Genomic DNA, 56120 nt, shown 5'->3' with positions numbered 1-56120 from the left:
TTTCAGCCAGGACCCGGCCGTTATCAGCTACAACCATGCCGTCGGTGGCAGCACCACCGATTCGATCGGCAATGGCCGGGTGTGGCTGGTATTGAGCGACCCGGGCGAGCGCGACGTCACCGTCAGCCAGGTCATTGACCGGCTGCGCCCTCAGTTGGCGCAGGTACCCGGCATCCAGATATCCCTTCGCGCGGTTCAAGACATCAACCTCAGCGCGGGACAACCCAGAGCTCAATATCAATACGTCCTTCAAGCGCAAAACAGCGACGAACTCGCAACCTGGGCGACCACCCTGGCCGATCGCCTGCGTACCAATCCATTGTTCCGTGACGTGTCTCACGACCTGCAACGGGATGCCAACATCACGCGAATCACACTCGACCGGGACGAAGCCGCACGTTATGGCTTCACGGCACGTGACCTGGACAATGCGCTGTATGACGCATTCGGGCAGCGTCAGATCAGCGAGTATCAAACCGAAGCCAACCAATACAAGGTGGTGCTGGAACTGAGCACCGCACAACGGGGCAATACCGAAAGCCTGAGCTACTTCCATTTACGCTCGCCCCTGACCGGCGAGATGGTGCCATTGCTGGCATTTACTCGGGTAGAACCACCCACAAGCGGCCCCGTCGTGATCAATCACAACGGCATGCTGCCGGCAGCCAACCTGTCCTTCAATCTGGCCCCCGGTGTCGCCCTCGGCCAGGCAGTGGACGCCCTGCAGGGCATCGAACTGGAGATTGGCCTGCCGACTTCAGTGAGCGGTACTTTCCAGGGCTCCGCCCAGGCGTTCCAGGCATCACTGGCCAGCCAACCCTTTCTGATCATCGCGGCGCTGGTTGCCGTCTACATCATTCTCGGCGTGCTCTATGAAAGCCTCGTGCATCCGCTGACCATTCTTTCCACCCTGCCATCGGCAGGCATCGGCGCGATCCTGCTGCTGTGGGTGTGGCAGCTGGACTTCTCGATCATGGCGCTGATCGGCTTGATCCTGCTGATCGGCATCGTCAAGAAAAACGGCATCCTGTTGGTCGACTTCGCCCTGCAGGCCCAGCGCGAACACCAGTTGACGGCACGGGAAGCGATCCATCAGGCGTGCCTGGCGCGCTTTCGCCCGATTCTGATGACCACCCTGGCGGCCCTGTTTGGCGCGGTGCCCTTGATGCTGGCGTTTGGCACTGGTGCGGAGCTGCGTGAACCACTTGGGGTCGTTATCGTCGGTGGCCTGATGCTCAGCCAGATGTTGACCTTGTTGACGACACCGGTGGTGTTCCTGGCACTTGATCGTCTGTTCCATGGAGACAAGCGCCGTCAGGTCCCTGCGCTGGAGCACTCGAAATGAATTACAAAACACCTGTGTTCACGCTGCTGCTGTTGTCTGTCTTGACGGGTTGCGCCAGCCCATCGGACCCCGCAATGCCTCTGGAGCAAAGCCCGTCAGTCAAAGAGCCAGGACCCGCCCTGGCCTCCCTGACCCAGCGCTGGTGGGAGAGCTTCGATGACCCGGTGCTCAATCGCCTGATGACCGATGCGCTTCGCGATAACCTGGACCTGGCCGCTGCCGTCGAGCGCGTCCGGGAAGTACGCGCCCAGCGCAATCTGACCACGACCGCGCTGTATCCCGAGATCGGCATCGCGGCCCGTTACGGTCGATCCCGAACGGCACTGAATGGTACGAACACTCAGTATTCCTATGGGGTGGACCTGGCTTGGGAGCTGGATCTGTTCGGCCGTCTGAAGGCCCTGCGCAATGAAGCCAGCGCCGAACTGGAAGCGACCCGGCAGGATTATCTGAGTCTGCGGCTCAGCCTGATGTCGGAGGTCGCCAGCCATTACCTGCAGTACCGACTGGCCCAACAGATATTGGGAATCGCGACCGAGACAGGCATCAACCAGGCGCAAACCGCCCGTGTCACTCGCGCACGGCTGGAGCAGGGATCGGCCAATCGCCTTGACCTGGAGCGCATCGAATCTCAGGTCGCGATCACCCAGGCCGAAATTCCCACGGCGCGACAACAGGCACAATCGGCCAGCTATAACCTTGCTTACCTGCTGGCCAGTGATCAGGCACAGATAGACAGTCTTCTTGCCGAGCCAGCGGCCCCCTCGATGGGATTTTCCGAGTCCGCACTACCGCAGCTGTTATCGATCCCCGCCGAGATACTCCGTGAGCGGCCGGATGTACGGGCCGCAGAACAACGGGTGCAGGCTGCCGGTGAGTCCCTCGTCGCCGCCAAGGCCGCGCGCTACCCTCAATTGAGCTTGGGGGCACTGGCATTTGTTGAGCAGGGGGGCGCAGCGCCTTGGGCATTGACCAGCCAATTGTTCCAGCCTCTGTTCGATTTCGGCCGGATCGACTCACGCATTGAGGCCAGCGATGCCCGCCGTGAGCAGGCCCGGCTCGCTTACCGGCAGAGTCTGCTACAGGCGCTTCGGGAAACACATACATCGATTCACGCTTATGGCCAAACCATCAGTCGACAACGCGAACTCGACAAAGCCACCGCTGCCGCGGCCCGCGCCGTCGATCTGGCCAGACAACAGTACGATGCCGGCACTGTTTCCATGCTGGAAGTACTGGATGCCGAGCGCAGCCTTTTTGAGGTGCGACGCAGCCAGGCCCGGGCTCAGCTTGATGTTGCCCTGCATTGGGTGGAAATCAACCGTAGCCTGGGGATTGCCCCCATGCCTTCATCACTTGAAATGGAGATCAGCCCATAACGCGATTGGGCCTCACAAACGACGGACAAACAAAAACGCCCCCGGCCTTTCGACCGGGGGCGTTTTTTTTTCAGCCGGGGCTAGTTACGCCTTGGCTTTCTTGGCAGCGCGGGTACGCTCGCTTTCGTCCAGGATCTTCTTGCGAAGACGGATGGACTTAGGCGTTACTTCGCACAGCTCGTCGTCCTGGATGAATTCCAGAGCCTGCTCCAGGGTGAAGCGAACAGGTGGAACCAGGGCGATGGTTTCGTCTTTACCCGAAGCACGCATGTTGTCGAGCTTCTTGCCCTTGGTAGGGTTAACGCCCAGGTCGTTGTCACGGCTGTTCAGACCAACGATCTGACCGTTGTAGATTTCCTGACCGTGTTCAACGAACAGCTTGCCACGTGCCTGCAGGGTTTCCAGGGAGTAGGTCAGAGCCTTGCCGGTTTCAACCGAAACCAGAACGCCGTTCTGACGGCCGGACATGTCGCCGGACTTCATCACGTCGTAACGGTCGAAGATCGAGGTCAGGATGCCAGCACCGTTGGTCAGGGTCAGGAACTGGTTACGGAAACCGATCAGACCACGAGCAGGGATGTTGTATTCCAGACGTACACGGCCCTTGCCATCCGGCACCATGTTGGTCAGGTCGCCTTTACGCAGGCCCATCTCTTCCATCACCTTGCCCTGGGATTCTTCCGGCAGGTCGATGGTGACGTTTTCGAACGGTTCGTGCTTCACGCCGTCAACCAGACGGATGATCACTTCCGGACGGCCTACAGCCATTTCGAAGCCTTCGCGACGCATGGTTTCGATCAGTACCGAGAGGTGCAGTTCGCCACGGCCGGAAACCTTGAACTTGTCAGCCGAGTCGCCTTCTTCAACGCGCAGTGCAACGTTGTACAGCAGCTCTTTGTCCAGACGCTCCTTGATGTTACGGGAAGTCACGAACTTGCCTTCTTTACCGCAGAATGGCGAATCGTTGACCTGGAAGGTCATGGAAACGGTTGGCTCGTCAACGGTCAGCGGCTTCATCGCTTCGACGGTGTCCGGGTGGCACAGGGTGTCGGAGATGAACAGCGAGTCCATACCGCTGATGCACACGATGTCGCCTGCTGCAGCTTCTTCAACGTCTACACGGTGCAGACCGTGGTGACCCATCAGCTTCAGGATACGACCGTTACGCTTCTTGCCGTCGGCGCCGATAGCGACAACCGGGGTGTTCGGCTTGACGCGACCACGAGCGATACGGCCAACGCCGATAACACCCAGGAAGCTGTTGTAGTCCAGTGCGGAGATCTGCATCTGGAACGGACCGTCACGGTCAACAGCCGGCGCCGGTACGTTGTCGACGATCGACTGGTACAGCGGGGTCATGTCTTCAGCCATTTCGGTGTGGTCCAGACCGGCAATACCGTTCAGGGCCGAGGCGTAGACGACTTTGAAGTCCAGCTGTTCTTCGGTGGCACCCAGGTTGTCGAACAGGTCGAAGATCTGGTCCAGAACCCAGTCCGGACGCGCGCCTGGACGGTCAACCTTGTTGATGCACACGATTGGACGCAGGCCGGCTTCGAAAGCCTTCTTGGTCACGAAACGGGTTTGCGGCATAGGGCCGTCTTGAGCGTCAACCAGCAGCAGAACGGAGTCAACCATCGACATAACGCGTTCTACTTCGCCGCCGAAGTCGGCGTGGCCCGGGGTGTCCACGATGTTGATGTGGTAGCCGTTCCAGTTGATGGCGGTGTTTTTCGCCAGAATGGTAATACCGCGCTCTTTTTCCTGGTCGTTGGAGTCCATCACGCGCTCGTCGTTGAGCTCGTTGCGCTCCAGGGTGCCGGATTGACGCAGGAGTTTGTCTACCAGGGTGGTTTTACCATGGTCAACGTGAGCAATAATGGCGATGTTGCGTAGATTTTCGATCACTTGTGTATCTCGATCAGAGGATTCGGTGTGCTGACAAGTCTTGGCAGCGATTAACAGTAGCGTCCGTGAAAGCCGTTACAGCTTGACGGTGGCATCGGGGGGCCGGTGACGCAGGCCACAGGCAAACAGCCCCGGGCACTTAGCTCGGTCGATAAACGCGCACATTGGCATGCCCCTCACTGAGCAAATGGTGGGCATGCAGGCGACTCATCACGCCTTTGTCGCAATACAACAGGTACTGGCGAGTAGGGTCCAGTTCCTTGAAACGAGCGTTCAGTGCATAAAACGGCATCGTTTGTACCTCGATACCAGCGAGCTCCAGCGGATCATCCTCGGCGGCATCCGGGTGACGGATGTCGATGACGATCTGACCGGCCAGCGCTTCGCTGACTTCTTCAATCTGCAAATCCTGGCCCAATTCGTCGATCACGCGATCGATCGGCACCAGCTTGGCGTTCTCGAGCGCACGCTCAAGGACTGCCATGTCGAATTCTTTCTCTTCATGCTCTACGCGGTAGCGCTTGGCCGCCGTCTTCGGATTGACCGAAATGACCCCGCAGTACTCCGGCATGTGCCGGGCGAAATCGGCAGTGCCGATTTCATTGGCCGTATCGATGATGTCCTGCTTGTGGCTGGCGATCAGCGGACGCAGGACCAGCTTGTCGGTCACGCAGTCGATCACGGACAGGTTCGGCAACGTCTGGCTCGACACCTGGGAGATCGCCTCACCGGTGACCAGCGCCTCGATGTGCAGTCGATCGGCAATCTGGGAGGAAGCGCGCAACATCATACGCTTCAATACTACGCCCATATGACTGTTATCGACTTTGCCGAGAATTTCTCCCAGCACTTCCTCGAACGGCACACTGACAAATAACACGCGTTGCGAGCTGCCGTACTTCTTCCAGATGAAATGCGCGACTTCCATGACGCCCAGTTCGTGGGCACGTCCGCCCAGGTTAAAGAAGCAGAAATGCGCCATCAGGCCACGGCGCATGATCTGGTAGGCCGCGACGGTGGAGTCGAAGCCACCGGACATCAGCACCAGCGTCTGCTCCAGCGCACCCAGCGGATAACCGCCGATGCCGTTGTGCTGGCTGTGGATCACGAACAACCGTTGGTCGCGAACTTCGATCCGGACTTCGATTTCCGGCTTTTTCAGGTCGATACCGGCCGCACCACACTGACGGCGCAACTGGCTGCCGACGTATTTTTCGATATCTATGGAGCTAAATGGGTGCTTGCCGGCACGTTTGCAACGTACCGAGAAGATCTTCCCGGCCAGTGCATCACCGTAGTGCTGCTTGCATTTTTCGACGATGTCGTCGAAATCGCCCAGCGGGTATTCGTCAATCTGCAGGAAGTGCGCGATGCCCGGCATGCAGCTCAGGCGCTCGCCCATCTCTTTCAGGGCCTTGGGGTCGCTGACGCGGGTTTCCAGCTCGAGGTTGTCCCACACGCCGTTCACCACCACAGCCGGGTCCAGGTCGCGGAGCACGGCACGGATGTTCTTGGCCAACTGGCGGATGAAACGCATCCGTACCGGGCGGCTCTTGATGGTGATCTCTGGGAAGACTTTTACGATTAGTTTCATGAAAACAGCGCGCGCTGGGCCAGCCGAAAAAGGGGGGCGCGGATTATAGCGGAAATTGCTCAAGGTTTAACCAGTTTATGTGCAGAAGGTTTTTCACGCACCAAAACAGGTCACTTTCCGATTTCGACGCTACATTAAGGGGCGTGTTTTTCCGCTTTGAAGCGTTTTGCACCTCTATAAGCGTGAAATTGGGGCAAAAAACCCATGCTGGGGCACTGGCATGCAATTTGCTCCCTTGTGAGGCAGGTTGCCTTGGCAGAGTATTCGCGCCGGCATCACAAACATTTAAGGGCATCCACTACCAGCCCTAATCCACCCGGAGGACACTATGTCGAAGTCGGTTCAACTCATCAAAGATCATGACGTCAAGTGGATTGATCTGCGCTTCACGGACACCCGCGGCACTCAGCACCACGTGACCATGCCGGCTCGCGACGCGCTGGATGAAGACTTCTTCGAAGTCGGCAAGATGTTCGACGGTTCCTCCATCGCTGGCTGGAAAGGCATCGAAGCCTCCGACATGATCCTGATGCCGGACGACAGCACTGCCGTACTGGACCCGTTCACCGAAGAGCCGACCCTGATCCTGGTCTGCGACATCGTCGACCCTTCGAGCATGCAAGGCTACGACCGCGACCCACGTGCGATCGCCAAGCGCGCCGAAGAGTACCTGAAGTCCACCGGCATTGGTGATACCGCATACGCCGGTCCAGAGCCAGAGTTCTTCATCTTCGACCAAGTGAAGTTCAAGTCCGACATCTCCGGCTCCATGTTCAAGATCTACTCCGAACAAGGTTCGTGGATGTCCGACCAGGACGTGGAAGGCGGCAACAAAGGCCACCGTCCAGGCGTCAAAGGCGGCTACTTCCCGGTTCCGCCGTTCGACCATGACCACGAAATCCGTACCTCCATGTGCAACGCACTGGAAGAAATGGGCCTGACCGTCGAAGTTCACCACCACGAAGTGGCAACTGCCGGCCAGAACGAAATCGGCGTCAAATTCAACACCCTGGTGAAGAAAGCCGACGAAACCCAAACCCTGAAGTACGTCGTGCACAACGTTGCCGATGCCTACGGCCGTACCGCTACCTTCATGCCTAAGCCGCTGTACGGCGACAACGGTTCGGGTATGCACGTGCACATGTCCCTCTGGAAAGACGGCAAGAACACCTTCGCAGGCGAAGGCTATGCCGGTCTGTCCGATACCGCCCTGTACTTCATCGGCGGCATCATCAAGCACGGTAAGGCCCTGAACGGCTTCACCAACCCGGCGACCAACTCCTACAAGCGTCTGGTTCCAGGCTTCGAAGCTCCGGTAATGCTGGCCTACTCGGCCCGTAACCGTTCCGCTTCGATCCGTATTCCTTACGTGTCGAGCCCGAAAGCCCGCCGTATCGAAGCGCGCTTCCCGGATCCGGCTGCCAACCCGTACCTGTGCTTCGCAGCACTGATGATGGCTGGCCTGGACGGTATCCAGAACAAGATCCACCCTGGCGACGCAGCTGACAAAAACCTGTACGACCTGCCGCCTGAAGAGGCGAAAGAGATCCCACAAGTTTGCGGCAGCCTGAAAGAAGCCCTGGAAGAGCTGGACAAAGGTCGTGCGTTCCTGACCAAAGGCGGCGTGTTCTCCGACGACTTCATCGACGCTTACATCGCTCTGAAAAGCGAAGAAGAAATCAAGGTACGTACCTTCGTACACCCACTGGAATACGATCTGTACTACAGCTGCTAATCCAGTGACGCCTGCGCAAGCGGCGTGACCAAAAAGAGGCCTCCTTCGGGAGGCCTTTTTTATGCCCGCAATTCAACGGCCACCGCCCCCCCCCCTGTGGGAGCGAGCCTGCTCGCGAAGAGGCCGGCACAATCAACACAGTCGTCGTCTGTTAATCCGCCTTCGCGAGCAGGCTCGCTCCCACAGGGGGATTATTGGTGGCGGGGAGAAACGGGTAACTCCATATCCAGATGTTAATAGGCTGGGCCAAACGACCACCCCTGACCTATGCTGCCTCCCAACGCTTTTCGTTTCCGGTCGATTTTATGGGTCGTGGTTTTCTCTTCATCCTGCTGCTGATCGCCCTGCCCGCCGCAGCGCAGATCTACAAATACACCGACGCCAATGGCAACACCGCCTACAGCAATCAACCACCCGAAGGCGTGAAAGCCCAGGCGGTCGAGTTGCCACCGCTCAACAGCGTTGAAACGCAGTCGTCTGGCAAACCTGCGCCAGAGGCCAATGCCAACGAACCACCTCACCGCGCCTACGAGGTATTGGAACTCATCGGCCTGCCCACCAACGAAGCCCTACGCGCCAACAACGGCACCTTCACCGTCAATGTGCTGATCAAGCCACGCCTGCAAGGCCCGCATCTGTTCAGGCTGTTGCTGGACCAACAACCCTACGGACAACCGGGGAACATACCGACACTGCAATTGGTGAATATCGACCGCGGCCAGCACAGTCTCGCCGTGCAAGTGATCGATGGCGAAACCGTGATCCAGCAAAGCCCTACCGTCACTTTTACCGTGCAGCGGGTGCACAAGCCTTGAAGGCCTGGCTGCTGATTGCCTGGCTGTTCGCCCTGCCTGTGTCGGCGGAGGTCTTCACGTACCTCGATGCTCAAGGCAATCGGGTGTTCACCGACCAGCCAAAAGCCGGCAACGCCAAACCTGTGCCACTGGCGCCCAGCAATCGAATGCCCACCACCCAGACCGCCCCCGTCACTTCAAAGAAAACCGAGAAACAGCCGCCGTTGCATTACGACCTGCTGCGCATTTTGGTACCGGAACCCGATGCCACGGTACGCAGCACCGCCGGCGAGATCATCGTCAGCGTCACCAGCGAACCAGGGCTGCAACGAAGGCATCGCTATCGATTGCTGCTGGATGGCCGCCCCACCGCTGAGCCGGGCTTGAGCCCGGTCTTCCCGTTGAGCAATATCGACCGTGGCACGCACCAGCTGTCGGTGGAGATCATCGACGAACAGGGCCAAACCGTCGAACGCACCGCCAATCAGCCATTCCACATGCAACGCGTGTCTCTGAAACAGAAACGCAAGGTCAAACCCTGCGCCCTCGACGACTACGGCCAAAGGCCGGAATGCCCACTCACCGAAAAGCCCGTTGAAGAAAAAAACGCGATTTGGCGCAATTTCTAACCTTGTTCAGGTTTGCGCACTATATTGGTGCGAATGGTTGCACCGCCCTCCAATTGCAACCCATTTTGGTTCGAAAGTACCCGCGAAAGCTGACAGAGCGCCACGCAATCGAGCGTCAAACGCCCGTTTCAGGGGTTGAACGCTTCTTTTCGGAGCCTTGGTTTGTTTTTTGCAGTTTCCTCGCATCAGCTTTTTATTCATGCGCCAAAAGAGGTCCTGAATGACCATCAGCGACGCACTGCATCGTTTGCTACTCGACAACCTGACCACCGCCACCATCCTGCTCGATGCCGAACTGCGCCTCGAGTACATGAACCCGGCGGCAGAGATGCTTCTGGCCATCAGCGGCCAGCGCAGTCATGGGCAGTTCATCAGCGAGTTGTTCACCGAATCGACCGAGGCGTTGAATTCCTTGCGCCAGGCGGTCCAGCAGGCGCACCCGTTCACCAAGCGCGAGGCCATGCTCACCGCCCTCACCGGCCAGACCCTGACGGTCGATTACGCGGTGACGCCGATCCTTTCAGGCGGCGACACGATGCTGCTGCTCGAAGTTCATCCCCGCGATCGACTGTTGCGGATCACCAAGGAAGAAGCGCAGCTGTCGAAGCAGGAAACCAGCAAGATGCTGGTACGCGGGCTTGCCCACGAGATCAAGAACCCGCTGGGCGGCATTCGTGGCGCTGCTCAGTTGCTCGCCCGCGAGCTGCCGGAAGAAAACCTGCGCGACTACACCAACGTCATCATTGAAGAAGCCGATCGCCTGCGTAATCTGGTGGATCGCATGCTCGGCTCCAACAAACTGCCCTCGCTGGCCATGTGCAACATCCACGAAGTGCTGGAACGTGTCTGCCACCTGGTGGAAGCCGAAAGTCAGGGCTGCATCACCTTGGTGCGCGACTATGATCCGAGCATTCCCGACGTTTTAATCGATCGCGAACAAATGATCCAGGCCGTGCTGAACATCGTGCGCAATGCGATGCAGGCCATCAGCAGCCAGAACGAGCTGCGCCTGGGCCGTATCAGCCTGCGCACCCGCGCCATGCGCCAGTTCACCATCGGCCACGTGCGCCATCGCCTGGTGACCAAGATCGAAATCATCGACAACGGCCCGGGCATTCCTGCGGAGCTTCAGGAAACCATCTTCTTTCCCATGGTCAGCGGTCGTCCGGACGGTACCGGGCTGGGCCTGGCCATTACCCAGAACATCATCAGCCAGCACCAGGGCCTGATCGAATGTGACAGCCACCCCGGCCACACCACTTTCTCGATCTTTCTGCCACTGGAACAAGGAGCCACATCGACATGAGCCGTAGTGAAACCGTGTGGATCGTCGATGACGACCGTTCTATCCGTTGGGTCCTGGAAAAAGCCTTGCAGCAGGAAGGCATGACCACGCAAAGCTTCGACAGCGCCGATGGCGTGATGAGCCGCCTGGCACGCCAGCAGCCGGACGTGATCATCTCTGACATCCGCATGCCCGGTGCCAGCGGCCTGGACCTTCTGGCGCGGATTCGCGAACAGCATCCACGGCTGCCAGTGATCATCATGACGGCGCATTCCGATCTGGACAGCGCTGTCGCGTCCTACCAGGGCGGCGCCTTTGAGTACCTGCCAAAGCCATTCGATGTCGACGAAGCGGTGTCCCTCGTCAAGCGCGCCAACCAGCACGCCCAGGAACAGCAAGGCCTGGAAGTCGCTCCGACCCTGACCCGCACCCCGGAAATCATCGGCGAAGCGCCCGCGATGCAGGAAGTGTTTCGCGCCATCGGGCGCTTGAGTCACTCCAACATCACCGTGCTGATCAACGGCGAATCGGGCACCGGTAAAGAACTGGTGGCCCACGCCCTGCACCGCCACAGCCCGCGCGCGGCTTCGCCGTTCATCGCGCTGAACATGGCGGCGATCCCGAAAGACCTGATGGAATCCGAGCTGTTCGGCCACGAAAAAGGAGCGTTCACCGGCGCTGCCAACCTGCGCCGCGGGCGTTTTGAACAGGCGGACGGCGGCACGTTGTTCCTCGACGAAATCGGTGACATGCCGGCCGACACCCAGACCCGTCTGCTGCGGGTCCTGGCTGACGGCGAGTTTTACCGGGTTGGCGGACATGTACCGGTGAAAGTCGATGTGCGGATCATCGCCGCGACTCACCAGAATCTGGAAACCCTGGTGCATGCCGGGAAATTCCGTGAAGACTTGTTCCACCGGCTCAATGTGATCCGCATCCACATCCCGCGCCTGTCGGATCGTCGTGAAGACATCCCGACCCTGGCCAAGCACTTCCTCAGCCGTGCCGCGCAAGAGCTGGCCGTCGAGCCGAAGTTGCTGAAAAACGAAACCGAGGAATACCTGAAAAACCTGCCTTGGCCAGGCAACGTGCGGCAACTGGAGAACACCTGCCGCTGGATCACGGTGATGGCTTCCGGTCGTGAAGTGCACATCGGTGACCTGCCACCGGAGCTGCTGAGCCTGCCGCAGGATTCCGCTCCAGTGACCAACTGGGAACAGGCACTGCGCCAGTGGGCCGACCAGGCGCTGGCACGGGGTCAGTCGAGCCTGCTGGACAGCGCTGTGCCTGCGTTTGAGCGGATCATGATCGAAACCGCCCTCAAGCACACGGCGGGCCGTCGCCGGGATGCCGCGGTTTTGCTGGGCTGGGGGCGTAATACCCTGACGCGCAAGATCAAGGAGCTGGGGATGAAGGTCGATGGCGGGGATGATGACGAGGGGGATGAGGGCTAAGCAGCCTTGATGCTTCACTGACCGTCACACCCCATTCGCGAGCAGGCTCGCTCCCACAGTGGATTTGTTGAGGTTTCACTATTGAGTGAACATCACCGAGCCTTGTGGGAGCGAGCCTGCTCGCGAAGATTTTTGGGCTCCCGTGCACCGCCTGAATGCACCGTGAACCGCAATCGCGCACGGCAACCGATCCAAAATCCCGCCTCCGTTCGCTATCGAACCCCTATCGAAAAAACACGAAAGCCCCGAATTACGGGGCTTTCGACGCTCAAGCGCGACTTTCTGTTTCAACTTGTTAAAACCTGGCACGCCCCCTGCAATAGTCTCATCAGTGATTCAGTTCACTGCCCAGTTTCGGGGACCTTGGTACAGGCAGGCCGGGGATTCCCCTCTTTACACCGGGCTCACACCGCACAAGCGACGAGCCCTGCCGTTTTGGGGTCCTTGGTACAGGCAGGCCGGGGATTCCCTCTTTACACCGGGTTCACGACACCATGCGCGAACCCTCCCGCTTTGGGGACCTTGGTACAGGCAGGCCGGGGATTCCCTCTTTTATTGCTCCCGGAGATGGATCTCCAGCCGCCAGCGGTCATCGACCTCGCTACCGGCCCAATCGCCCTGCAGGGGGCGGGCCGCCACCGCCGTCAACAACAAACCTCCATCACTCAAACGCACCCGCCAGTTCACGTTTTTGTCGTTGACCTTGAGCTGGCCTTGCTGCGCCTTGCCCTGAGCGTCGAACAGCAACGCGACACTGCCATCGACGATCTCGCCGTGGGTCTTGGGTTCGTTGTTGAACCACACCACCAGCCCGTCACTTGTCACCTCGACCTGCTGCAGTTCACTGGGGTCGGGCGTGGTCAGGCGACCGATCATCATCCCCACCATCACCCCGACAATCGCCAGCGATGCCATCACTCGCGGGAATAGTTTCGAACGAGGGTCGGCTTGCGGCGTAGAATGCCGCTCATCTCTACCTTCGGAGCCGTGCATGTTTCACGTCATCCTTTTTCAACCAGAAATTCCGCCGAATACCGGCAACGTTATCAGGCTGTGCGCCAACAGTGGCTGCCACCTGCATTTGATCGAACCGCTGGGCTTCGAGATGGACGACAAGCGCCTGCGCCGGGCCGGGCTCGATTACCACGAGTATGCCACCCTGCAACGCCATGCGGACCTGGCCAGCTGCCTGGAAAGCCTGGGCAACCCGCGGGTGTTCGCTTTCACGACCAAGGGCTCGCGGCCGTTTCACGATGCCAGTTTCGTCCCGGGCGATGCCTTCCTGTTCGGCCCCGAAAGCCGTGGCCTGCCCGCCGACGTGCTCGATGCCCTGCCCGGCGAACAACGCCTGCGCCTGCCGATGCGTGAAGGCTGCCGCAGCCTGAACCTGTCCAACACCGTGGCGGTCGCCGTTTACGAAGCGTGGCGGCAGAACGACTTCAAATAACACCGCATAACAAATGTGGGAGCGGGCTTGCTCGCGAAGGCGGAGTGTCAGTCGACCTCAATCTTGACTGACACACCGCCTTCGCGAGCAAGCCCGCTCCCACATTGGACTTGCTTCGACGCTCAGACCGCTTATTGAACGGTAGGAGTCTCGCCAGCCGACTGCATACGCTGCAGCTCTTGCGCGTACAGCGCATCGAAGTTCACCGGAGCCAGCATCAGGGCCGGGAACGAACCACGGGTCACCAGGCTGTCCAGCGCTTCACGAGCGTACGGGAACAGGATGTTCGGGCAGAACGCACCGAGGGTGTGGCTCATCGAAGGCGCGTCCAGGTTCTTGATCAGGAAGATCCCGGCCTGTTGCACTTCAGCGATGAACGCCACTTCGTCACCGTTCTTCACGGTGACCGACAGGGTCAGCACGACTTCGTGGAAGTCGTTTTCCAACGCCTTTTGACGGGTATTCAGATCCAGACCGACGCTCGGCTCCCACTGCTGGCGGAAGATCGCCGGGCTTTTCGGGGCTTCGAAGGACAAGTCACGTACGTAGATGCGCTGCAAGGAGAATTGCGGTGCGGTTTCTTCTTCGCTAGCTGCAGTGTTCTGTTGGTCAGTCATCTCAGATCCTTTCTGATCTTGGGTCTTTTATTGGGTACGGAATTCAGGCCTTGAGCATCGCGTCGAGCTTGCCGGCGCGTTCCAGGGCAAACAAATCATCACAACCACCGACGTGGGTGCTGCCGATCCAGATCTGCGGCACGGACGTACGTCCGGCTTTCTGAGCCATCGCGGCACGCACCTGCGGCTTGCCATCGACCTTGATCTCTTCGAACGCCACGCCTTTGTTCTCGAGCAGGTACTTGGCTCGCGAGCAGTAAGGGCAGTAATCGCTGGAGTAGACGACGACGTTGTTCATATCACTTCACCAGCGGCAGATTGTCGGCTTTCCAGCTGGAAACGCCACCGGACAGCTTGGCGGCGGTGAAGCCGGCCTTCACCAGTTCGCGAGCGTGGGTACCGGCGGTCTGACCCAGGGCGTCGACCAGAATGATGGTCTTGGCCTTGTGCTTTTCCAGCTCGCCGATGCGTGCAGCCAGTTTGTCGTGAGGAATGTTCAGCGCGCCAACAATGTGACCGGCGGCAAAGTCCTTGGATGGACGAATGTCGATCACCACGCCTGCATCTTTATTGACCAGGCCCGTCAGCTCACCGGTGCTCAGGCTGCGCCCGCCGCCTTGCATCTGATAGGCAATCAGCAGGGCCAGCAGTACGACGAAGATACCGACGAGAATGTAGTGGTTAGTGGCAAATTCAATCAGGTGAGCAACCATCGAAGGAGGTTCCAGGGCGTTAAAATGTCGGCCAGTATACACAGCCCCTAGGGTGGGCCAAACCCCGTCCGGCGGTGACGCGGCCGGAACTTCGCTTTAAACTGCCACTCCCTTTTCCATCGCCCCTTTTTAATCAGCCACGAGTGGATTCCATGACTACCACGCCCAAACCTTTGGTCCTGATCATTCTCGACGGCTTCGGTCATAGTGAGAGCCCTGAATCCAACGCGATTTTCGCGGCGAAGAAACCCGTACTGGACCGTCTGTGGGCCACCGTGCCGAACGGCCTGATCTCGGGCAGCGGCATGGACGTCGGTCTGCCGGATGGCCAGATGGGCAACTCCGAAGTCGGCCACATGAACCTCGGTGCCGGCCGTGTGGTGTATCAGGACTTCACTCGCGTGACCAAATCGATCCGCGACGGGGAGTTCTTCGAGAACCCGACCATCTGCGCCGCCGTCGATAAAGCTGTTGCTGCGGGCAAGGCCGTGCATTTCATGGGCCTGCTGTCCGATGGTGGCGTCCACAGCCACCAGGATCACCTGGTCGCCATGGCCGAGCTGGCCGCCAAGCGCGGCGCACAGAACATCTACCTGCACGCCTTCCTCGACGGCCGCGACACGCCGCCGAAAAGCGCGCAGTCGTCGATCGAACTGCTCGACGCCACTTTCCAGGCACTGGGCAAAGGCCGCATCGCCAGCCTCATCGGCCGCTACTATGCGATGGACCGCGACAACCGTTGGGATCGCGTGTCCCAGGCTTACAACCTGATCATCGACGGCGCTGGCGAATTCAATGCCGCCACTGCCCAGGAAGGCCTGCAAGCGGCGTATGAGCGTGGCGAGAGCGACGAATTCGTCAAAGCCACCTCCATCGGCGACCCGGTGAAAGTCGAAGACGGCGACGCCGTGGTGTTCATGAACTTCCGCGCCGACCGTGCCCGCGAGCTGACCCGTGTCTTCGTTGAAGACGACTTCAATGAGTTCGAGCGCAGCCGTCAGCCAAAACTGGCGGGCTTCGTGATGCTGACCCAATACGCCGTCAGCATCCCGGCCCCCTCGGCCTTCGCCGCCGGCAGCCTGGAAAACGTGCTGGGCGATTACCTGGCGAAAAACGGCAAAACCCAGCTGCGCATCGCTGAAACCGAGAAGTACGCTCACGTGACCTTCTTCTTCTCCGGCGGTCGCGAAGAACCGTTCCCGGGCGAAGAGCGCATCCTGATTCCGTCGCCGAAAGTCGCCACTTACGACTTGCAGCCGGAAATGAGCGCACCGGAAGTCACCGACCGCATCGTCGATGCCATCGAAAACCAGCGCTACGACGTGATTGTCGTCAACTACGCCAACGGCGACATGGTGGGCCACAGTGGTGTGTTCGAGGCCGCGGTTAAAGCCGTTGAGTGCCTGGATCTGTGCGTTGGCCGCATCGTTGATGCCCTGGAGAAAGTCGGCGGCGAAGCCCTGATCACCGCCGACCACGGCAACGTCGAACAAATGTCCGACGAATCCACCGGCCAGGCCCACACCGCCCACACTACCGAACCCGTGCCCTTCATTTATGTTGGCAAACGTGACCTCAAGGTTCGCGAAGGCGGCGTGCTGGCGGACGTGGCGCCGACCATGCTGAAGTTGCTGGGCCTGGAAAAACCGGCGGAAATGACCGGGACTTCGATCCTCGTCTAATCACCGCAAGACCCTGTGGGAGCGAGCCTGCTCGCGAATGCCGAGTGTCAGCCAACATCAACGTTGCCTGACACGCCGCTTTCGCGAGCAGGCTCGCTCCCACATTGCTTTCAGGGGTTTTTCAGGCCAGTTATCACACAGCCCCAATTGGGCGTTTTTTTTGCAGCGTGGGGCGGGCATACTAGGCTGTCCCTTTCCCTGGTGTCGCCCGCCTCTATGCTTCGCGTCCTGATAGCCCTTGCTCTGACTTGCCTGCTCCAACCGGCCTTCGCTGACGAGCGCGCGCAAACCCAACAACAGTTGGACGCCACGCGTCAGGACATTGCCGAGCTGAAAAAGCTGCTGGGCAAGCTGCAGGAAGAGAAGTCCGGCGTGCAGAAGGACCTCAAGGGTACCGAGACCGAGATGGGCAAGCTCGAAAAGCAGGTCGAATCCCTGCAAAAAGAGCTGAAGAAGAGCGAATCCGAGCTGCAGCGACTCGATGCGGAGAAAAAAAAACTCCAGAGCGCGCGCACTGAACAGCAAAGACTGATTGCGATCCAGGCCCGGGCGGCCTATCAAAACGGTCGGCAGGAGTACTTGAAGCTGCTGCTCAACCAGCAGAATCCCGAGAAGTTCGCCCGCACCCTCACCTATTACGACTACCTGAGCCAGGCCCGCCTGGAGCAGTTGAAGAATTTCAACGAAACCCTGCGCCAACTGGCCAATGTCGAACAGGACATCGCCAGCCAACAGGCGCAATTGCTGGTGCAGAAAAGCAGTCTCGACAGCCAGCGCGACGAACTCGACAAAGTGCGTCAGGAGCGCCAACAGGTGTTGGCCAAGCTCAATGACGACGTAAAGGCTCGCGACCAGAAACTGGCAGCCCGCGAGCAGGATCAGGCAGACCTGTCTAAAGTCCTTAAAACGATTGAAGAAACCCTGGCTCGCCAGGCCCGTGAGGCAGAAGAAGCGCGGCAAAAAGCGCTGATCGCCCAGCAGGAAGCCGAAAAAAAGCGTTTGCGTGAGGCTCAGGCTCAAGCAGAAGCCACTGACGCCCCACGCAAACCCGTCAAATCGACACCCGGCGCTCTGGTTTCAAGCTCAGGCGAAACCTTCGGCGGGCCTTTTGCTTCAAGCCGCGGCAAACTTCCATGGCCCGTCGACGGTCGACTGTTGGCACGCTTTGGCGAAAGCCGTGGCGACGACACCCGCACCAGGTGGGACGGCGTGATGATCGGCGCATCGGCTGGCAGTACGGTGCATGCGGTACACGGTGGTCGCGTGGTGTTCGCCGACTGGTTGCGTGGCGCCGGGCTGCTGGTGATTCTTGACCACGGCAACGGTTTCTTGAGTCTTTATGGTCACAACCAGACGCTGCTCAAGTCTGCGGGTGACGTGGTTAAAGCCGGCGAGTCCATTTCCACTGTCGGTAATAGTGGAGGACAGGACACGCCAGCACTGTATTTCGCGATTCGTCAGCAGGGTCACCCGAGTGATCCGGCGCAATGGTGCCGTGCGCAAGGATAAGCGCACCGCCTAATTCAGGAGTTCGTTCGACATGCTGCATTTGTCCCGCCTTACCTCGCTGGCCCTGACGATCGCCCTGGTGATCGGCGCGCCCCTGGCGTTTGCCGCTCAACCGGCCCCGGCGGTCGCGCCTGCGGGCACTGCCGCGACCACCAAGGCGCCATTGCCTTTGGAAGAGTTGCGCACCTTCGCCGAGGTCATGGATCGGATCAAGGCCGCGTATGTCGAACCGGTGGACGACAAGACCCTGCTGGAAAACGCGATCAAGGGCATGCTCAGCAACCTTGATCCGCACTCCGCTTACCTGGGGCCGGAAGACTTCGCCGAATTGCAGGAAAGCACCAGCGGTGAATTCGGCGGCCTGGGCATTGAAGTCGGCGCCGAGGACGGATTCATCAAGGTGGTATCGCCAATCGACGACACCCCGGCTTCGAAGGCCGGTATCCAGGCCGGCGACTTCATCGTCAAGATCAATGGCCAGCCGACCCGCGGCCAGAGCATGACCGAAGCCGTGGACAAGATGCGCGGCAAGATCGGCCAGAAAATCACCCTGACCCTGGTACGCGACGGCGGCACACCGTTCGACGTAACCCTGGCCCGCGCGATCATCCAGGTCAAGAGCGTGAAGAGCCAACTGCTGGAGTCGGGCTACGGCTACATCCGCATCACCCAGTTCCAGGTCAAGACCGGCGAAGAGGTCTCCAAAGCCCTGGCCAAGCTGCGTAAGGACAACGGCAAGAAACTCAACGGCATCATCCTCGACCTGCGCAACAACCCTGGCGGCGTGCTGCAGGCTGCCGTGGAAGTGGTGGATCACTTCATCACCAAAGGCCTGATCGTCTACACCAAGGGCCGTATTGCCAACTCCGAACTGCGCTTCTCGGCCACCGGCAAGGACGAAAGCGAGGCCGTGCCAATGGTTGCGCTGATCAACGGCGGCAGCGCCTCGGCTTCGGAAATCGTTGCGGGCGCCTTGCAGGATCAAAAACGCGCCGTCGTCATGGGCACCCCGAGCTTCGGCAAAGGTTCGGTGCAAACCGTGCTGCCGCTGAACAACGAACGCGCGCTGAAGATCACTACTGCGCTGTACTACACACCAAACGGTCGCTCGATTCAGGCCCAGGGCATCGTCCCGGACATCGAAGTGCGCAAGGCCAAGATCACCAGCGAGCAGGACAGCGACTACTTCAAGGAAGCCGACCTTCAAGGTCACCTGGGCAATGGCAATGGCGGTGCCGACAAACCGACCGGTTCCACTGGCAAGGCCAAAGCGATGCCACAGGATGACGATTACCAATTGGCCCAGGCCCTGAGCCTGCTTAAAGGGCTGAGCATCACCTCCGGCCGTTGAGGATGGTGCTGCGCTTCATCTACGTCCTGTTGTGCTGCCTGGCGGGTACTGCTCACGCAGAACCCGCCGGCTCAGCGCCTCACAAGGCCTACCTGAGCCTGATCATCGACGACCTGGGGCAGAACCTGACCCGGGATCGCCGCGTGCTGGCCCTCCCCGGTCCGGTCACCACGGCGATCATGCCCGATACACCCCACGCTACTGAATTTGCCCGCGAAGCCCATCGCGCCGGCAAAATTGTCATCCTGCACATGCCCATGGACCCGGCCACAGGCCCCTTTGCCTGGCATCCCGAACTGTCCACCGACGAGCTCGAAAAGCGCCTCAATGCTGCCTTGAAAAGGGTGCCTTACACCGCTGGCATCAATAACCACATGGGCAGCCGCATGACCGCGCAACCGGCCGCCATGGCATGGTTGATGAGCGAGCTTCAGCGTAGGCACAAGTTTTTCGTCGACAGTCGTACCAGCGCACAGACCGTGGCCGCACAACAGGCACAGAAAATCGATCTGGCGAGCGTTTCGCGGGATGTGTTTCTCGATGACGAGCGCACTGAAGCGGCGATCTACACCCAATTGCAGACCGCAATCAGCCTGGCGCACAAACAGGGTTCGGCGGTCATGATCGGCCATCCCTATCCGCAGACCCTGGCGGTGCTCGAGCGCGAACTGCCGAAGCTCAAGGCCCAGGGTATCGAGTGGATCGACCTGCGCCAGATGATCAGCGTGCGCGGCAATCGCGCCATGATCGCCCATGGAAAAGATGGGATTTATCGTTAATAGCCTGTCACAACCCAATACATAGTTACCGCCTGCCCCCTCTTTCAAATCCAGATATTGAGACCTCCAACCGATCGTGACTCTCCCGAGTCGCCTCTCTCTATCAGGACAGACGATGACTACCAATGAAAATGGCGCATTACCCAACAGGCAAATAGAGCCCATCAAGCTCGACAACCTGTTGATCAGTTTCACGACGGAGTTCAATCGGATTCTGGATACCAGATTCCTGCGCTCGAATACCGCCGGTTTTTGGCGGCCCACACCCGCCCCCGATGCACTACCTGGCTACTTTCCCTTGGGTGATCTCGCTGTTGCCGGAGATGCCAACATCAACGGCACCCGCGTAGCAGCCGTTGTCTGCGAAAGTGATTCGCCAAGCACCATGGGCAATGCGCTCAGCCGACCCGACGACTTTGAACGCGTCTGGACAGATGCCGGCTCGGGCGCCGCAACGGACTCGTCGATATGGCGCCCGCTTGCTCCAGCGGGCTATGTTGCGATGGGATTGGTGTGCTCCAACAGCCACGAAAAACCTTCGATCAACGCTATACGCTGCGTGCGAGCCGATCTGGTCATCGCATCGACGGTCGGCAATTTGATCTGGAGCGACCTGGGCAGTCGAGCCAGGCAAAACTTCAGCGCCTGGGAAATTGAACCGCCAACCGCAGCGTCGGGCGAGATCTACTTTGCGCCCGGCACTTTTTTTGGTGTTCAAAGCCATAACAAACCGGCGGAACCGATTGTCTACGCATTGCGGATGCAAATTCGTCTTGAAGTAACCCCTGCGCCAGAGCCTCCGGTACTCTCCGGGTACGAAGCGCCTTTAGCGATCGAAGCGCGCAAGGTCACTCAAACAGTCAAGCTTCCATGGTTCGCTGTTAAAGAGGACATGCGCCCCGCTGATCAACTACGCAGCTCCCCATTCTATCGGCTCGAAAGAACCGACCAATATGCACTTGTCGGGCATGGGCACAACACCAGCGACAAGGCCCGGGCAGTTAAATGGACAGCCTTGCCCAGGCAAGACATGTCGAAAGTGCAGATATTCAACCGCCTTACCTCTATCGACATCTTTACCACATGGCCAGCCAAGTCCCCTGGCGATGTCCAGGCATTGAATTTCTCGGCAAACCTGGACAAGACCTTTATTCACACCGAAACGTCAACTGACGGGTGGCGGAACACGCAACCCCAGGTAGTTATCGCCATGGCGGCAAAAAACAAGGCCGTGGCAGTTTATCAACTGCAGAGCAGTTATAAATTGCTGCGCGAAGACAACACGCCAGTGGCAATCAGCTTTGAGTACACCGATGACGAAAGCCTGCACATGACAGAATATCCATCAGAAGAGTGCGCAACAGTCCCAATTCACGTCATGCCGCAGCCGACGGAAGACTTGCCGACGCCTACAGATACCGCGCCATGATGTCGTCCACCACGCCTTCCTTGCGCAGCTGATCCAGCGCAGCCTGCAATTTGGCAACGGTTTCGTCCGGCACGTCCTTGTTCAGCGCCAGATAAAGCTCGGCGCTGTTGAAGCGCAACACCGTCTTGAGCCCGGTCACGCCGTCCTGCCTTGCCAGGTAACGGCCGGCCGGGTCACCTGTGGCCCACAGGTCGATCTGGCCGTTGACCAGTTTCTTTGCATTGTCCTGATCGCGTAGCACGACCACCGGGTTCAAGCCTTGCTTGGTCAAGGTCTCGGCAATCGCATCGCCCTTGTAGGCGCCGATCTTGTACTTGCGCGCGTCATTCAGCGTTTCGAGGGTGATCTTGCTGTCAGCCTTGGCAAGCATGATCCAGTCGTCCGGACCAATGGGACCGACCCATTTGAACAACTTTTCCCGGTCAGGTAGCCGCGCCATGACGAACACGCCGTAACCGGGTTTTTCCAGGGTGAGTTTGTAGATGCGCTCCCAGGGGAAACGCAGCGTCAGGCTGTAGGTAATTTCGGCGCGCTTGAAGATTTCACGGACGATATCGGTGGCGATGCCATTGATGTTTTCGTCCTGAGCGAAGTTCTTGCCGTTCTTCGCCATGTTGTACGGCGGGAAGTTTTCCGTCAGCAACACGATGTCGGTATCGGGACTGTCATTAGCGTAAGCCCCGTTGATCAACAACAGAGAAGCGCTGGCAAGGACGAGAAGAAAGCGTTTAAGCATGTCTGGCTACCGAAATCCATGGCGTACCCAAGAGTGCCTTGGGCTCGCCATGATGTCCACTGGCCTGCATCGGTTTGTTCAGCGCATCACAATTCCGCGATGAGCCATATAGGCCTTGGCTTCCTGCACGGTGTATTCGCCGAAGTGGAAAATACTCGCCGCCAATACTGCACTGGCGTGACCTTCGAGAATGCCGTCAGCCAGGTGTTGCAGGTTGCCAACACCGCCGGAAGCGATCACCGGAATGCCCAGTGCGTCGCTGATGGCGCGGGTTACACCGAGGTCGAAACCGTTTTTCATGCCATCCTGATCCATGCTGGTCAGGAGGATTTCACCGGCACCCAGGCCTTCCATTTTCTTCGCCCACTCAACGGCATCGAGGCCGGTCGGCTTGCGGCCGCCGTGGGTGAAGATTTCCCAGCGCGGGGTTTCGTCCGGACCGGACACTTTCTTCGCGTCGATGGCGACAACAATGCACTGCGAACCGAAATGCTGCGCCGCTTCACCGACGAATTCCGGGTTGAACACCGCGGCGGTGTTGATCGAGACCTTGTCCGCACCGGCATTGAGCAGGTTGCGGATATCCTGCACGGTACGCACGCCACCGCCGACGGTCAGCGGAATGAACACCTGGCTGGCCATGCGCTCGACGGTATGCAGCGTGGTATCGCGACCGTCGACGCTGGCGGTGATGTCGAGAAAGGTAATCTCGTCGGCACCCTGCTCGTCGTAACGACGGGCGATTTCCACCGGGTCACCGGCGTCGCGGATGTTTTCGAATTTCACACCCTTGACCACCCGGCCGTTGTCCACGTCCAGGCAAGGGATGATGCGTTTGGCCAGCGCCATGGTCAGTCCTCAGCCTTTGTACGAATCGCAGAAAGCTTGCGCTTCAGCGACGTCGAGGGTGCCTTCGTAGATCGCGCGACCCGTGATCGCACCGATGATGCCTGGCGCCTTGGCGTCGAGCAGCGACTTGATGTCACCCAGGTTGTGAATGCCGCCAGAAGCGATCACCGGAATGCGCGTGGCAGCGGCCAGGGCAGCAGTGAACGGGACGTTGCAGCCCTGCATCATGCCGTCTTTGGCGATGTCGGTATAAACGATAGCGGACACGCCGTCGGCTTCGAACTGCTTGGCCAGGTCGATCACCTGCACGGTGCTGATTTCAGCCCAGCCGTCGGTGGCGACGAAACCGTCCTTGGCATCCAGGCCAACAATCACTTTGCCCGGGAACGCACGGCAGGCTTCGGCAACGAAGGCTGGGTCTTTCACGGCTTTGGTGCCGATGATCACGTAGCTCACGCCCGCTTTCACATAGTGCTCGATGGTTTCCAGCGAACGGATACCACCGCCGATCTGGATCGGCAGGTTCGGGTAGCGCTTGGCAATGGCCGTGACCACTTCGCCGTTGACTGGCTGGCCTTCGAACGCACCGTTCAGGTCGACCAGATGCAGACGGCGGCAACCGCCCTCCACCCACTTGGCAGCCATGCTCACCGGGTCATCGGAGAACACTGTGGAATCTTCCATGCGGCCCTGGCGCAGACGAACACAGGCACCGTCTTTAAGATCGATAGCGGGAATAATCAGCATCTGGCAAACCTTCAAATTCGATTGTTCAGCTTCACTCGAAAATCAGTTTTTCTCGAGCGCCCACAGGTCGCTTTCGATGCTTTCGAACCTCTCCTTGAGGTGCGTCTGCACATCGAAAATCGCCCTGTTGTAATAGTGCGGAGCAATTTCACGGGTAAACAGCTCAAGAATTTCCGCTGCCTCGAACGACCCCAGGTCCAGTTCGAAGCGATCTTCCATGAACCGCTGAATCTTCTGATTGGCCTCACGCTCCTGTTCGGGCGTGAGGGTCAGGATCGGCGGCTTGGACTTCTTGACAGCCATTTACCAGCGACCGTCCCACGCCGCGAAGTTCTGCAGCAATTGCAGGCCATGGGTATGGCTTTTCTCCGGGTGGAACTGCACGGCGAAACGCGAGCCGTCGGCCAGCGCTGCAGCGAAATCGACGCCGTAGTGACCGCCACCCACCACCTGGCGCGCGTTAGCGGCCGCGATGTAGTAGCTGTGCACGAAATAGAAACGCGCCAGGTCCGGAATGTCGTGCCACAGCGGGTGACTCACCTTCTGCTTCACTTCGTTCCAGCCCATGTGCGGGACTTTCAGGTGCTCACCGTCTTCGACCAGATCCTTGCCGAAGAACTTCACCTGGCCAGGGAACAAACCGATGCAGTCAACGCCGTCGTTTTCTTCACTGGTGTCGAGCAAGGCTTGCATGCCGACGCAGATGCCAAGAAACGGACGGTCCTGGCTGACTTCACGCACCAGCGAATCGAAACCGAGGCGACGAATCTCCGCCATGCAATCGCGAATCGCGCCGACGCCGGGGAAAACCACCCGGTCGGCTTCGCGAATCACGTTGGCATCGCTGGTGATCAACACCTTGCCAGCACCGACATGCTCGAGGGCCTTGGCCACCGAGTGCAGGTTGCCCATGCCGTAATCGATAACCGCGACTGTCTGCATTACAGGACGCCCTTGGTCGATGGCATTTGCCCGGCCATGCGGTCATCGAGCTCTACCGCCATGCGCAGCGCGCGGCCGAAAGCCTTGAACACGGTTTCGATCTGGTGGTGGGTGTTGTGGCCACGCAGGTTGTCGATGTGCAGAGTGACGTTGGCGTGGTTGACGAAGCCCTGGAAGAACTCCTGGAACAGGTCAACGTCAAAACCGCCGACAGTGGCGCGGGTATACGGAACATGCATCTGCAGGCCAGGGCGGCCGGAGAAGTCGATCACCACGCGCGACAGCGCTTCATCGAGCGGCACATAGGCGTGACCGTAGCGACGGATGCCTTTCTTGTCGCCGATGGCTTGGGTGAATGCCTGACCCAGCGTGATACCGACGTCTTCCACCGTGTGGTGGTCATCGATATGCAGGTCGCCTTTGCTGACGATATCCAGGTCGATCAGCCCGTGACGGGCGATCTGGTCGAGCATGTGCTCAAGAAAAGGAACACCGATATCAAATCGGGCCTTTCCGGTGCCATCCAGGTTGATCGAGGCTTTGATCTGGGTTTCCAGAGTGTCGCGCTCGACTGACGCCTTACGTTCGGCCATCACCAGCTCCGCAAAATCATTGGGCGAAAAAGGCAACCATTATAGGGGTGCGGGCGCCAAACAGAAACACGAGAGGTGATATCACTGATGGATAGAACCCCCGGCCGTCGGGGATAGACATGTCCATACAAGCCATTTTCAGGCGGCACAAAACAAATGTGGGAGCGGGCTTGCTCGCGAAAGGGACTGCATATTCAACATCTCTGTCGACTGTCAGACCGCATTCGCGAGCAGGCTCGCTCCCACAGGGTTTGGTGTCGGCCTGAAGATATCAGGCCAGACCCTCAGCTTCTTAGTGGAACAGCACCGCCGTCTTCTGCAGGGTTACCCAAACACCCCACGCCAACGGAATGCCCACCACCAGCCAGGCAGCTACGGCCAATGGCTTGGTGCCCGCGGCTGCTTTCCATTCCAGCGAGGTGCTGCTGTCAGCCCCTTTGTCGTGACCCAGCGCCTGTTCGGCAGCCAGCTCAGCGTCAGTCATGAAGTACTTGTCGGCCACCGGGCGCACCAGCAGGTTGCAGATGAAACCCAGCACCAGCAGGCCCGCCAGGATGTACAGCGTGATGTCGTAAGCCGCGGCACGTTCAACACCGATACTCAGCTGGTACTCGCGCAGGTAGTTCACCAGCACCGGGCCCAACACGCCCGCCGCCGCCCATGCCGTCAGCAGGCGACCATGGATCGCGCCGACCATTTGCGTACCGAACAGGTCAGCCAGGTAGGCCGGAACGGTGGCAAAACCGCCGCCATACATCGACAGGATGATGCAGAACGCCGCCACGAACAGTGCGATGTTGCCCAAATGACCAAGGTTGGGAATCAGTGCGTACAGCGCAAAACCCAGGGCGAAGAACACAAAGTAGGTGTTTTTACGGCCCAGGTAGTCCGAGAACGATGCCCAGAAGAACCGGCCACCGATATTGAACAGACTCAGCAAACCGGTGAAACCGGCAGCGATCGCGGCAATCGAGGCCAGTTGTGAAGCGTCCAGCTGGCCGAACGCCAGGTCATTGCCCAGCAACTTGCCGCCGAACACTTCCTGCAACAGCGGCGAAGCCATGCCCAGGATGCCGATACCGGCCGATACGTTCAGGCACAGCACCAGCCATACCAGACGGAATTGCGGTGTTTTCCACGCCACGTTCACGTGCACGTGACGGTTGGTGATCATCGCGTTAGAAGCTTTCTTCGCCGGTGCAGTCCAGCCCTCAGGCTTCCAGCCGGTTGGCGGAACGCGATAGGACAGCGCACCACCGATCATGAACACGAAGTAGATCGCAGCCATCGCCACGAAGCTCTGCCACACGCCCACGCCTTCCGGCGAACCGAAGTGGCTCATCAGCGCTGTCCCCAGGGGTGCACCGACCATCGCGCCGCCGCCGAACCCCATGATCGCCATACCGGTCGCCATGCCGCGCTTGTCCGGGAACCACTTGATCAGGGTCGACACCGGCGAGATGTACCCCAGGCCCAGGCCGATACCGCCAATGACGCCAGAACCGAGCCACATCAGCCAGATCTGGTGGGTATAAATACCCAGCGCCGATATCAGCAGACCGCCACACCAGCACAGGGCCGACACGACGCCAGCCTTGCGCGGTCCGGCATGTTCCAGCCAGCCGCCCCAGATGGCTGCCGAGCAACCCAGGAAGATGAAGAACAGGGTGTAGATCCAGCCGAGCATCGAGATCGGCCAGTCGCATTGCGAAGAAAAGACTTGAGCGACGAAGCTCATGTCCGGCGCGCAGGCCAGCGGCTTGGTGATGCCCAAGGCCTTGGACAGTGGCAGCCAGAACACCGAGAAGCCGTAGGCCATGCCGATGCAGAGGTGGATGGCCAGCGCGGCCGGTGGTACCAGCCAACGGTTGAAACCGGGCTTGGCGATGATTCGCTCCTTGGACAGGAACGAGGGCTGGTCGGCATAGCCGTCCGCCGCGATACTCGTGGTCATTGTGTATCCCCCAATTATTAGTATGGTTCGCGAGCCACTCTTCGTCCCCAGCCTTGTTGCACGCAGGCATGACTGTCTTTTGCGGGTGAAGCTTCATTTTGGTGCGACGTCTGGTCGCAGAAGAGCCGACGAACGGGTGAAGGTTACCATTTGCACGTGACAGAAAAACCAAACTGCCATCACCTTTTTCAATGTTGTCTGTTCTCGTACCTCTGAAGGATTTTCCATGCCCATCGTTGTCGAGTCACTGAACGAAGCCACTCATCAAGATCAGCAGGATCTGCAGAAAATCTATCGTGACGCTCCGCAATGGCTGTTTGCGCCATTTGCCGGGGATGCGCTACTGGTTGAAACCTGTCTGCGGGAGGGTTCTTTGATCGCTGCACGCTTCAATGACCGATTGCTGGGTGCAGCACGCCTGCAACGGCACCCGGATGTCTGGCACCTGTCTCATTTATGCGTACGAAAAGTCACCCGACGTCGTGGCGTCGCGGAACGCCTGGTGCGAGAAGCACAGGCCAAGGCTGCGCAATCCGGCGCCACCCTGCGCCTGCTGGCGCCCGCCGGGCACCTGGAGGCCCAGGCATTGGCGGCCAAGTTGAACGTGTCACTGGATACGCTGCCTGAGTGATCGCTGACCGATCGTCCGTTTTGGAGCGCTATACTCCACGGCTAAATTTCGAATTCGACTAACTACAAGGACTCGCCCATGAAAGCGTTCGGCAAAATCCTGGGTCTGGTACTTCTCGGGTTGTTGCTGATCATTGTGGCGCTGGGCTTCGCCCTGACCCACCTCTTCGATCCCAACGATTACAAAGACGAGATCCGCCAGATTGCCCGAGACAAGGCCCACATCGAGCTGACGCTCAATGGCGATATCGGCTGGAGCCTGTTCCCGTGGCTGGGCCTGGAGCTGCACGACGCCGCCGTGGCGACCCTGGCCAAGCCAGCCGAACCGTTCGCCGATTTGCAGATGCTCGGCCTGTCGGTCCGCGTGCTGCCGCTGCTGCGTCGTGAAGTGCAGATGAGCGACGTGCGCGTCGAAGGCCTGAACCTGCGCCTGAACCGCGACAAGGACGGCCATGGCAACTGGGAAGACATCGGCAAGGTTCCGGCCACTGCGAGCACCACTGGCACGCCTCCTGCCTCCGCCAGCGAGCCTGAGACGCAAAGCACTGCTCAAGCAGAAAAACCGGCCCAGCCCATTCGCCTGGACATTGACAGCCTGACCGTCAACAACGCCCGGGTCGAATACAGCGATGAGAAAACCGGCAGGCAGTTCAGCGCGGAAAGCATTCAACTAAGCACTGGCCCGGTGCATGACTCCACCAATATTCCGATCAAACTCACCGCGTTTTTGGGCACCAACCAACCGGTTTTGCGGGTCCGTACAGAGCTGAATGGCGAACTGCGTTTCGAACGCGCATTGCAGCGCTACAAGCTCGAGGACATGAAACTCTCCGGTGAGGTCGCCGGCGATCCGCTGCAAGGCAAGACCATGACCTTCGCCGCACAGGGCCAGTTGCTGCTGGACAAGGCCGCCAATGTCGCTGAATGGACCGGCATCAAAATCTCCGCCAACCAACTGCGCGCGCTGGGCGAACTGAAGGTCAACGACCTCGACAAGACACCGCAAGTCAGTGGCGGCCTGTCGATTGCCCAGTTCGACCTGGCGAAATTCGTCGACAGCATCGGCCAGAAATTCCCGGTGATGGCAGAAGGGAGCCTGAGCAAGGTCGAGTTGGTCAGCCGCCTGGCCGGCACGCCTTCCAGCCTCACGCTGGATGACATCAACCTGAAAGTCGACGACAGCACCTTCACTGGCCGCATCGCCGTCGAGGACTTTGCCAAACAATCCCTGCGCGCCACTCTCAAGGCCGACACCTTCAACGTCGATCGTTACCTGCCGCCGAAATCGGCAGAGGCCAACAGTGCGAAACAGGTGCGCCAGGCTGAAGTCGCCAGCACTGAAGCCGATGCCATGGCGGGCGCCGGCAGTACACCACTCCCGCCAGCGCCCACCAAGGAGGCGTGGAGCAATGAACGCCTGCTGCCGGTGGAGCGCCTGAACAAGCTGGATGTGGACGCCGACCTGACCTTTGGCCAGTTGACCCTGGAAAAGCTGCCAATCCACAACGCCGCGCTCAAGGCCAGCGGCCAGGGCGGCTTGCTGACGTTGACGAATCTGCGCGGCGATCTGTACGAAGGCAACTTCGAAGCCAAGGGCACCCTCGATGTGCGCCAGCAGGCACCGGTACTGAATATGCAGACGCAAATCAGCCGGGTACCGGTGGAAAAAATCCTCGAAAGCCAGGGCAAGACCCCACCGGTCCAAGGCCTGGTCACACTCAACAGCACCTTGACCGGTAGCGGCAATAGCCAGAAGGCGCTAATCGAAACCCTCAACGGCAATGCCAGTTTCGTCATCAACAATGGCGTCCTGCTCAACGCCAACCTCGAACAACAGCTGTGCAAAGGTATCGCCACGCTTAACCGCAAATCCCTCAGCGGCGAGCCGCGGGGCAAGGACACCCCTTTCCAGGAACTCAAGGGCAACCTGAATTTCCGTAACGGTGTCGCCAGCAATCCGGACCTGAAAGTGCGCATCCCGGGCATGACCGTCAACGGCGACGGTGATGTCGACCTGCGGGTACTGGGCATGGACTACCGCGTGGGCATTATCGTCGAAGGCGACAAGAGCGACATGCCGGACCCGGCTTGCCAGGTGGGCGAGAAATTCGTCGGCATCGAGTGGCCGCTGCGTTGCCGTGGTCCTCTGGAATTGGGCGCCAAGGCCTGCCGAATCGACAATGAGCGCATGGGTCAGGTCGCGAGCAAACTGGCTGGCGAGCGGATCAGCGAGAAAATCGACGAAAAGCTTGGCGACAAGGTCAGTCCGGAACTCAAAGACGCACTCAAGGGGCTGTTCAAGCGATGAGAGCCGAGCAGTTTTCAACGGCGGTGCTGGATTGGTACGACCGCCACGGCCGCCACGATTTGCCCTGGCAGCAGGACATCAACCCCTATCGGGTGTGGGTCTCGGAAATCATGTTGCAGCAGACCCAGGTCAGCACGGTGCTGAATTACTTCGACCGCTTCATGGCTTCACTGCCGACGGTCCAGGCCCTGGCCGCTGCGCCGGAGGATGAAGTACTGCATCTATGGACGGGTCTGGGTTACTACACCCGTGCACGCAATCTGCAGAAAACCGCAAAAATTGTTGTCGAGCAATATGACGGCGAGTTTCCCCGGGACGTGGAGAAGCTCACGGACCTGCCGGGCATTGGCCTGTCCACCGCCGGCGCCATTGCCAGTATCAGCATGGGCCTGCGCGCACCGATCCTCGATGGCAACGTCAAACGGGTGCTGGCGCGCTTTACCGCGCAAGAGGGCTACCCCGGCGAGCCGAAGGTCGCCAAACAGCTGTGGGCGAACGCTGAGCGCTTTACGCCGCATGATCGGGTCAACGCCTACACCCAGGCGATGATGGACCTGGGCGCCACGCTCTGTACCCGTAGCAAACCGAGTTGCCTGCTCTGCCCCCTGGAAAAGGGCTGCGAAGCACACATGCTCGGCCTGGAAACCCGCTACCCGATCCCCAAGCCGCGCAAAGCCATTCCGCAGAAGCGCACGCTGATGCCGATGCTCGCCAACGGTGAAGGCGAGATCCTGCTTTACCGTCGCCCTTCCACGGGTTTGTGGGGCGGTCTCTGGAGCCTGCCGGAGCTCGATGACCTCGACGACCTGCAACATCTGGCTTCGCAGCACTCGCTGGAGTTGGGCTCGCAGCAGGCGCTGCCGAGCCTGGTACACACCTTCAGCCATTTTCAACTGTCCATCGAACCCTGGCTGGTTCAGGTCCAGGAGGCAGGCCATCACGTGGCCGAGGCCGACTGGCTCTGGTATAACCTCGCCACCCCGCCGCGCCTGGGCCTCGCCGCCCCGGTCAAGACCTTGCTCGAGCGCGCGGCCGTCGTTTTGAACGCAGGAGAGTCGTCATGACCCGCACCATCATGTGCCGCAAGTACAAAGAAGAATTGCCTGCCCTGGAGCGCGCGCCCTTCCCGGGTGCCAAAGGCCAGGACATTTTTGATCACGTCTCGGCCAAGGCCTGGGCCGACTGGCAAAAGCACCAGACCCTGCTGATCAACGAAAAACGCTTGAACATGATGAACGCCGAAGACCGCAAATATCTTCAGGGCGAGATGGACAAGTTCTTCTCCGGCGAGGAATACGCCAAGGCTGAAGGCTACGTGCCGCCCGCCGAGTAACCCCGTGAAATCGGGGGTCGGAACGTAAGCGACGGTAATAATTAAATTTTTTTTGAAAACTTGCTTGACGACCCCCTGAAAAACCCGTTTAATGCGCCCCGTTGCCCAGATAGCTCAGTCGGTAGAGCAGGGGATTGAAAATCCCCGTGTCGGCGGTTCGATTCCGTCTCTGGGCACCAAATACCGAAAACCCTGAATCGAAAGATTCAGGGTTTTTTTATGCCTGCCATTTGATAATCGCCGAATCCGGCCCTGTCCGCTGTGCAGAAAAACCCCGCCCATCCTTGAACAGTGATCGCGGGTTTTTATCGTTTCAGGTGTCAGGCATCAAGACACCGGCAAGCCATACACCCGCTCAACGAAACAGCCCGGTACCCGCCGCCTACCTCCCTGAAACGATGCGTAGGGCATGGCTATTCAGCGTCATTCCAGTGGAAGACAAGATTGCGCGCGGCACCGGCACCCACATCCGCCGTATCGCGCCGTTCGACACCATTGCGCGTCGCGACGACGGTGTATTTACCAGGGGGCAACTGGGCGTAAACCAGTGGTCCGGCCTCACTCAACGCCAACACCGTCTGCCCGGGCGCTTTCTGAATCACCAGATTCACATCGGGAATGTATTCATTCTGCGGCCCGACAGAGAAGGTCATGTGCAAGTTGTAACCCGTGGTTTGCTGGATCGCTCTCGACTCATCCTCGCCAATACCGCCGGACAAATAGGCAATCCCGTTCTGCTCCTGCCTCTGAACCTGCACACCAGAGCTGTTGATCGGCTCGAGCGTGGTGGCTTGCAACAGGGCGGGAAACATCAATACGCCAACAGTGGCGAGGGGCAACATCAGTGAATGGAAACGCTTCATGATGACGACTCCCGGGTTCCACAGAACCCAATCGTTACTTAATTGGGATTTCCGGGGGAGTGGTCGTGTTTTAGATCGATTTTGAATTGGGTTTACTACGAAACGTACTACGTGATTTGCTCCTGTAAGCCTCACACACCATGGGGCCACTCCTTCCAATACGTCAGGCGTTTCCTGCCGGTTTCTCGGCCTAGCCCTGCATCCTCGGCCAACACTCTTTTGCCATCCTCTTCTGCCTGTTCAATCACTCGCGGAAGCCCCATGAACGCTTTACCCCCCGAAAACAAAGAAGATCCAAATCTCACCTCGTTGCTGGGCAACCTTGGCAACTTGATCCGTCAAGCTCGACTGACAGTTCAGCGAGCTGTGGATACTGCCCAAGTGCAAACCTACTGGCAGATCGGGCGACACATCGTGGAGTTTGAACAAGAGGGTTCCCGGCGCGCGGCTTACGGCAAGCAGTTGCTGGCGACGCTAGCGAAGGTGCTGACAGTGGAGTTTGGGAAGGGCTTTGACGAGACCAACCTGCGAAAAATGCGACTGTTCTATCAGGCGTTTCCAATTCGAGACGCACTGCGTCTCGAATTGAGCTGGACGCACTACCGCAGGCTTCTCCGAGTGGACAGTGAAAAGGCACGCATGTGGTACATGAACGAAGCCGCTACTCAAAACTGGTCAAGCCGCAGTCTGGAACGTCAGATCAGCACTCTCTATTACGAGCGCCTACTGATGAGTCGCGACAAGTCTGCCGTCATGAAAGAAGCCGCCATCAACATTCATGAAATGAACAACGGCCCCCGGGACTTCATCCGTGATCCCGTGATGCTGGAATTTCTTGGCCTGCCCAATACTGGAATCGTCCTGGAAACCAAACTCGAACAAGCCCTCATCGACAAACTCCAGGGCTTTCTACTTGAGCTGGGCAAGGGGTTCGCGTTCATTGCCCGCCAACAACGGATCAGTACCGAAGGCAGAGACTTCTACATCGATCTGGTGTTCTACAACTACCTTCTCAACTGTTTTGTTATCTTCGATCTCAAGCGTGGTGAATTGACACATCAGGATGTGGGACAGATGGATATGTACGTGCGCATGTACGACGACCTCAAACGCAGAGAGACGGACGGGCCCACTGTCGGCATCATTCTCTGCGCACAAAAAAATGAGTCCGTGGTGCGCTACTCCGTATTGCAAGGCCATGAACAACTCTTCGCCAGCAAGTACAAGTTGGTACTACCGAGTGAAGACGAACTGCGGGCGGAACTGGATCGGGAACAGGCGGTGATTGAGGAGCGGCTGCTCAACCAGATGCCTGAGTAGTACAGACAGATTGTTCATCCGCAGCACGAGGACTATCGTTGGCAGCTACCCGCAAAGGTTCAGCGCCCATGAATTTGCAGGACATGCCACCTCTGGCCCCCACTCAAATCGAGTTGCCACTGGCAACAGACGCCGCTGCCGAGCCCTTCAGGCAACCCGCCGCCGATGGCTTCATGCTCGGCGGCTTCACCTGGCGGCATGCCGATCCGGCCCCCGCTCGCCCGGTGGTGATCATCAACGCCGCGACCTCGGTCCGTTGCCGACACTACTCGCGTTTCGCCGATTACCTGTTTGCGAATGGCTTCGATGTGATCACCTACGACTACCGCGGCATCGGCGAATCACGCCCGGCATCGCTCAATGGGCTTCAGGCCTCATGGACCGACTGGGGTGCACTGGACTTCGAGGCGATGCTGCAGCGCGCGCAGCGTGAGTTTCCCGGCCAGCCTGTCGATGTGGTGGGCCATAGCTTTGGCGGCTGTGCAGCGGGGCTGGGAGCCTCGGGGAGTGTGATTCGGCGACTGCTCACCGTCGGCGCGCAGTTCGCTTACTGGCGTGATTATGAACCGGCCCATCGCTGGCGAATGTTCGGCAAATGGCATGTGGTCATGCCGATCGTGACGCTGCTTTGCGGCTACTTTCCCGGCAAGCGACTCGGATGGCTGGAGGATACGCCCGCCGGCGTGGTTCGCGACTGGAGCACACCCACGGCGCACTACGAAAAGCGCCCCAGTGGTCGCGCCATACAGGCCACCACCGGTCACCTGCCCTTTGCCGCCGTCAGCGCAAAGATCCTGGCAATCAGTATCAGCGATGATCCCTACGGCACCATCCCGGCCATCGAACGCCTGCTCGGCTACTTCACCAGCAGCACCCATACCCACCTGCGGATTGCTCCCGAAGACATCGGCGAAGCAGAAGTCGGACATTTCGCCTTTTTTCGCAGCGCATACCAAGCCACACTATGGCCCATTGCATTGTCCTGGCTGCAAAACGGAGAACTGGCCCCCGACACTCCCGGGCGGACCGTGCCACCCAATTGAGCCACTGCCCTTTCAACGACTTACGGAACGACGCCCATGGCCTCCGCCAACAAGCAGCAAAAACGCGCCTCCCGCGCCAAGGCCAAAGCCAAGCAAAACCGCACCCAACGTGCCGCCGCGCCGGTCGAGCTAGATCCGAACGATGACCGCATCGATTTCGAGTCGGTCGACCTGACCGACCTGTTCAAGAAAATGATCGACGCGCAAAAGATCAGTCAGCAAGCCATGTGCACGGCCTTCCTCGAAGACCCGCTGCTGGAGCTGGTGTATGAACAGGAAGGCGAAGAAGGCGCGATGGACTTTATCCTCGCCGCGCTGATCGAGTACCGCCAATGGTCCGCCGAAACCGACGAAGCCGGGGCGCTGGCGTGGATCGAATCCGCAGCCTTCCAGGCTGACTACGTGGCAGCGTCCGACGCGATCGCCGCCCAAACCCAACAGAAACCGAACTGAGTTCCCATGGCCTCTCTGAACAAGCAACAGAAACGCGCCAAACGCGCTAAAGCCAAAGCCAGGCAAATCAATATTCACGGCAGAAAACCCGCCGCGCTGGATGATGACCTGGGCGAAATCGGCGAACCGATCCCGGAATACACCCTGGCGATGTTCAGCAAAATGCGCGATGCGGAAGCTGTCAGCCGCAGTGAAATGCTCTCCGTGCTGCTGACGAACCTCGCCTTTATCATCATTGACCATCCAGAACTGCTGGACATGGAAAACGCCGATGACGAAGGCATGGCCGCCACCCACCTGGCCGCCGACATGCTGATCGATTACCGCATGTGGGCCGACGGCATGGACCGCGACGCCGCCCAGGCATGGCTGACCGACCCGCAGTTCATTGCTGACTTCGGCGACGCGCTGGACGTCTACCGCCAGGCGGTGGATGCGCCAGAAGAAAAAGCCGAATAAGGGTTTCGACCCAAATGAAAAACGGCCGCTTGTCATCACTGACAGCGGCCGTTTTTTGTTGCCGACAAGGGGGGACATGCCTCAGGCAGCAACACCTTCCAGGCGCGGGATTTCCATGCCGACTTTTGCACTGGCATAGCTCAGATCGCCGCTGGCGATGGATTGAGCCTTGAAGCCCGCACCGATCAGGTCACGCACGTACAGTTTGTTGTAGATGAACATGAACACGATGTTACTTAACCCGAAGGTGAAGCAAGCCAGCAGAAACATGATCGCAGCCCACTTGATATCCCCACGGAACAGCGGCGGAAAGAAACCAAAGAAAAACACAGTCCATGAAAAACCGATTGGCGCTTCTTTCATGGCACCGGTGTTAGGGTTTTTGAAAATAACCGACGTAAACGCCATGCCTGTCTCTCCTTGATGCCCCGATGGGTTGGCTGAATGGGGCGGGCTACCCCATGCAGCAATGGCACTGTTCAGCCGTATGAACGGCAGACACAGGCAAATGCATCCAGGACAAAAGCCGGATAACGGAGCAGGCAGGAAAGGAATTGAGGGACGGTAGCCGCAAAGGCCGGGGTGAACAATCCATGTCCTGACATCTCCATCGTATCCGGATAAACCGTGATACACATTCAGCGCAAAGGCTACTATTTTGCCACCACCCTGTCCATGGGACAGCCTTTCAATAAATCGCCGCAATGAATGCAAAAACGACCGCGATCATTACTGATGGCGGTCGTTCGATGTTTCAACAGCGCTTGGTTTGAGCCAGAGGACTCAGCGTGCGACTGCTGCGATTACCTTCTCGTTGCGACGACGGCGAGCGACCAGCAAACCGGCGGCAACCACCAGAATGCTGAGCAGACCGGTCGCCAGGATTTCCACGCGATGGGCGTCCTGGAACAGCATGATGGTCAGGGCACCCACGATGAATGCGATCACCGCGTAGGTCAGGCCCGGGAACAGCCACATGCTGAACACGATTTTCTCGCCACGCGCCATACGCTGCTTGCGCATGCGCAGTTGCGAGATCGCAATCACCAGGTACACCAGCAATGCGATGGCACCGGAGCTGGCCAGCAGGAACTCGAACACAGCAGCCGGAGCCACGTAGTTGGCGAAGGTTGCCAGGAACGCTGCGCCAGTGGACAGCATGACCGCCCAGTATGGCGTGCCGCTTTTGTTGGTGCGGGTGGACATGGCCGGTGCATCACCGCGCTTGCCCAGGGAGAACAACATGCGCGACGAAGTGTAGAGCGCGGAGTTCAGGCAGCTGGTGACAGCAACCAGTACCACGATATCGACGATCATCTTGGCATTCGGGATACCCATGCGCTCAAGCACGGTCTGGTAGGAACCGAGGCTGGCCAGTACCGGATCGTTCCATGGCACCAGTGCCACAACGATGAAAATCGATACGAGATAGAACAGGCCGATCCGCCAGATCACCGAGTTGGTGGCCTTGGAGATTTGCTTGCCAGGGTTCTTCGATTCCGCGGCCGCAATGGTCACGATCTCGGTACCCATGAAGGAGAACATGGTGGTCAGGATTGCACCAAGCACCGCGCCCATGCCGTTTGGCAGGAAGCCCTGGGTGTCGAACAGGTGCGAAACGCCGCTGACCTGGCTGTTCGGCAGGAAGCCGAAGATCGCCGCGACGCCCAGAATGATGAAACCGATGATCGCCACCACCTTGAGCAGGGCGAACCAGAATTCGAACTCACCGTAGTTTTTGACACTGAACAGGTTGGTCACTGTCAGCAGCATCGTGATGACCAGGGCGAAGGCCCAGATGTCCACGCCCGGGAACCAGGCATGCAGGATGGTCGCGGCGGCGTTGGCCTCCAGCGGGATGACGAGAACCCAGAACCACCAGTACAGCCAGCCGATGGTGAAACCGGCCCAGTGACCGATCGCGCGATCGGCATAAGTAGAGAAGGAGCCGGTGTCTGGCGAGGCAACCGCCATTTCACCCAGCATACGCATCACCAACACCACCAGCATACCGGCGGCGGCATAGGCCAACAGCACGGCTGGGCCTGCTGCAGCGATCGCGTGGCCCGAGCCAACGAACAAGCCGGCGCCGATAACCCCGGCGATCGACAGCATGGTCACATGACGCGGTTTAAGCCCCTGTTCGAGGCCGTTAGAGCTTTGGGTACTGCTCATTGAAACTACCTTTGTAAGGAAAAGCGAATGCATGCATCCCGTTTGAATTTCCCTTCTGTAAAAAGAAACCAACGGGGCGTTCCGGAATCTGCACGCAATAATTGCGCCAAAATGTTTCAAAACCCTCTAATCCGCCGATCTCGGCCTGACCGGACAGTCATCGCAAGTCATTGATAGTAATGGCACTTTGCCAAAGCGTTACCCTGCGACCCACTTATTGAACGAACCAGCGCACCGGAAACACACCCAAAAAATGCTCAGCGCACATTAAAAGTGCGTTTGGCCGGTTTGCGCTTCCAACACCCCGTCAAAGCTGGCAACATCGCGCCCTTTTTTACGCGACAGCCACCGCGCTTTTACCTGCGAGCAGGGTTCAAACGGCTGTTCGGTTGTTGATGGGGCGACAGTCTGCTGTGCCGATGCGACAACCTGCCACATGCCAGCCGTTTACTGCCCGTAGCGCTGTTGGCTGCCTTTGAAACGCTATGCTAGCTTGGCCGCCTCGCCAGGAAGGTCGCCAACAGCAGGAGCGCAACATATATGAGGAACGCACATGGCTGAGGCCACGCCCGCGCTTGAAATCCGCAACTTGCACAAACGCTACGGTTCGCTGGAGGTGCTCAAAGGCGTCTCGCTGACCGCCCGCGACGGCGATGTGATCTCGATCCTGGGTTCCTCCGGTTCCGGCAAGTCCACGTTCCTGCGTTGCATCAACCTGTTGGAAAACCCGCACCAGGGCCAGATTCTGGTGGCCGGTGAAGAACTTAAACTCAAGACCGCGAAGAACGGCGAACTGGTCGCTGCCGATGGCAAGCAGATCAATCGCCTGCGCAGCGAAATCGGGTTTGTGTTTCAAAACTTTAATCTTTGGCCGCACATGAGCGTGCTCGACAACATCATCGAGGCTCCGCGCCGTGTGCTCGGCCAGAGCAAGGCCGAAGCCATTGAAGTGGCCGAAGCCCTGCTGGCCAAGGTCGGCATTGCCGACAAGCGCCACGCCTACCCCGCGCAACTGTCCGGCGGTCAGCAACAACGCGCGGCCATTGCCCGCACCCTGGCCATGCAGCCCAAGGTCATCCTGTTCGACGAGCCCACCTCCGCGCTTGACCCGGAAATGGTCCAGGAAGTACTTAATGTCATCCGCGCACTGGCCGAAGAAGGCCGCACCATGCTGCTCGTGACCCACGAAATGGGCTTCGCCCGTCAGGTCTCCAGCGAAGTGGTGTTCCTCCACCAGGGCCTGGTAGAAGAGCAAGGATCGCCACAGCAGGTGTTTGAAAACCCGCTTTCGGCGCGCTGCAAACAATTCATGTCCAGCAACCGCTAACGGAGCTACCCGCATGCAGAACTACAAAAAGGTCTTCCTGGCTGCCGCCGTCACCCTGGCGTTCAGCGCCGGTGCCATGGCTGAAACCCTGAAGATGGGCATCGAAGCGGCCTACCCGCCGTTCAATAACAAAGATGCCAGCGGCAACGTCGTGGGCTTCGACAAGGAAATCGGCGACGCCCTGTGCGCCAGGATGAAGGTCGAGTGCACCGTGGTGACCTCCGACTGGGACGGCATCATCCCGGCCTTGAACGCCAAGAAATTCGACTTCCTGATCTCTTCGATGTCGATCACCGACGAGCGTAAGCAAGCGGTAGACTTCACCGACCCGTACTACTCCAACAAACTGCAATTCATCGCGCCGAAAAACGTCGACTTCAAAACCGACAAGGCCTCGCTGAAGGGCAAGGTGATCGGCGCCCAGCGTGCCACCCTGGCCGGCACCTTCCTGGAAGACAACTTCGGTGACGACGTCACCATCAAGCTGTATGACACCCAGGAAAACGCCTATCTCGACCTGACTTCCGGTCGTCTGGATGGCATTCTGGCCGACAAGTACGTCAACTACGAGTGGCTGAAAAGCGACTCCGGCCGGTCCTATGAATTCAAGGGTGATCCGGTGGAAGAAAGCGACAAGATCGGTATCGCTGTCCGTAAAAACGACCCGATCCGCGAGAAGCTGAACACCGCCCTGAAAGAAATCGTCGCTGACGGCACTTACAAGAAGATCAACGACAAGTACTTCCCGTTCAGCATCTATTGATACTGACCTGCCGGACCAGCGCCGCCTTCTGACGGCGCCGGTCCCCGGCCTTGCCTGCCGCGATTTGAAAAGAAATCCATGATTATCGACCTCTACGGATTCGGCCCGGCGCTCGCCGCTGGCGCGCTGATGACTGTGAAACTGGCACTCTCGGCCCTGTGCCTGGGGCTGGTGCTCGGTCTGCTTGGCGCCTTGGCCAAGACTTCCCCGTACAAGCCCCTGCAATGGCTTGGCGGTACTTATTCGACCCTGGTTCGCGGCATCCCGGAATTGCTCTGGGTGCTGCTGATCTACTTCGGCACGGTCAACATGATGCGTGCCTTGGGCGAGTTCTTCGACAACCCCGACCTGGAACTCAACGCCTTCGCTGCCGGCGTGATTGCACTGGGCTTGTGCTTCGGCGCCTACGCCACGGAAGTGTTTCGTGGTGCGATCCTCGCCATTCCCAAGGGTCACCGTGAGGCCGGTGTGGCGCTGGGCCTGTCGAAATGGCGCATCTTCACCAAGTTGATCATGCCGCAGATGTGGCGCATCGCCCTGCCCGGCCTGGGCAACCTGTTCATGATCCTGATGAAAGACACCGCGTTGGTGTCGGTGATCGGCCTGGAAGAAATCATGCGCCACGCGCAAATCGGCGTGACCGTGTCCAAGCAACCGTTCACCTTCTATATGGTCGCCGCGTTCATGTACCTGGGCCTGACGGTTCTGGCCATGACCGGCATGCACTTCCTGGAAAAACGCGCCGCTCGCGGCTTCGCGAGGAGCACCCAATGAACTGGGAAGTCATCATCAAGTGGCTGCCGAAACTGGCTCAGGGCGCGACCCTGACCCTGGAACTGGTGGCCATCGCCGTGATTGCCGGACTGCTGCTGGCGATTCCACTGGGCATCGCGCGCTCGTCGCGCCTGTGGTGGGTGCGGGCATTTCCCTACGGCTACATCTTCTTTTTCCGTGGCACGCCGCTTCTGGTTCAGCTATTTCTGGTCTATTACGGGCTGGCGCAGTTCGACGTGATCCGTAACAGCTCGATGTGGCCCTACCTGCGCGATCCGTTCTGGTGCGCCACGGCCACCATGACCCTGCACACCGCGGCCTATATCGCCGAAATCCTGCGTGGCGCCATTCAGGCGATTCCACCGGGCGAGATCGAGGCGGCCCGTGCGTTGGGCATGTCCAAACCCAAGGCACTGTTCTACATCATGCTGCCCCGAGCAGCACGAATCGGCCTGCCGGCCTACAGCAACGAAGTGATCCTGATGCTCAAGGCCAGCGCCCTGGCCAGTACCGTGACCCTGCTGGAATTGACCGGCATGGCTCGCACCATCATTGCCCGGACTTACTTGCCAGTGGAAATCTTCTTCGCGGCTGGGATGTTCTATTTGCTGATGGCTTTTGTGCTGGTGCGCGGCTTCAAGCTGCTGGAGCGCTGGCTGCGCGTCGATGCCTGCCAGGGCCGTTGATCCTCAGGTGCTGACGGGCGAGAACCTGCTCGCCCGCTTCACCGCGCTGGATGCTTTCCTGACCAGGCATCAGGCGTTGTGGAAGCCACGACCCTTCACTCATCTGCAGCTCCCCTGGGAAGCCTCCTACCCCGAGCTGGCCACTTGGCTACGCGGGCGGTCGCTGGAGGATGCGGAAAGTGCTCACAATCAACCTGCCCTGTTGGATGCGCCCGAGCCTTTTGCAACCTTGGCAGCGATGTCCCTTGCACTGAGTACCGTGGATGAATTGCCCTCCCATGCGCTGGAAGCGGCGGGTCATCGATTGAATGTCGACGTACCTGGACGCAAGTGGCGGCAAATCGAAGCCTTTGCCAGTCGATTGAATTTCGCCGATACGCCCAAGCATTGGCTGGACTGGTGTTCGGGCAAAGGGCACTTGGGGCGACGCTTGCTGCAAACCGGCCAACAGCTGACCTGCCTGGAATACGATCCGGCGCTGGTCGCCAGCGGTCAGGCTTTAAGTCAGCGTCATCAACTGCCTGCTCTGCACGTCGAGCAGGATGTGCTTGCGGCGAACGCAGCTTCTTTATTGAAGGCTGACCACACCCCTGTCGCACTGCACGCCTGCGGCGATCTCCACGTGCGGTTGATCCAGCTCGCCAGTGCGGCAGGCTGTAAGCAACTCGCCATTGCCCCTTGCTGCTACAACCGGATAAGTATTTCCCGGTACTCACCGATTTCCTCGGCCGCCATGGCCTCCGGCCTACAGCTATCGCTCGATGATCTGGCGTTACCTATGAGCGAAACCGTCACCGCGGGTGCTCGCGTCCGGCGCCAACGCGACACCTCCATGGCCCGACGCCTGGCGTTCGACCTGTTGCAACGGCAGCTGCGTGGCGTTGACGAATACTTGCCAACACCGTCCCTGCCCAGCACCTGGCTGGACAAACCCTTCGCCGACTATTGCCATCACCTGGCCGAGCTAAAAGAGTTATCCACAATCGGCCAGCAGGATTGGCCAGCACTGGAAGCCGCCGGTTGGCAGCGCTTGGCGCACGTGCGCAATTTGGAGCTGCTGCGCGGACTTTTCCGACGCCCGTTGGAGCTTTGGCTGGTGCTCGATCGAGCACTTTTCCTGCTTGAGCAAGGCTATAGGATTCGCCTCGGCACCTTCTGTGAAACGCCGCTTACACCGCGCAATTTCCTGCTGTTGGCGGAACGTTCCTAAACCCACACAGCCTGTGGATAACTCTGTTGATGAAAATTCGTGGATCCAAGATTTACAGCTGTTTCAGGGGTGAAACGATGCTGTTCAGTTTTCGTACACCAGAATAAAAAACCCGAAAAACAGTGATTTGCGCTCAGTTGAGAACGGATCCACACATTCGTCATGTTGCTCGTGCATTACAAATCCCGTTGTGCATAAGCATTTGCTCAAAAGCGTTCAACTGTTGAATCAGGGACAGCAAATGAACAGCGGGATTTAACGCGCCAAGGCAGACGCGAGAGCAGGTAGGCATCGTAATAGCAACCAGCTACCATCGACGATCTCACACCACCGCACGATCAACAGGGCCGCGTTTTGAATCTGGACACCTTGATAGAACATTGGCAGTCGGAAGTTTCGAACAAGAAAAAACGCGGAAGCCGCACAGGGTTTATCAGCAACATCCTCAAGCGGACTCGAAAAAACAACACCCTGCGCTACTTGTTCATGTTTCGCCTGGCCCAGTATTTCTATTCCGGAAACCGTTTGGCGCGCTGGTACGCGAAGCGTCTGGAGAGAAAGCTCAACCTCAAGTACGGCGTCGACATCAGTATCCACGCCCAAATCGGTCCAGGCTTTCGCATCGGCCACCTGCCGGGCGTCGTGATCACCGGCGAAGTCAAAATCGGCCGCAATTTTTTCATCCGTCAGAACACCACAATTGGCATCAAAACCCTGGGGCTGGACAGCTACGACCTCGTCATTGGCGACAATGTCAGCGTCGGCGCCAACAGTTGCATCATCGCGGACACCCTGAAGATCGGGGACAACGTCACCATCGGCGCCATGTCGTTCGTCAACAAGGACATCCCCTCGGGTACCACGTTTTACAACGCTCGATGACGCGCAACGGGCACCAGATATCCTTGTCAGAACCCTGCGCAAAAATAGTCAGAATTCAGGGGTTTACAGAACCTGCCCAATCGCTATAATCGTCGCCCTGACACGCCGGTATAGCTCAGATGGTAGAGCAACTGACTTGTAATCAGTAGGTCCCGGGTTCGATTCCTGGTGCCGGCACCATACAAAACAAGGCCTCGCAGCAATGCGGGGCTTTTGTTTGTCTGCTCAACGTAACAGCAGACGTAACAAGCATCCGAATGCTGTTTAAACAAACAGTATTGACTTTTCGGATAGCGACTCAACTTATAACGTGCTAACGTCACATCGCGGCTCAACAGTTCAACGTTGACAGCTGAAGGGGGATCAAGACCGCCCCCCTTCGTCACAGAGGGTTGAAGGAATCAAACCTCGAGGAGGCACTTATGCACCCATCATTACAAATTGCTAATGAAATCATTCAGCGTGGCGCAGCCAAGAATCCTCCACGCTATTACACCCCTATGCAGCTGCTTAAGCTGGTTTACCTCTGCCATGGCTGGATGCTTGGGCTGTATTCGCGCCCACTGATTCAGGAACCAGTCCAAGCGTGGAAGTACGGCCCGGTAATTCCGGAGCTTTATCAGAGCCTGAAGGTGTATCGCGACGCACCGGTTCCTTGCATTCTCCCAGTTCACCAACCTGTAGAACCGCTCGACGTGTATGAGTCAACAATGGTTGACCAGGTAATGCAGATGTACGGTGAGCGGTCAGGGATTGCCCTCTCCCAGATCACGCATGCGCCAAATACGCCATGGTCGAGGACGTTTAGAGGGGACACACTTGGGTCTGTCATCCCGAACGAATTGATCATGGATCATTATCAGCAGCTCTACAGGGAACGTACAGCGCATGCAGCAGCCACAAGCTGAAGTCCCTAACGCTGGGGCTCCAATTATTGATATACCGAGCCCCATCGGTCCTATAAAGCCATTACCCGCCGACCACGGCCTTGCTAACGAGGAACGAAAGGCGATCGCAGCCGGCGACCTTGATAAGGAAGCCGCTGTCACCAAGCACAGCCGGGATGAAAAATTCCGTGATCATCTGTCAAACGCCAGAATTGGTATTTTCTGGCTGTTGGTGATCGCATTTATGGGAATGCTCGGCGTCCTTATTTTTCATTGGATCACCCCATGGTGCTTCTTGAGTCCGTCTCAGCTAGACACCATCAAAACCATCATAGGTACCGCTCTGGCTTCAAAAATCTTTGCAGAGCAGTCAAAGCATTTGTAGCGATATCCGTAGGGTCATCGGTTCGATTCCAGTACACCACGACGAGGGCTTGCAGCGATGCAGGCCCTTGTTTTTTATCCCACGTAACAAGCGCTCCCTTCGCCGCCAGAAGGCACACAACGGGCATGCCCAAAGCTCAGTAACGGCGGGGTGAGAAGTAGCAGTGTCGCGGTGTGATAGGCCGATTTTTCAGAGCCGTTGCAGTGTGTACGCGTATGACGAAACGCCCCTTATGCGAAGCGCAGAAAAATTTAGGTTGACCCCTCAAAAGCTTGTCAGATTTGTCAGATTTATATTCCTCTACTCTGTAACCCTTATATTTAAAGGCTTTGAGAGTTTTGGGTAGTGTCGGAAAAGGTGGCAGTGACTTGGAAAACCTGACAAAAAACCAGTGTCAGATTCTTGATTTATAAGTCATTGATTAACAGTGGTTTTTTATTAGAGATGGCAGTATTGCCATCAACATCCACCCTCAATGTCAGACCCACAAACCCAGTAAATACGGGGCTTTCAAGGGTTTCTCTGACAAACTTCCATGGTCTGACAAGGATTTGAGGGTCAACCTAAAAAACTTTATTGGGGCACCTCGAAGCTATCCTTCAAAATAACCCCGGCGCGCACTGATCGAGGAGAATAAGCATGCGTAAGACAGCGTCCCGAGCAGCAGTCCCCATCATTGAAATCATCAAGAACGGCGCGACCTGGGAGGTTCACTGGGATTACCAGGAAGCACCTGAAAGTTCGATCCTGTTTAAACGAAAGGACTACTTGGGTGGCTACATAGATGGGTCCATGGACATGATCGGCATCCCTCCCGCCAACGTCCGTTGCGCCAGCAGTGTCACTGGAGCCGTGAAAAAGCTGACCGAAGACCAGGCGTTGAAACTGCGAGATGCTTTAGAGCGCCTACTGATCCCCGTCGTGACAAACGAATTCACGCGCCTGCAGAAAATGAGTGAACTGCCCCACCTTCGATTGACAGATACCGAGCAAGAAACTTTCTGAAACGCCGGCGAGCGACTACAACCCATAGCGCTCGCGAGCTCCAGCTAATTATCGCCTTTGGATCCTCGATGATCATTTCGCTTAAAAGTGACCGTGCTTGAAACTGAAAATCCTCCAAAACCGGTGTTTTTCATTTTTCCAGTCAATGAAACCGGGGACTCCAGCCTCACCCCGTTTGTGACCGTCCCCTGTCCTGCTTTGCAACCGCGCTGCATTTCTCTTCAAAACTTTTCATTTTGTGAAATGACCGATGCCCCGCGAAGCCCCATGGCCCGCTTGGGCTACAGCTTCGCTTGCACCACATCCGAATTTGCACAAAAAAAGGACGCAAAGCCCGTCGGCGGGAGGGGGATAAGTGCTTTTTCCTGTAGTTTTTTTAGGCACGCCTTTTTTATCAATCCGCGTAGTGCCGAGGCGTCGCGGTGTTCTATAGTCCCCCACGGACTCGAACAAAGGACTTAGCAATGCCGTTTGAATACACACGTGAAGCGTTTCTTGAAGAAGCTGATATCTCACAGCAGGACTGGGAAAAGTCCTCCCTGGACTGGGATCAATTAGTTTTAATTGCAAATCATCATGACTCGGCGCGTCATGCATTAGCACTAAACGGCGGGCACATTGCCAACCGAATACAAGCATTTCGCGGTGTGCATTCAGTTAGATGGCGAGTAAAAGATACGTTTGGACTAATAAAAAAAATCATAAGAAAAAACCTTGAAGAACATCCAAAAGAAAAATGGCAGACGATCAACCGTGAAAACTATAGATCTGTAGTTTCGGACTTGATTGGTGTTCGTGCCCTGCATTTGCTGCGAGAGGAATGCTTCGAAATTGATGCACAGCTTCGTGAAACTTATGATGTTTACGACGTCACTGTATTCAAAAGGGAAGGCGACCACCCATTAAGTGAAATAGTCAAACGCGGCGCTACTGAAAAACCTCATGACGCAGGCTATAGATCTATACATTACGGATTCACATATGCTGCAGAAAAAGAACATGTAATAGTAGAGATCCAAGTTAGAACGATCTTCCAAGAAGGCTGGAGTGAGATTGATCACAAAGTTAGATATCCAGATTTTTCCAATAACGATCTATTAAAGTACTTTATTGGCGTATTTAATGGTTTTGCGGGAACGGCTGATGACATGGGTTCATTTGTAATAAAACTCCACAACCTCATCAACGCAACAAGCGCAGCCGAACTGGAGAACGAAGTTATTTTAGCTTCGAAAAATTCCGACATCGAAAAACTGCAACAACAAATCGATCAATTGCGATCTGACGGTTCGACGTCAGAAGAGACAATCAGGTCTCTTCAAAGCAGTGTAAACAATATTAAAGAAAAGAACTCCATAAACCCGACCTACACGACATTGGCACGCGCCATGACGGATATGCATGTGCCGAATCTCTTACCCAATAATTCTGACCAATTGAAAATGCTATCAAAGTTTTCGATGGATCCGAAAATGAAAAAAATCATAGACGATTTCGTACGCCCAAATGCAGCCATTGCGGAACTGGTAGAAAGGATGAATCGGCCTAATCCATCCCTCACAGCAGCCATTGAAGAAATCAGCCGGCATAATGCAGCCCTTACAACTGCAATGGCGAAAATCAATCAGCCGAATGCGGCTTTAGCCTCTGCACTTGAGAATATCACCCGTCAAGACTCAGCCATCGCAAAAGCACTTGAAAATTTTCCACGCACTAATACAGACGATATTAAAACTGACGACGAACCAGAAAAATAGATAGCATTATTTAGGGAAAAGGACTTACCTATGAAATATGAAAAAACCCTAATAAAATTATGCGGGTATCCGATATTAACTGAAAAACTGATAGTCGAAACTTTCAGGAAGCACGAAAACATAGAGGTATATGTTTCCTCTAAAGATCTAGAAAAGCCGGGCTTTGAAATTGCTACAGATGAAGGTCTGTGCTTTGTCACTGAACGACCGATTGATTACTACAACAAGAAATGGGGCCGAATCACAGGCACGCAGGAAAGAGCATTATCTCTATCGCTACCAATCCCACTGCATCTAGTAGGTGAGGGCGAGTTAGTTAACGCAGTTTTCACCATGAACAATTCCGCTAACCCAAAGGATGCGGCAGACTACTGGCTCAATGAAATATTCAGCCCTGAGGTTGCAGCCACTTACTTCAATAAATATTTTTCAATTAGCAACTCCCTCAGAGAATACAAAATTATTATTTTTGAGGCGATCGAAGCGTATTACCTTGGCATGGATCACATCGCCATTATGTCTTTAATCCCGGTATTTGAAGCGGGATTAAGAAATATACAAAACTCAAAGCTAACTACAAATCCGGGTAACGTCAGCTCGGATGTATTCGAGCGTCACCTCAAAGACATCATAATACAATGGGGCCGGAGAAGATTAGGCGCATACGTCTGGCACCCTGGAAAAGATTACAACTCATCTGTAGAAATTGATTTTCTTACCCATATATGCCCACAATCAGACGTAATCAATGCGTTTCGACTTTACTTTAAAAATGTGCTTTACAAATCAAGCCAAGGAAATGACGAAGGATTTAACCGCCACTTAATCATCCATTTACTAAAGAATGATTTTAACAATCCAGCAAATTTCCCTAGAATATTTATTTGCTTGACACACATTACTTTTATGGAGAGCTTAGAAAACCAAAATGTTCCCTTCTTTTGGCCGGGCATGGATGCTAGAGATCATCAAGTCAAAGACTATTTAATAGAAATATCAAAAAAATTAGGCGACCCGCGACGCCCAATATTGAGATCGCTAGGAATTGATGGATACAATGCCCCACAGACAAATCAAAAAATGGGCTAAACCATGCAACTTATAGACGTCTTGAATGTCGTAGCAGATGCATTTGATGGAATATTCTCAAAAGAAGTTTTTATCGCGCTTGCAGCCGCATACATTGGAGCGAGAGCAACAAGCAGGGCCACAACGAAAGCTCATGAGTATGCATTGCAAAAATCAAAGAACGACGAAATTGAAACGACCAGGAACACACTTCGACTAATAAAAGCAGAACTCACAACCGCTTGGGATATCTACATGTTTGAATATGGAGAAGAACTATTGTCGATTCCCGAAAACACCCCCTACATTGACACACTGCCAATCGGGGAAAACCCCTTTCCAATCTATGACTCAGCCCCATCTTGCTTGGCAAATGTCGACCCTCTGATTTCCGCAAAAATTGTTCGCATATACATGAGAACAAAGGGGTTAATTTCCATGATCAATCTTAACAATGCGGACTGCCAAGCTGTGTATAGCGCTGGAAGGTATGCAACCCAAAATTTAATTAACAAAGCAATTTCAGAAGGACAAGCAATCAACGAGGATGGCGCCCGAAGGCTCAATGAATACCATGACTACTACGTTCAGCAAGAAGCAAAAAAGCTAGGGATGGGCGATACAGCCAATGGCATGAAGTCGTTGACAATGGAGTTGAAAGACCTATTAAGTGCAATAAAGATCGACATCGATAAAGTCATTGCCTCGCCCTATTAGCCAACAATATCAAAGGGCAATAGCCCTAACCTTGTTTCCCAATTCTTTAGATAGTTCTGCTTTAACCGTAAAGGCTGCTGCGTTAGAGGGAGTTGGAGTAGGCCCGTGTGTATGTGCCGCCAATTGCTCGTTCATTTCTTGCAGTAACTCCAGTGTGTCGCCTACCACTCGAAAAAGATTCACACCTTCCGAACCAATCCAATTTTTCGGAGCCTTTAAGCTTTGCGCTATACCAGCCATGCTCTGGCGCAAACCCTGGATTCTCTCCTGCATGTCGCCACCCACCGTGGCGTTGTGCTTTTGCCCGACCACCAAATTCAGATCACGGCCCGTCGCCTGGTGCAGGTCGTCCACTGCCGCGACGCTCGCGGATCCGCCCGACAACAGCTTAAGCGCGCCCAGCGCCTCGATCTTTTTAATACCACCCACTGACTCGGTTGAATGGTCGTCCACTGTCCTGGTGTGATTCTGAAAGCTCTCGGTGTTGTCCAGGGCTTCGATTTCGCGCTCGATCGCCTTGTCCCGGATCTTGCCATCGGTCTGACGCAACCAGTTGCCGTCGGCGTCTACCCGCTGCTGCACGGCGTCGCTGTGCTGCCACACCTGATCGCCCTTCGGCACCTTCGGCATGCTCAACCCGTGCGGCAGGATCGTCTGGATGTAGGGTTTGTTCGGCAGGCCGTAGGCGAAACACACCACCACTTGGGTGCCCTCCTCCGGAAAGGCATACAGACCCATTTCCTGGCCACCGGTGGGCAGTGGCAACGGCACCCCGGCCAGCTGGGGCAACTGCAAATCTGGTTCGCCGTCCGGACCCAGTACCTCGATGTCGACCGCATAGCGCGGCCGGAAATCGTCACAGATCCCGGCGCCGGCCGGCGCATCGGCCACGGCGATAACCCGGGCAAAGCGCGGCAGGTGGTAACCACCGGTGAGTTCGGGAAATTGCCGCTCTACGCTGCGGCGGATTGCGTCTTCCATCGGATGGCCATCTGGTCGTTGGCGAGCGCCACACTGGTGACGCGCTCGCCTTGGTTGATCGTTGCACCTGGTCGCAACCCGGGAAGGGCTGCGACCATTGCACTTTGGTTGCCCTGGTAGCCGTCGAACAGCTCCGTGGGAATTTGTAGCGGCGCCCGGACACCGAAAAAACTGTCCGCCCAGCTGCCCACGAACACTTCGCCGTTGCCCTGTTGCTGCCAGATGAAGTCGGGAATGTTGAAAACCCGGGTAAGGCTGTCCATCGCCTGGTAGCCGGCAGCCAGGCTGTAAAAGAACGGGGCTTTCACGCTGGCGTAAGGGCGATCGGGGACACGGAACCGCAGACCGGTCTGCTCACTGATGACAGCCAGCACGGCGCGCAAATCGACGTGACGCAGATTCATCGGCAGGGGGTTCGCCAGGACGGCGGCCAGCTCGCGGCAAAACAGCACCTGTTCGACGGCATTGGCGGCGGTGCAGCGCTCGACGTAACCGATGAAATGCCGTTGCAGTGTGCCTTCGTTGTAACCGATATCCAGCGTCACCAGGCCTTTCACCGGCACCGCGGATTGAATGGTGAACGTCGCTCGCCCCGGGCTGGTGGCGTCCAGGCGAACATCCTCTTTCACCAGGGCAAAGGGTGCGCCATTGATGACCAACACTTTGTGCAACTTCATGCCGGCGCACTCCCACCCAGCCACTTATCCACACGACCCAGTACCTTTTCGAAGCCGCTCAACGCCGGGTTGTCGCTCGATGCGCCGTTACCCCCTGCCCCATCGCCAACCGGACTGCCCGGGGCGCCTTGGGCGTTGACCGGGTTGTCGGCGCGTCGGCTCTCGACCTTTTCCGGGTTTGATTCGCGCTCGCTCAGCGTGAACTGGACCAGCCAGGCACGCAGCGAATCGTCTTCCCGGGCGCTGACACCGTCGGAGAACTCAACCTGGCGCACGCCGAAGGCTTCGGCCGAGTCGTTGACGACGCGATACAAGTGCAGCTGGCCACCGCCGGCCGTGGCTTCGGCCAAGCGCAACAGATCAACGAGCTGCGTTTTATCCACAAAGGGGATCAGCAAAGATACGGTCAGGGTCTTGGGCTTGAAGCCCTTGTGCGCCTTGTCGGTGTTGCTGGTCTGCCCGGACATGTCGCCGCTTTCAATACGCAGATTGGCGGTGACCTTGAGGTTCTTGCCCTGGACTTTGTGACCATCGAGTAAAAGCGTCATAGGCCAACCAACTCCTGGACAAAACTCAATCCCTCTTTCGAGCCGACCAGCATCACCCCGGCACATAGCACCCACTCATGACCAGGTGCATCCCCGGCCAGCAACTGGCGACGCAACTCGCTGGTGTTGCCCGGGCCAATCAAGCGGGCGCGCATGCTGACGTCGGGACTGCCGCCAGTCAGCAGGGCTTTCAGCTCGTCCAGTTGATCGTTTCGCTGTTGTTGCTGCTGCGCTTTGCGTGTTGCCAGTGCAGCCAGATCGCCCATTGGCGAGCTGTCCGCCGCGTAGCCCTCAAGCACCGAGAGTTGGCCAGTCATTGATTGCTTGGCGGCTTTGACCACTGTGCAACGCTCCAGGGGCAACGCTTGCCAGCGCGGCAATGGACCGGCGGCGGGGATCTCCCATTTCTCGGTCTCCAACGTCGACAGGTGTTGAGCCCGGCGCTGTGTGCGCACCAGGTCGGGCACCGGAAACAACGCGATGAACCGCGCCAGGCTGCTGGCCAGCTGTTCCAGGCGCGTGCTTAAAAACAAGATCGACAGCGCGTATTGCGGCCCAGTCGGTCGACCGGTGTCGGTCACGTCCTCAAGTTTTTTCGCCAGGTGCTCGAGCAGGTTCGGAGCGGACAGGAAACGCTGATAACCGCGCCCCTGGCCAATACCCGGTTGAAACGGGGTGACCACCAGGCACGCGGGGGCCTGGCTCAATTGGCCTGACAGCGCGGCACGGCCGGCGGCAATCACTTCTTTCGCCGCATCGCCGACCGGCCCCGGGCTGGTGCTGACCAGGCCTTCCAGTATGGCCAAGCGTTGCCCGGTGCTACCCAGCTCACCGCTGGCCAGCTCCTGGGCGGCGGTCAGGTTGCCCATCCATTGCGAGGATTGCTCGGGCCAGCGCATGGTTACCGGCGTCCAGGTCATGCCGGCGATGTCCAGGTGATCGCCTTCATCGCCGCCAGATCCTCATCTTTGAGGACGTCGGCCAGTGCCTGCTTGAGGGCGTCAGCATGCCGCAAGGCGGCATATTTGAAGCGCATCAGAGCTTGGCCAACTTCATGCAGTTGAGCCGCTGTGTGCGGTCGAAAGGCCTTCACCTGGTGTTCGTCAACGCAGGCGTAATCGGTATCGAGGCCGCTCAGAATCATCCCGGTCAGGTTGATTTGGTCTTCCAGCTCGCTGGCATAGCGGAAGGTCCAGCCCAGCGCGTCAGAGCTGAAGCCGCCTTCGATGTAGCGTGCGCAATCCGCACCGATCTTCAGCAGTTTTTCCTGGTACAACGCCGCCAACACAGCCCCGTCGTCGTCCACCCAACCCCCATCTTTCCAGACCTGGTTCGGCCCGGGTTTCTTCAGGGTGTAGCCGTTGGGCAAGGGCTGAAAGCCATCCAGCGTCAGGGGTTCGCCGGTGGTGATGCTGTAGGCGGTGACGCCCTGGTAAAAGTCCACCAGCTGCCACTGCCCACCGCTCCAAACAGCGACCTTGTTGTCCACCGGCGCCGGCGGCGGTACTTCAACGCAACCGGCAGGAATCAGGTACACGCCCGGCTCAATGGGGCATGGATCGGCGAGCGCCTGCCCCACGTACACGCCGAGAGGGTTGGTTTGATAAACGACTTTCGGGGTCATGCGCAGCCTCAGTACTTGATACAGAAAAGGAGGGCCAGGTTCTTCGGCCGTGTTTCGGCGCCGCCATTGGCAGCCACCGTGATGGCGTGGGTGTGGTTACCCGCACCGCCGATACCCACGTTGTGGGCGTGATAGCCCGCCTCGCCGACGCCAATGTTGTGAGCGTGCGAGCCTTGCACATCCGTAGTCGCAGCCCACCCATTGGCACCGTTGGCCGTCGTGATGTTAGGACCGCCGTTACCCACGTTGCTGTTAAGCGCTCGCGGAATGTTGTGAGCGTGAGAGCCTTGGGCATCGGTCCAGGCGGCGTGGGCGTGAGAACCCTGCGCATCGGTCGAAGCAGCGTGGACGTGATCGCCCACGGTGGCGGCAGTGGCGGTATGGGCGTGGGATTGCAGCAGCATGTCCTGGAACGATCCAAACACGCGACTGAGGTCAAAGCCGCGACCGTCGTCCCAGTCACGCAGGAACAAACCGCGCGAATCTGGAATGCCGAAGGTGGTCACGCCGTCGCCCGCACCAAATGTTGTACCTATACGGGCGAACAGGCTGGCAAAGGTGGTGCGGGAAATCAGCGCACCGTTGCACCTCAGCCAGCCGGTGGGTGCCGTCTTCATGGCAAAGCTGGCCACCATGCCCGTCATCGAATCACCGACTTGTTGCTGGAGCTTATTCAGCGCGGCGGTTGTGGCCAGGATCTCACTGCTGTTGGTTAAAGGATCGTCGCTCTTGGCGTTGGGCAAATTGCCCAGACCCACGTCGCCCTTGGTTGTCGCTCGAGCGCGCAGATCCGGGTAGTCGCCATTACGCGCCGCCAAATAACGAATCAAGGCAGTCCCAATAGGTTCGGATGGTCGCAGGTCGATGATGTTGCTCAAGGACACGAAGTCAGCGATCGGCACGCAATAGTGGCGGGTGCCGGCAGCGTCGGTGTAATCCGCTTGATCGCCATACACAACTTTCCACCGGGCCACTCGATCATTGAGTTGACGTTCCAGGCAGACATCCAACCAGACCTTACCAACGGGGACGACACCGGGAACTGGCAACGGCTCACCCAAGGCCACCCGAATACCTTCGATGTAGGCCGTTCCCGAACGAACCTGGTACGCGCTCGCGACTTTTTCAAAGGTCAGGGAGTCGCCAAAGAAACAGGCGCGCCCGTACAGGTTCCGGTTGCTTTGCCGTTCACGCTCATCAATGCCCGCCAGGCGCACAGTAAAATCGTGCTGCCAGGTGCTGGCGCTGATCGTCACGCCAGTAAGCTGTTGAGCACCATCGAACGCCACCAGAAAATTGCGGGTGACGTTGTTGCCGATCTGAAGCGGCGGAATGTTCTTGCGCTTCTGCTGCAGCGGCACGTAGGACACGGCAAACAACAGACCGTCTTCATCCTCAACGCCGACCCAGTTGAAATCCCAATCGCCGATGTCTGACCCCAGCTGCGCGCTGTACACCACCTGGTTGGGATTGACGTAGCCGGCATTTTCTTTGGGGATGGCGTAGACGTGGACAATCTGCCCCGCCGGCGGTCTGCCGGCTGCGCGATCAACGGGTGTCACCGGGTCCAGCCCGGGAACATTGGCAAAAATGAATTTGCTGATGATCAGATTTTTTTGCTGGCTTAGCTTTAGGGCGATTTGGCCTTCACCGGCCAAGGTAATACTGGCGCTCACGGTGCGCTCCTACAGGCGGGCAACCAGCGTTTGCTGGTCGTCGTTAAAGTCAATCAAGGCGATTTGCAGCGCCACGGGGGTGATGGTGAAGAAGTCATAACGCCGGCAGGTCCGGCCGTATTGCTGGATCAACACACGCAGCAGCTCCGGGTTCAGTGACAGCTGGGCGTTGCTGAATTTGAGCAGGACCACGTCCCAATCCCGATCGGGGTGGCGCTCCTCGATCTCGACGTAACCGACGCCTAGGCGCTGGAAAATGCGTTTCATCCCGGCAGTGCTGCCAGCGTCCACTGAATTGATGAAGGCGTATTTCACGCGCAGGCGAAACAAGGCTTCCGGTTCGCCCTTGAAGCGCGTGACGTCGCGCTGCCAGGCCCACAGCTCCAGGATGGTCAGGTGGCAGGTGTCGGGATCAATTTGCTGGTAGGGCCAACGCAGCCAGCCGGTGACGGTTTCCCACCAGGCCTGGGCGGCAGCGGTCAGCTTTGAAAGCTCAGTCCCAGCGAGCCAAAACGGTAGTTTCAGCTTGTTCATTGCATGCTCACCGTGAGGCTGTTCAGGCGCGGAATGTTCAAGCCCGAAATGATGTCGTCCGGCTGGAGCATGCTCAGCGACTCGATGTCGGCGAATTGCTGGTGCAGTTCTTCGACCAAGCGGCTCAGGCTGAAACGCGACTGGGGAAAGGTCAGCGTTGGCTGGTAATCACGCGGGGTGCTTTCGCGAAACGCGGCCCGCACGAACAGATCGACCTCTTTTTCCAGGGTGCTGATCTGTTCCGCGTTGAGGTTCAAACGCGGCCAGACTAAGACTTCAAGGTCCACCAGCACTTCCGGCATGACCATGGCCAGCAGGTCATCACCGTGCCCGTGATTGCCCTGGTCCCGAATGTGCACGTTGATTTGCTCCAGGTAGCTGTCCGCCGGCACACCGGCATCGAACAGCACAAAGGCGTTCGCGCTGCCCGGCCCCCGTGGTGCGCCATGCTCGAAATAAACGCCATCCGGACGCACACCCGGGAACGCGGAAATCATGGCGCGATACACCGCGTCGGTGTGCCATTGGTTGACCGCCGAAAACTGGTTACGCACACGTAGACGCAGT

The 56120-nt window shown here is 57.8% G+C and carries 57 protein-coding genes and 2 tRNA genes (2 of these 59 running past the window's edge); 35 read left to right on the top strand and 24 right to left on the bottom strand.

The features are described 5' to 3' along the window. Both HNQ83_RS06620 and HNQ83_RS06615 read left to right on the top strand, forming a co-directional pair. On the top strand, nt 1–1345 hold the final stretch of the coding sequence (locus HNQ83_RS06620; protein ID WP_175388205.1) for an efflux RND transporter permease subunit. 1745 nt of this gene lie to the left of the window's left edge; only the last 1345 of its 3090 coding nucleotides appear in the window; its start codon lies beyond the left edge, outside the window; the stop codon is at nt 1343–1345. After that, on the top strand, nt 1342–2724 hold the full coding sequence (locus HNQ83_RS06615) for an efflux transporter outer membrane subunit (RefSeq protein WP_175388204.1): 1383 nt from the start codon (nt 1342–1344) through the stop codon (nt 2722–2724). Before HNQ83_RS06620 ends, HNQ83_RS06615 begins: the two co-directional genes overlap by 4 nt. Before the next feature lie 84 nt (nt 2725–2808). On the opposite strand, the gene typA is transcribed toward HNQ83_RS06615, so the two are convergent. Both typA and thiI read right to left on the bottom strand, forming a co-directional pair. After that, nucleotides 2809–4629, bottom strand: coding sequence for a translational GTPase TypA (gene typA / locus HNQ83_RS06610; protein WP_103396910.1), 1821 nt, complete (start codon nt 4627–4629; stop codon nt 2809–2811). 139 nt (nt 4630–4768) lie between these two features. Continuing rightward, on the bottom strand, nt 4769–6223 hold the full coding sequence (gene thiI, locus HNQ83_RS06605; RefSeq protein WP_095192291.1) for a tRNA uracil 4-sulfurtransferase ThiI: 1455 nt from the start codon (nt 6221–6223) through the stop codon (nt 4769–4771). 328 nt (nt 6224–6551) lie between these two features. Between thiI and glnA the strand changes: the two genes are divergently transcribed. From glnA to ntrC, 5 genes are all read left to right on the top strand, one after another. Next, the gene (glnA, locus tag HNQ83_RS06600) at nt 6552–7958 is read left to right on the top strand and encodes a type I glutamate--ammonia ligase (RefSeq protein ID WP_110965907.1); all 1407 of its coding nucleotides are present in this window, start codon (nt 6552–6554) and stop codon (nt 7956–7958) included. A gap of 305 nt (nt 7959–8263) precedes the next feature. Continuing rightward, nucleotides 8264–8773, top strand: a complete 510-nt coding sequence (locus HNQ83_RS06595) for a DUF4124 domain-containing protein (protein ID WP_175388203.1) — start codon at nt 8264–8266, stop codon at nt 8771–8773. Then, nucleotides 8770–9381, top strand: a complete 612-nt coding sequence (locus tag HNQ83_RS06590) for a DUF4124 domain-containing protein (protein ID WP_175388202.1) — start codon at nt 8770–8772, stop codon at nt 9379–9381. Before HNQ83_RS06595 ends, HNQ83_RS06590 begins: the two co-directional genes overlap by 4 nt. Before the next feature lie 220 nt (nt 9382–9601). Next, the gene (gene glnL, locus HNQ83_RS06585; protein ID WP_175388201.1) at nt 9602–10687 is read left to right on the top strand and encodes a nitrogen regulation protein NR(II); all 1086 of its coding nucleotides are present in this window, start codon (nt 9602–9604) and stop codon (nt 10685–10687) included. After that, nucleotides 10684–12120, top strand: a complete 1437-nt coding sequence (gene ntrC / locus HNQ83_RS06580; protein WP_047536349.1) for a nitrogen regulation protein NR(I) — start codon at nt 10684–10686, stop codon at nt 12118–12120. The genes glnL and ntrC overlap by 4 nt, the downstream gene beginning before the upstream one ends. A gap of 552 nt (nt 12121–12672) precedes the next feature. Here ntrC and HNQ83_RS06575 read toward each other — a convergent pair. Next, nucleotides 12673–13113 (bottom strand): hypothetical protein, encoded by a 441-nt coding sequence (locus HNQ83_RS06575; protein WP_175388200.1) that lies wholly within the window; start codon nt 13111–13113, stop codon nt 12673–12675. Between HNQ83_RS06575 and HNQ83_RS06570 the strand changes: the two genes are divergently transcribed. Next, nucleotides 13112–13567 carry a tRNA (cytidine(34)-2'-O)-methyltransferase gene (locus tag HNQ83_RS06570; RefSeq protein ID WP_175388199.1) on the top strand — a complete coding sequence of 152 codons (456 nt, stop codon included), beginning with the start codon at nt 13112–13114 and terminating at the stop codon, nt 13565–13567. The genes HNQ83_RS06575 and HNQ83_RS06570 overlap by 2 nt on opposite strands. 131 nt (nt 13568–13698) lie before the next feature. On the opposite strand, the gene secB is transcribed toward HNQ83_RS06570, so the two are convergent. Genes secB through HNQ83_RS06555 form a run of 3 tightly spaced genes read right to left on the bottom strand, consistent with a single transcriptional unit; the run spans nt 13699 to nt 14897 of the window. Further along, nucleotides 13699–14184, bottom strand: a complete 486-nt coding sequence (secB, locus tag HNQ83_RS06565; protein ID WP_175388198.1) for a protein-export chaperone SecB — start codon at nt 14182–14184, stop codon at nt 13699–13701. 43 nt (nt 14185–14227) lie between these two features. Beyond that, nucleotides 14228–14482, bottom strand: coding sequence for a glutaredoxin 3 (gene grxC, locus HNQ83_RS06560; RefSeq protein ID WP_007939440.1), 255 nt, complete (start codon nt 14480–14482; stop codon nt 14228–14230). A 1-nt stretch (nt 14483) separates the two neighbouring features. Next, nucleotides 14484–14897 carry a rhodanese-like domain-containing protein gene (locus tag HNQ83_RS06555; protein ID WP_175388197.1) on the bottom strand — a complete coding sequence of 138 codons (414 nt, stop codon included), beginning with the start codon at nt 14895–14897 and terminating at the stop codon, nt 14484–14486. Between the two features lie 152 nt (nt 14898–15049). Here HNQ83_RS06555 and gpmI point away from each other — a divergent pair, with 152 nt between their 5' ends. The 5 genes from gpmI (at nt 15050) to HNQ83_RS06530 (ending at nt 21647) form a co-directional block, all read left to right on the top strand. Beyond that, complete coding sequence (gene gpmI / locus HNQ83_RS06550; protein WP_175388196.1) at nt 15050–16579, top strand: 2,3-bisphosphoglycerate-independent phosphoglycerate mutase; 1530 nt, start codon at nt 15050–15052, stop codon at nt 16577–16579. Between the two features lie 216 nt (nt 16580–16795). Further along, nucleotides 16796–18088 carry a murein hydrolase activator EnvC gene (locus HNQ83_RS06545; protein WP_175388195.1) on the top strand — a complete coding sequence of 431 codons (1293 nt, stop codon included), beginning with the start codon at nt 16796–16798 and terminating at the stop codon, nt 18086–18088. A 31-nt stretch (nt 18089–18119) separates the two neighbouring features. Next, on the top strand, nt 18120–19439 hold the full coding sequence (locus tag HNQ83_RS06540; protein WP_175388194.1) for a S41 family peptidase: 1320 nt from the start codon (nt 18120–18122) through the stop codon (nt 19437–19439). 2 nt (nt 19440–19441) lie between these two features. Further along, nucleotides 19442–20218 carry a divergent polysaccharide deacetylase family protein gene (locus tag HNQ83_RS06535; RefSeq protein ID WP_175388193.1) on the top strand — a complete coding sequence of 259 codons (777 nt, stop codon included), beginning with the start codon at nt 19442–19444 and terminating at the stop codon, nt 20216–20218. Nucleotides 20219–20333: 115 nt separating this feature from the next. Then, nucleotides 20334–21647, top strand: coding sequence for a Vps62-related protein (locus tag HNQ83_RS06530; protein WP_175388192.1), 1314 nt, complete (start codon nt 20334–20336; stop codon nt 21645–21647). Here the strand turns inward: HNQ83_RS06530 and HNQ83_RS06525 are convergent. The 7 genes from HNQ83_RS06525 to HNQ83_RS06495 all read right to left on the bottom strand — a co-directional run bounded on the left by HNQ83_RS06525 (nt 21628) and on the right by HNQ83_RS06495 (nt 27468). Further along, nucleotides 21628–22383, bottom strand: coding sequence for an ABC transporter substrate-binding protein (locus tag HNQ83_RS06525; RefSeq protein ID WP_175388191.1), 756 nt, complete (start codon nt 22381–22383; stop codon nt 21628–21630). The genes HNQ83_RS06530 and HNQ83_RS06525 overlap by 20 nt on opposite strands. Nucleotides 22384–22461: 78 nt before the next feature. After that, nucleotides 22462–23232: an imidazole glycerol phosphate synthase subunit HisF gene (hisF, locus tag HNQ83_RS06520; RefSeq protein ID WP_175388190.1), complete on the bottom strand. Its 771-nt coding sequence runs from the start codon at nt 23230–23232 to the stop codon at nt 22462–22464. A gap of 9 nt (nt 23233–23241) precedes the next feature. Beyond that, nucleotides 23242–23979 (bottom strand): 1-(5-phosphoribosyl)-5-[(5-phosphoribosylamino)methylideneamino]imidazole-4-carboxamide isomerase, encoded by a 738-nt coding sequence (gene hisA / locus HNQ83_RS06515; RefSeq protein ID WP_017336056.1) that lies wholly within the window; start codon nt 23977–23979, stop codon nt 23242–23244. 42 nt (nt 23980–24021) lie between these two features. Further along, nucleotides 24022–24282: a DUF2164 domain-containing protein gene (locus HNQ83_RS06510; protein WP_175388189.1), complete on the bottom strand. Its 261-nt coding sequence runs from the start codon at nt 24280–24282 to the stop codon at nt 24022–24024. Further along, nucleotides 24283–24921, bottom strand: coding sequence for an imidazole glycerol phosphate synthase subunit HisH (hisH, locus tag HNQ83_RS06505; RefSeq protein ID WP_103405908.1), 639 nt, complete (start codon nt 24919–24921; stop codon nt 24283–24285). Next, the gene (hisB, locus tag HNQ83_RS06500; protein WP_024778052.1) at nt 24921–25514 is read right to left on the bottom strand and encodes an imidazoleglycerol-phosphate dehydratase HisB; all 594 of its coding nucleotides are present in this window, start codon (nt 25512–25514) and stop codon (nt 24921–24923) included. The genes hisH and hisB overlap by 1 nt, the downstream gene beginning before the upstream one ends. A 292-nt stretch (nt 25515–25806) precedes the next feature. Further along, nucleotides 25807–27468 carry an OFA family MFS transporter gene (locus HNQ83_RS06495; RefSeq protein ID WP_175388188.1) on the bottom strand — a complete coding sequence of 554 codons (1662 nt, stop codon included), beginning with the start codon at nt 27466–27468 and terminating at the stop codon, nt 25807–25809. 226 nt (nt 27469–27694) lie between these two features. On the opposite strand from HNQ83_RS06495, the gene panM reads away from it, so the two are divergent. The 5 genes from panM to HNQ83_RS06470 all read left to right on the top strand — a co-directional run bounded on the left by panM (nt 27695) and on the right by HNQ83_RS06470 (nt 31918). After that, nucleotides 27695–28099: an aspartate 1-decarboxylase autocleavage activator PanM gene (gene panM / locus HNQ83_RS06490; RefSeq protein ID WP_175388187.1), complete on the top strand. Its 405-nt coding sequence runs from the start codon at nt 27695–27697 to the stop codon at nt 28097–28099. 78 nt (nt 28100–28177) lie between these two features. Next, nucleotides 28178–30406: an AsmA family protein gene (locus HNQ83_RS06485; protein WP_175388186.1), complete on the top strand. Its 2229-nt coding sequence runs from the start codon at nt 28178–28180 to the stop codon at nt 30404–30406. Then, nucleotides 30403–31470, top strand: a complete 1068-nt coding sequence (gene mutY / locus HNQ83_RS06480) for an A/G-specific adenine glycosylase (RefSeq protein ID WP_175388185.1) — start codon at nt 30403–30405, stop codon at nt 31468–31470. The genes HNQ83_RS06485 and mutY overlap by 4 nt, the downstream gene beginning before the upstream one ends. Further along, nucleotides 31467–31739 (top strand): oxidative damage protection protein, encoded by a 273-nt coding sequence (locus HNQ83_RS06475; RefSeq protein WP_007897448.1) that lies wholly within the window; start codon nt 31467–31469, stop codon nt 31737–31739. Before mutY ends, HNQ83_RS06475 begins: the two co-directional genes overlap by 4 nt. Nucleotides 31740–31842: 103 nt before the next feature. Further along, a tRNA-Phe gene (locus HNQ83_RS06470) sits at nt 31843–31918 on the top strand. Between the two features lie 234 nt (nt 31919–32152). On the opposite strand, the gene HNQ83_RS06465 is transcribed toward HNQ83_RS06470, so the two are convergent. Next, the gene (locus tag HNQ83_RS06465; protein ID WP_175388184.1) at nt 32153–32602 is read right to left on the bottom strand and encodes a carboxypeptidase regulatory-like domain-containing protein; all 450 of its coding nucleotides are present in this window, start codon (nt 32600–32602) and stop codon (nt 32153–32155) included. Between the two features lie 261 nt (nt 32603–32863). Here HNQ83_RS06465 and HNQ83_RS06460 point away from each other — a divergent pair, with 261 nt between their 5' ends. The 4 genes from HNQ83_RS06460 to HNQ83_RS06445 all read left to right on the top strand — a co-directional run bounded on the left by HNQ83_RS06460 (nt 32864) and on the right by HNQ83_RS06445 (nt 35877). Further along, complete coding sequence (locus HNQ83_RS06460; protein WP_175388183.1) at nt 32864–33922, top strand: YhcG family protein; 1059 nt, start codon at nt 32864–32866, stop codon at nt 33920–33922. Between the two features lie 68 nt (nt 33923–33990). After that, entirely contained in the window at nt 33991–34965 is a 975-nt protein-coding gene (locus HNQ83_RS06455) for an alpha/beta fold hydrolase (protein ID WP_175388182.1), read from the top strand. Nucleotides 34966–35001: 36 nt separating this feature from the next. Beyond that, nucleotides 35002–35418 (top strand): hypothetical protein, encoded by a 417-nt coding sequence (locus HNQ83_RS06450; RefSeq protein ID WP_175388181.1) that lies wholly within the window; start codon nt 35002–35004, stop codon nt 35416–35418. Nucleotides 35419–35424: 6 nt separating this feature from the next. Continuing rightward, the gene (locus tag HNQ83_RS06445) at nt 35425–35877 is read left to right on the top strand and encodes a hypothetical protein (RefSeq protein WP_175388180.1); all 453 of its coding nucleotides are present in this window, start codon (nt 35425–35427) and stop codon (nt 35875–35877) included. Between the two features lie 81 nt (nt 35878–35958). On the opposite strand, the gene HNQ83_RS31435 is transcribed toward HNQ83_RS06445, so the two are convergent. Continuing rightward, nucleotides 35959–36285 carry a hypothetical protein gene (locus HNQ83_RS31435; protein ID WP_175388217.1) on the bottom strand — a complete coding sequence of 109 codons (327 nt, stop codon included), beginning with the start codon at nt 36283–36285 and terminating at the stop codon, nt 35959–35961. 375 nt (nt 36286–36660) lie between these two features. Next, nucleotides 36661–38052, bottom strand: coding sequence for a GABA permease (gene gabP / locus HNQ83_RS06435; RefSeq protein ID WP_175388179.1), 1392 nt, complete (start codon nt 38050–38052; stop codon nt 36661–36663). A gap of 553 nt (nt 38053–38605) precedes the next feature. Here gabP and HNQ83_RS06430 point away from each other — a divergent pair. The 13 genes from HNQ83_RS06430 to HNQ83_RS06370 all read left to right on the top strand — a co-directional run bounded on the left by HNQ83_RS06430 (nt 38606) and on the right by HNQ83_RS06370 (nt 49513). Then, nucleotides 38606–39379, top strand: coding sequence for an ABC transporter ATP-binding protein (locus tag HNQ83_RS06430; RefSeq protein WP_175388178.1), 774 nt, complete (start codon nt 38606–38608; stop codon nt 39377–39379). A gap of 13 nt (nt 39380–39392) precedes the next feature. Next, complete coding sequence (locus HNQ83_RS06425) at nt 39393–40142, top strand: ABC transporter substrate-binding protein (RefSeq protein WP_175388177.1); 750 nt, start codon at nt 39393–39395, stop codon at nt 40140–40142. A 78-nt stretch (nt 40143–40220) separates the two neighbouring features. Then, a complete protein-coding gene (locus HNQ83_RS06420; protein WP_175388176.1) occupies nt 40221–40916 on the top strand; it encodes an ABC transporter permease in 696 nt (231 codons plus the stop codon). Then, complete coding sequence (locus HNQ83_RS06415; protein ID WP_175388175.1) at nt 40913–41602, top strand: ABC transporter permease; 690 nt, start codon at nt 40913–40915, stop codon at nt 41600–41602. Before HNQ83_RS06420 ends, HNQ83_RS06415 begins: the two co-directional genes overlap by 4 nt. Beyond that, nucleotides 41583–42812 carry a methyltransferase gene (locus HNQ83_RS06410; protein ID WP_175388174.1) on the top strand — a complete coding sequence of 410 codons (1230 nt, stop codon included), beginning with the start codon at nt 41583–41585 and terminating at the stop codon, nt 42810–42812. Before HNQ83_RS06415 ends, HNQ83_RS06410 begins: the two co-directional genes overlap by 20 nt. A 354-nt stretch (nt 42813–43166) precedes the next feature. Then, nucleotides 43167–43694: a serine acetyltransferase gene (locus HNQ83_RS06405; protein WP_175388173.1), complete on the top strand. Its 528-nt coding sequence runs from the start codon at nt 43167–43169 to the stop codon at nt 43692–43694. A gap of 104 nt (nt 43695–43798) precedes the next feature. After that, nucleotides 43799–43874 (top strand) — tRNA-Thr (locus HNQ83_RS06400). A gap of 242 nt (nt 43875–44116) precedes the next feature. Further along, a complete protein-coding gene (locus HNQ83_RS06395) occupies nt 44117–44602 on the top strand; it encodes a Panacea domain-containing protein (protein WP_175388172.1) in 486 nt (161 codons plus the stop codon). Further along, on the top strand, nt 44583–44966 hold the full coding sequence (locus HNQ83_RS06390) for a hypothetical protein (protein ID WP_175388171.1): 384 nt from the start codon (nt 44583–44585) through the stop codon (nt 44964–44966). Before HNQ83_RS06395 ends, HNQ83_RS06390 begins: the two co-directional genes overlap by 20 nt. A gap of 639 nt (nt 44967–45605) precedes the next feature. Next, nucleotides 45606–45971 (top strand): hypothetical protein, encoded by a 366-nt coding sequence (locus HNQ83_RS06385; RefSeq protein ID WP_175388170.1) that lies wholly within the window; start codon nt 45606–45608, stop codon nt 45969–45971. 464 nt (nt 45972–46435) lie between these two features. Next, nucleotides 46436–47728: a RelA/SpoT domain-containing protein gene (locus tag HNQ83_RS06380; RefSeq protein ID WP_175388169.1), complete on the top strand. Its 1293-nt coding sequence runs from the start codon at nt 46436–46438 to the stop codon at nt 47726–47728. A 30-nt stretch (nt 47729–47758) separates the two neighbouring features. Then, complete coding sequence (locus HNQ83_RS06375; RefSeq protein WP_175388168.1) at nt 47759–48817, top strand: hypothetical protein; 1059 nt, start codon at nt 47759–47761, stop codon at nt 48815–48817. Nucleotides 48818–48820: 3 nt separating this feature from the next. After that, complete coding sequence (locus tag HNQ83_RS06370; RefSeq protein ID WP_175388167.1) at nt 48821–49513, top strand: hypothetical protein; 693 nt, start codon at nt 48821–48823, stop codon at nt 49511–49513. Between the two features lie 9 nt (nt 49514–49522). Here the strand turns inward: HNQ83_RS06370 and HNQ83_RS06365 are convergent, their stop codons facing one another. The 8 genes in view from HNQ83_RS06365 to HNQ83_RS06330 are tightly spaced (at most 9 nt apart) and all read right to left on the bottom strand, a layout consistent with a single transcriptional unit that may run on beyond the window. After that, nucleotides 49523–50494, bottom strand: a complete 972-nt coding sequence (locus HNQ83_RS06365) for a phage baseplate assembly protein V (protein ID WP_175388166.1) — start codon at nt 50492–50494, stop codon at nt 49523–49525. Next, the gene (locus tag HNQ83_RS06360) at nt 50467–51171 is read right to left on the bottom strand and encodes a hypothetical protein (protein ID WP_175388165.1); all 705 of its coding nucleotides are present in this window, start codon (nt 51169–51171) and stop codon (nt 50467–50469) included. Before HNQ83_RS06360 ends, HNQ83_RS06365 begins: the two co-directional genes overlap by 28 nt. After that, nucleotides 51168–51719, bottom strand: coding sequence for a DNA-binding protein (locus HNQ83_RS06355; protein WP_175388164.1), 552 nt, complete (start codon nt 51717–51719; stop codon nt 51168–51170). Before HNQ83_RS06355 ends, HNQ83_RS06360 begins: the two co-directional genes overlap by 4 nt. Further along, a complete protein-coding gene (locus HNQ83_RS06350; RefSeq protein WP_175388163.1) occupies nt 51716–52639 on the bottom strand; it encodes a hypothetical protein in 924 nt (307 codons plus the stop codon). The genes HNQ83_RS06355 and HNQ83_RS06350 overlap by 4 nt, the downstream gene beginning before the upstream one ends. Beyond that, nucleotides 52636–53343 (bottom strand): hypothetical protein, encoded by a 708-nt coding sequence (locus HNQ83_RS06345; RefSeq protein WP_175388162.1) that lies wholly within the window; start codon nt 53341–53343, stop codon nt 52636–52638. The genes HNQ83_RS06350 and HNQ83_RS06345 overlap by 4 nt, the downstream gene beginning before the upstream one ends. Nucleotides 53344–53351: 8 nt before the next feature. Continuing rightward, complete coding sequence (locus tag HNQ83_RS06340) at nt 53352–55019, bottom strand: phage tail protein (protein ID WP_175388161.1); 1668 nt, start codon at nt 55017–55019, stop codon at nt 53352–53354. A gap of 9 nt (nt 55020–55028) precedes the next feature. Beyond that, nucleotides 55029–55553 (bottom strand): phage tail protein, encoded by a 525-nt coding sequence (locus HNQ83_RS06335; RefSeq protein WP_175388160.1) that lies wholly within the window; start codon nt 55551–55553, stop codon nt 55029–55031. Beyond that, nucleotides 55550–56120, bottom strand: partial view of a baseplate J/gp47 family protein gene (locus HNQ83_RS06330; RefSeq protein WP_175388159.1) — the end only. It continues 605 nt past the right edge of the window; only the last 571 of its 1176 coding nucleotides appear in the window; the start codon falls outside the window, past its right edge; the stop codon is at nt 55550–55552. The genes HNQ83_RS06335 and HNQ83_RS06330 overlap by 4 nt, the downstream gene beginning before the upstream one ends.

Origin of the sequence: Pseudomonas sp. C2B4, from assembly GCF_013359695.1 — a bacterium.
In the GTDB taxonomy this organism is placed as follows: Bacteria; Pseudomonadota; Gammaproteobacteria; order Pseudomonadales; family Pseudomonadaceae; genus Aquipseudomonas.
This window is presented reverse-complemented; position numbering and strand designations above follow the sequence as displayed.

Bases quoted from the DNA above. Each gene is read 5' to 3' on its own strand.
- HNQ83_RS06615 (WP_175388204.1), top strand. From the start codon at position 1,342: ATGAATTACAAAACACCTGTGTTCACGCTGCTGCTGTTGTCTGTCTTG.
- thiI (WP_095192291.1), bottom strand. From the start codon at position 6,223: ATGAAACTAATCGTAAAAGTCTTCCCAGAGATCACCATCAAGAGCCGC.
- glnA (WP_110965907.1), top strand. From the start codon at position 6,552: ATGTCGAAGTCGGTTCAACTCATCAAAGATCATGACGTCAAGTGGATT.
- HNQ83_RS06595 (WP_175388203.1), top strand. From the start codon at position 8,264: ATGGGTCGTGGTTTTCTCTTCATCCTGCTGCTGATCGCCCTGCCCGCC.
- glnL (WP_175388201.1), top strand. From the start codon at position 9,602: ATGACCATCAGCGACGCACTGCATCGTTTGCTACTCGACAACCTGACC.
- ntrC (WP_047536349.1), top strand. From the start codon at position 10,684: ATGAGCCGTAGTGAAACCGTGTGGATCGTCGATGACGACCGTTCTATC.
- HNQ83_RS06570 (WP_175388199.1), top strand. From the start codon at position 13,112: ATGTTTCACGTCATCCTTTTTCAACCAGAAATTCCGCCGAATACCGGC.
- HNQ83_RS06575 (WP_175388200.1), bottom strand. From the start codon at position 13,113: ATGCACGGCTCCGAAGGTAGAGATGAGCGGCATTCTACGCCGCAAGCC.
- secB (WP_175388198.1), bottom strand. From the start codon at position 14,184: ATGACTGACCAACAGAACACTGCAGCTAGCGAAGAAGAAACCGCACCG.
- grxC (WP_007939440.1), bottom strand. From the start codon at position 14,482: ATGAACAACGTCGTCGTCTACTCCAGCGATTACTGCCCTTACTGCTCG.
- HNQ83_RS06555 (WP_175388197.1), bottom strand. From the start codon at position 14,897: ATGGTTGCTCACCTGATTGAATTTGCCACTAACCACTACATTCTCGTC.
- gpmI (WP_175388196.1), top strand. From the start codon at position 15,050: ATGACTACCACGCCCAAACCTTTGGTCCTGATCATTCTCGACGGCTTC.
- HNQ83_RS06545 (WP_175388195.1), top strand. From the start codon at position 16,796: ATGCTTCGCGTCCTGATAGCCCTTGCTCTGACTTGCCTGCTCCAACCG.
- HNQ83_RS06540 (WP_175388194.1), top strand. From the start codon at position 18,120: ATGCTGCATTTGTCCCGCCTTACCTCGCTGGCCCTGACGATCGCCCTG.
- HNQ83_RS06535 (WP_175388193.1), top strand. From the start codon at position 19,442: ATGGTGCTGCGCTTCATCTACGTCCTGTTGTGCTGCCTGGCGGGTACT.
- HNQ83_RS06530 (WP_175388192.1), top strand. From the start codon at position 20,334: ATGACTACCAATGAAAATGGCGCATTACCCAACAGGCAAATAGAGCCC.
- HNQ83_RS06525 (WP_175388191.1), bottom strand. From the start codon at position 22,383: ATGCTTAAACGCTTTCTTCTCGTCCTTGCCAGCGCTTCTCTGTTGTTG.
- hisF (WP_175388190.1), bottom strand. From the start codon at position 23,232: ATGGCGCTGGCCAAACGCATCATCCCTTGCCTGGACGTGGACAACGGC.
- hisA (WP_017336056.1), bottom strand. From the start codon at position 23,979: ATGCTGATTATTCCCGCTATCGATCTTAAAGACGGTGCCTGTGTTCGT.
- HNQ83_RS06510 (WP_175388189.1), bottom strand. From the start codon at position 24,282: ATGGCTGTCAAGAAGTCCAAGCCGCCGATCCTGACCCTCACGCCCGAA.
- hisH (WP_103405908.1), bottom strand. From the start codon at position 24,921: ATGCAGACAGTCGCGGTTATCGATTACGGCATGGGCAACCTGCACTCG.
- hisB (WP_024778052.1), bottom strand. From the start codon at position 25,514: ATGGCCGAACGTAAGGCGTCAGTCGAGCGCGACACTCTGGAAACCCAG.
- HNQ83_RS06495 (WP_175388188.1), bottom strand. From the start codon at position 27,468: ATGACCACGAGTATCGCGGCGGACGGCTATGCCGACCAGCCCTCGTTC.
- panM (WP_175388187.1), top strand. From the start codon at position 27,695: ATGCCCATCGTTGTCGAGTCACTGAACGAAGCCACTCATCAAGATCAG.
- HNQ83_RS06485 (WP_175388186.1), top strand. From the start codon at position 28,178: ATGAAAGCGTTCGGCAAAATCCTGGGTCTGGTACTTCTCGGGTTGTTG.
- mutY (WP_175388185.1), top strand. From the start codon at position 30,403: ATGAGAGCCGAGCAGTTTTCAACGGCGGTGCTGGATTGGTACGACCGC.
- HNQ83_RS06475 (WP_007897448.1), top strand. From the start codon at position 31,467: ATGACCCGCACCATCATGTGCCGCAAGTACAAAGAAGAATTGCCTGCC.
- HNQ83_RS06465 (WP_175388184.1), bottom strand. From the start codon at position 32,602: ATGAAGCGTTTCCATTCACTGATGTTGCCCCTCGCCACTGTTGGCGTA.
- HNQ83_RS06460 (WP_175388183.1), top strand. From the start codon at position 32,864: ATGAACGCTTTACCCCCCGAAAACAAAGAAGATCCAAATCTCACCTCG.
- HNQ83_RS06455 (WP_175388182.1), top strand. From the start codon at position 33,991: ATGAATTTGCAGGACATGCCACCTCTGGCCCCCACTCAAATCGAGTTG.
- HNQ83_RS06450 (WP_175388181.1), top strand. From the start codon at position 35,002: ATGGCCTCCGCCAACAAGCAGCAAAAACGCGCCTCCCGCGCCAAGGCC.
- HNQ83_RS06445 (WP_175388180.1), top strand. From the start codon at position 35,425: ATGGCCTCTCTGAACAAGCAACAGAAACGCGCCAAACGCGCTAAAGCC.
- HNQ83_RS31435 (WP_175388217.1), bottom strand. From the start codon at position 36,285: ATGGCGTTTACGTCGGTTATTTTCAAAAACCCTAACACCGGTGCCATG.
- gabP (WP_175388179.1), bottom strand. From the start codon at position 38,052: ATGAGCAGTACCCAAAGCTCTAACGGCCTCGAACAGGGGCTTAAACCG.
- HNQ83_RS06430 (WP_175388178.1), top strand. From the start codon at position 38,606: ATGGCTGAGGCCACGCCCGCGCTTGAAATCCGCAACTTGCACAAACGC.
- HNQ83_RS06425 (WP_175388177.1), top strand. From the start codon at position 39,393: ATGCAGAACTACAAAAAGGTCTTCCTGGCTGCCGCCGTCACCCTGGCG.
- HNQ83_RS06420 (WP_175388176.1), top strand. From the start codon at position 40,221: ATGATTATCGACCTCTACGGATTCGGCCCGGCGCTCGCCGCTGGCGCG.
- HNQ83_RS06415 (WP_175388175.1), top strand. From the start codon at position 40,913: ATGAACTGGGAAGTCATCATCAAGTGGCTGCCGAAACTGGCTCAGGGC.
- HNQ83_RS06410 (WP_175388174.1), top strand. From the start codon at position 41,583: ATGCCTGCCAGGGCCGTTGATCCTCAGGTGCTGACGGGCGAGAACCTG.
- HNQ83_RS06395 (WP_175388172.1), top strand. From the start codon at position 44,117: ATGCACCCATCATTACAAATTGCTAATGAAATCATTCAGCGTGGCGCA.
- HNQ83_RS06390 (WP_175388171.1), top strand. From the start codon at position 44,583: ATGCAGCAGCCACAAGCTGAAGTCCCTAACGCTGGGGCTCCAATTATT.
- HNQ83_RS06385 (WP_175388170.1), top strand. From the start codon at position 45,606: ATGCGTAAGACAGCGTCCCGAGCAGCAGTCCCCATCATTGAAATCATC.
- HNQ83_RS06380 (WP_175388169.1), top strand. From the start codon at position 46,436: ATGCCGTTTGAATACACACGTGAAGCGTTTCTTGAAGAAGCTGATATC.
- HNQ83_RS06375 (WP_175388168.1), top strand. From the start codon at position 47,759: ATGAAATATGAAAAAACCCTAATAAAATTATGCGGGTATCCGATATTA.
- HNQ83_RS06370 (WP_175388167.1), top strand. From the start codon at position 48,821: ATGCAACTTATAGACGTCTTGAATGTCGTAGCAGATGCATTTGATGGA.
- HNQ83_RS06365 (WP_175388166.1), bottom strand. From the start codon at position 50,494: ATGGAAGACGCAATCCGCCGCAGCGTAGAGCGGCAATTTCCCGAACTC.
- HNQ83_RS06360 (WP_175388165.1), bottom strand. From the start codon at position 51,171: ATGAAGTTGCACAAAGTGTTGGTCATCAATGGCGCACCCTTTGCCCTG.
- HNQ83_RS06355 (WP_175388164.1), bottom strand. From the start codon at position 51,719: ATGACGCTTTTACTCGATGGTCACAAAGTCCAGGGCAAGAACCTCAAG.
- HNQ83_RS06350 (WP_175388163.1), bottom strand. From the start codon at position 52,639: ATGACCTGGACGCCGGTAACCATGCGCTGGCCCGAGCAATCCTCGCAA.
- HNQ83_RS06345 (WP_175388162.1), bottom strand. From the start codon at position 53,343: ATGACCCCGAAAGTCGTTTATCAAACCAACCCTCTCGGCGTGTACGTG.
- HNQ83_RS06335 (WP_175388160.1), bottom strand. From the start codon at position 55,553: ATGAACAAGCTGAAACTACCGTTTTGGCTCGCTGGGACTGAGCTTTCA.